We start from the raw sequence: 57,671 nt of genomic DNA on the forward strand, positions 1-57,671 counted from the left end.
TCTTTGTGCAGATACTACATGGTTTGGCTTCCGTATCTGCACATTAACCCTCTCTTTGTGCAGATACTACATGGTTTGGCTTCCGTATCTGCACATTAACCCTCTCTTTGTGCAGATACTACATGGTTTAGCTTCCGTATCTGCACATTAACCCTCTCTTTGTGCAGATACTACATGGTTTGACTTCCATATTTTCACAAACCTTGATTAATCGTTAGGCGATAACTGACCTTCATCTTTGTTGATGATGCGTTGCTGCGGCAAGTCATCATGGAAGTTTTATATAAACGTTAGTGCGAACATAAAGCTCTAATCGCCGCTATCGAAAATCATGCTCCACGACAATCACGTGACGCTGAACTCTAACTAGCTTCGCTAGTGGATTTCAGCACTGCCACTATGTCCCACGGGAGCTTTTCTCGTGAGAGTCTCCGCATGACTCGCCCACTAGGTTAGTACTTATTCTCAAGTAATAAAACAATCTAACTCCTTTCTTTTAAAACGAAAAAGAGCAAAATCAAATTGAATGAAAAGCCACCAGTAAAGGACGTAACCACACATTCATTTTTGTTGGTGTCGGAGCAGTTTTTAGCTCCGACATAGATGTTTTGTTTGAAAGTGTATGTAAGATATTAACTCCGTTCACTTACCACTGCCTCCCCTCGACTAACTACACGATTAGGCCCTTTTCATTCACTTACACTACTTCTGCTTTTTTCAGCTAGCAAAATCCGTGCTTTTACCACGTACTCCAACGGCACACAGCGCCCGCCCTCACTTTCACTCCATCACTACCGCCCTCAGCTCTTCCTTCAACCTCTGCAAAAACTGGTTAAACTCCTGCTCATTGATGTTGCGTTTATCAGTCTTTTGCTGTGTGGCTTTTTCAATGAGTGGTAAGCCTTTTTTATCCTGTCCGTCTAGTCGTGGAATGAGGTGAACATGAATATGGGAAACAGCCTCACTAATCGTGAGACTGTATAATCGTTGCAATGGTAAGAGATTATTCAAAGCCTTTTCTACTCTTTGAATTTGGATGCCCATTTCACTTACCTCTTGCTGTGTCATCTCCGACCAATTCTCAAGATGGCGACGAGGCTCTAAGTAAACATAGCCAAGTATTTGCGATTCAAATGGACCATGAGTGAGGAGCCAATGTTCTGTTTCAATTAATCCTACATTTAATTCATCATGCTTCTGGCAAATTAAACATGAATTCATACGATCAACCTCACCCTCTACTGAACGATTGCAGCTTCTTCTTCCAAATAACGAAGAACCGACAACTCATTAATTTTCCCCTCTAATAGATGCTCAATCACTTCCCTGACCGCACCCTCTCCACCTTTCCTCCCTGTAACAAATACAGCCTGCTGTTTAACAAGCTCCACTGCATTTGCCGGAGCACATGGATAACCGACTTTATTCATCACAGGCAGATCATTCCAGTCATCACCGATATAACATACTTGCTCTAAACCTAGCGATAATTCAGACAAGAGACGATTTAGCACCGCTACTTTATTTTTAATTCCTTGATAGACATATTCAATTTTTAATTCTTTAGCACGGTTTTCCACCGCCACGGAGACTCTCCCACTAATAATCGTAACATCTAGACCATTTGCTTGAGCAAAGCGAATACCGAGGCCGTCCTGTGTATGGAAGGTTTTGATCTCGCGTCCATCTTCACTTTTGTATAACTTCCCATCGGTTAACACTCCATCAACATCTAAAACCATTAATCGAACTTCCATCTTCCCTCGCACCTATAATCCTAGATTCATTAAGTCATAGAGATGAATCATCGCAACGGGTTGATTTTTATTATCAATGACCGGAAGTACGTTGATTTTTTTCGCCTCCATTAGCTCTAATGCCTCTGTTGCTAATGCTACACGCTCGATTACAAGTGGTGTTTTATTACATAATTCGTCTACTTGCTTTTCTAACACTTCTTCTGAAAAAGCAAATGCCCGTCTAATATCACCGTCCGTTAAAATGCCAACTAATCGTCCGGCTTGATCGACGACCGAAATGGCTCCCATACCATGTGCTGTCATTTGAAAAAGAGCTTCTTTGACACTATCATCACGATACACGATCGGGTTCTTTTTTGTTTTTCCAATGACATCATTCACAGTTAATAAAAGCTTCCTGCCTAAGGAACCAGCAGGGTGATAAAGGGCAAAATCCTCAGGTTGGAATTTTCTCGCAGTTAATAAAGCAACCGCTAACGCATCCCCAAGGGCTAAAGTTACCGTCGTACTTGTAGTCGGGGCAAGGCCTAATGGACAAGCTTCTACGACATTACCAATATTTAAAACGACATCTGAATGCCTCGCTAATGTTGAATTCGAATTTTTGACAATCGCAATCATTTTTGCCCCAATTCTTTTAATAGAAGGAATTAAACGGATGACCTCATCTGATTCACCTGAGTTTGATATAGCCATCACAATATCTCCTTTTCTGACCATGCCCAAATCACCATGTAACCCTTCAGATGGATGCAAAAATAGGGAAGGCGTTCCTGTACTTGCAAGGGTCGCATTTATTTTTCTCCCGATAATCCCTGACTTGCCAATACCTGTAATGACGACTCTTCCATGACAATGTAACATTAGCTCTAAAGCCTCTTCCATGTTAGAATCAAGGGATGAAATTAACTCCGAGATGGCGTGAGCCTCTCTCTCTAATACACCCTTCATCACTTCGATATGGTTCTCTCTTTTATAAACGCTAGCTAGGATATCCATTTTTTAGCCTCCCATTTTTCAAAATTAGATTTGTTTAACGAGACGATCAATGTCTAGAATTGGCTTCAAAACTTCTTCTAACTCATTTAACTTCACCATATTAGGTCCATCAGACTCGGCTAGATCAGGATTTGGATGTGTTTCAATAAAAAGAGAGCTAACCCCTACAGCTGCTGCTGCTCTTGATAAATAAGGAACAAACTCTCTTTTTCCTCCTGTAGTTGTCCCATTGCCACCAGGTATTTGCACACTATGAGTCGCATCAAACACAACCGGTACACCAAGTTCATTCATCGTGATCAAAGAACGCATATCTACAACTAAATTATTATATCCAAACGTTGTTCCACGTTCGGTTAATAAAATACGATCGCCACCTGATTCTCTTAACTTGTTCACTACATTGGTCATATCCCAAGGGGCTAAAAATTGGCCCTTCTTGACATTGACAATTTTCCCCGTTCGAGCCGCCGCAACGAGTAAATCGGTTTGTCGGCAAAGAAACGCAGGGATTTGGATAATGTCTAGAACATCTGCCGCCATTTCTACCTGATAAGGTTCATGGACATCGGAAGTGACGGGCACTTGGAATTGCTCTTTCACTTCACTTAAAATCTCAAGTCCTTGTTCGATTCCAGGTCCTCGACTAGAATGAATCGAAGAACGGTTAGCTTTGTCAAAGGATGCTTTGAAGATAAAAGGAATTTGTAATCTATCTGTTATTTCTTTTAACTTTTCCGCTGTTTCGAATACGAGTTCACGACTTTCAATCACACATGGTCCAGCCATTAAAACAAATGGGTTTTTTTCACCGAATATCATTTCATCATTTAAACGAACAAGATTAGGCATAAAGTGGTCCTCCTAGTAATCTCTCAACTTTTTGAATATCTGCTTCTGTATCCACACCAACTGCCTCATAATTCGTCTTGACGACTTTGATTGGATAACCATTCTCTAGTAAACGCAACTGCTCAAGTCCTTCTGCTTGCTCTAAATAAGAAGGAGCGAGCCCAACAAACGCTTGTAAAATAGCCTTGGGATAGCAGTAAATGCCAACATGCTTGTCATAGACGATATCTGCATCCATTCGATTAAAAGGAAGCGGCGAGCGCGAAAAGTATAATGCGTGACCATCATGAGCTGTCACAACCTTGACCACATTTTGATCGCTAATGCTGTTTTTATTCTTGATGGCAACTTTGGCCGTAATAACTGCGTCAGGTGCTTGACGAGCAGCCTTCACTAAATCGTCTATTAACTGCGGTTGAATTAACGGTTCATCTCCTTGCACATTGACAATAAAATCCGCTTCACATGATTGGGCGACCTCAGCAATTCGATCGGAACCCGTTTCATGTTTTTGTTCGGTTATAACGACTTGCCCACCAAAGTTCTTCACGACCTGTGCAATCTCTTGATCGTCTGTCGCAACAATAACATCGGTTAGCTCCTTACTTTTTACCACTTGCTCATATACCCTTTGAATCATCGGTTTTCCTTTAATAAGGACCAGTGGTTTTCCTGGAAATCTAGTGGACCCGTATCGGGCTGGGATAATGGCGATAGCTTTCATTTTGTATCCTCCTCTGTTCACTAACCATACGACTAACAATATGATGAGTCGTCTCACGGTTACGAAGATGAATCGAGCCTTCAATTTGATAGATAAAACGTAAATAATAGAGAAACTGGTCTATTAACTCCTGATTGATTTCTTGTTTTAAAACGGTGGCTAATGTTTCCGCCAAGTGTGAAGGATGCGGACAGTGGTGAGCAATACCCTCAATATTATAAAGGGCTTCTCCTAATGTTATGACGTGCTTATATTGGCTAAGAGCTTCGATTCCAACGGTTGAATTGATCGTAATGATAGCAAGTGCTTTTTCTATTAAAGGTTCCACTTCATGTTTGGTAACAAAAATCACTTGTTCGTCTTGCTTATACTTTTGCTTTAAATCTAAATAAGCATTTCTAGCATGCTCCTCAGGATGTTCTTTGACCATCACATGAATATGACGATTTTCTCGTTCGATAACTTCACGAACAGCCATGAGTGTTCTCTCGAGTAACTCCTCCATCGTTGAAATATGGGGTGAATGGAAGAGGATTTGCGTATCGTGCTCAACTTGAAACGGAAGTAAAATATACTCTTTGGGCCAATCAATATCATCCTCGCCCCTCTTCGCAAATCGTCTCTTATTCCAAAAATATCGAACCGATTCTAGGAAGCTACTATGTTCGTAAAGCTTCGGGTGAATTCCTAATAGACTACCTATATGATTAACTGTTTTGATCAACGCAAGCTTACTTAATGAATCCTTTTTTCCTTGTTGTACCAAACAACTTTCCGGCTTAAACACATACTCAGGATACCGCTCTCGGTCGACTTTCACATGTTGATAAAATGCACGCTCTCTCGGGATTGAGGCATAAGCATTAACACCTTGTCGATCGTATGTAATCGTATAAGGTCTGAAATGTCCCTCTTCAAAAACACGTATCTCAATTTGGCGCTTTTTCGCAATATACATAGCAATTTGGTCTAACCAATGATGACCATTAAAGAAACAAATGATATCAATTTGGTTTTTCTCAATAAATTGGTCCAACATCCACATGTATCGTTTATACAAACACAATGATTTTGTATTTTTAACATGTTTATTTTTTATTTGTTGATAACGTATTTGATAAATATCCAATCGGGAAAGCTCCTCATCTGAAATCGGATATTCTTTTTTACTCACATAAGTTGGGGCAAACCGAGTCTTCATTGATGTTTGCAAAAATCGTTCTCCTAACTCAAACCGGAATTGATAACATTGGTGTCCGTATTGCATAAGACCCGTTGCAATATCATGAAAGAAATATCGATTTCTATTACCACGTAAGAATAAGTAATTAGCCAACTACTTCATACCCCCTTACTTTTTAGAAAATCCATCCCTATACGTCTTATGTTCAGAATAACAAGTAACTATGAATTCGTTATGAATGACATGTAAAGTTAACTACGTATTGTTGAGCGGGAAGATTACAATCTTAATAATCATTTGGCGTCATTTCGATAATGAAAGAAGAAATTATAGATATTAGGGGAAGCATTGAGACATTGGGAGATTAAATGAAACGGAAAAAGATTACAGAGGCAAAGTGCAGCAGTGAGGATATTAATACTTCGGAAAAAGATTATAAAGGTAAGCTGCAACTGTTTGGTATTGTAGGATTTCAAAAATTAATAATTCGCCAGGAAATCCGTTCAACAACATCGTCACCGTTTTTTATGAAGTATGTAAATAAAAAATAATGGAAATAACAGCAACTAAATAATTCGTAATATTATGTTAATACAACGGCGAAAGAGTGGTTTTTTAAGCTCTTTATCCCATTTAAATAGTACTAGTAAGACTTTATCTAAAATGTAAACATATATGGATAAATGGCTAGTTAGGAAAATTTATGATAATAAACTCATACTTTTAATATTCTTTTCAACTTTAATAAAACAGTCCAAGTAATCAGTCATAAAGTCATGGTTTATCACTAAGTTTTCCGGTCACTTTTGCCAAAACTATAACTTTTTTGACGGGACTTTTTACATTGAAGCTACATCATCAATTATGGTGCAAACATGAATTTTTATTGGGGCTGACTTTTAAAAAGTGAGGTTTAATAAAGACTTCTATTTCGAGGACATGTTCTCTGCTATGCTTGTTGTCATGCAAAATAAGATTCGATTCCATCCTATTCGAACATTTTTCTATTATCAATCCGCGTACAGACCTCACAAATAAGGTCCATACACGCAGAAGTCTTACAAATATTGAGGTAAAAAAATTGGCAGGACACCTCTATTTCAACCTTTTTCTCATCCACAAAATACTTACAACTAAAGCTACACCTAACAGTGAACCTGCACTATCAATCACAACATCACGCACCTCACCCGATCGACCAGGTATAAAAAGTTGATGAAACTCATCAGTCATCGCATAAACCGTGGCGATGCTCCAAGCATAAACAGGAGCTAGACGTTTATTCCATCCACTCTGTAAAATGGCGTTATAAATGAGGATGGCCAGAACAAAGTAACTGAAAAAGTGGGCCCCTTTTCGAATAAAAAAATGCAGCGTCTCCATCTCTAAATTGATAAATGGTAAAAGTGTTTGAATGATATGTATGAGTTGCTTTGTCATACCTGAGCTCAGTTGCCCTGATTGGTCGCCTGGCTGGTGTGATAGGAAAAAGATAAGCCCCATCCATCCAACAACAGCTCCCCAAGATATCCATTGCTTCATTTCATTTCCCCTTTCTTTGTAGATTGTTTTGTATGTAGGTTAATTCAAAGCGATATGCGGAGATCTTCTCGTCGCTACCGAAAATCATGCTTCGCTGGGTACTTCATATTCTCAAGCACAAATAACATCCATTAAAAAATAACAACAAAAACCAAAGTGACTGAAGAGCCACCAGTAAAGATTAAAACCCACTTTCATGCTTGTTGGTGGCGATTGATTAGAACAAAATCTAATTGAATAAAAATCCAGAAGCAAAGAGCCAAATCTTTCTTGTTTATCAAAGAGCTAAATGATGATAAATAAGCGCAACCAATATTTGTATAAGCACCGTTAGAAATAGTTACTACCTCATTTCATTTGAGTAACTGTCACGTTCGTCCCTTTTCGTGCACTTACTCACCTGCTTCCTTCGAGTTACTGTCACGTTCAGCCTTTTTCGTGTAGTTCCTCACCTGCTTCCTTCGAGTTACTGTCACGTTCGTCCCTTTTCGTTCACTTACTCACCTGCTTCCTTTGAGTAACTGTCACGTTCGTCCCTTTTCGTGCACTTACTCCTGCCCTTTCCTTTTGACTCACTTTCCATCCCTCTTCCCTTGTGCAATCGCCACATTAAGGCACCATTCTCAAACAATTACCAGCAGAAAACCCCAAAACAATAGGTTGTTTTGGGGTTAAAGTGTCTTAATGCTTAGCCTTGAAAGTTCTTCTCGAACTTCCAAGAGTCTCGGCACATTTCAACAATTCCTTTTTTCGCTGTCCAACCTAATTCTTTCTTAGCCTTTGATGCTTCTGCATAACATGAAGCTATGTCCCCAGGACGACGGTCAACAATCTCATATGGAACCTCAATCTCATTTGCTTTCTCAAAAGCTTCTACTAGTTCTAAGACACTCGTCCCTTTACCCGTCCCAAGGTTAAAAATATGAGCACCTTCCGTTAAATGATTTAAAGCAGCAACATGGCCTTCTGCTAAATCAACCACATGAATATAATCGCGGACACCCGTGCCATCAACCGTATCATAATCATTACCGAAAACGCGAAGCTGCTTTAACTTTCCTTTTGCAACCTGTGTAACAAAAGGCATTAGGTTATTAGGAATACCATTTGGAGATTCACCAATTAATCCACTCTCATGAGCTCCTACCGGATTGAAGTAACGCAAAATAGATACCGCAAAATTAGGATTTGCTTTAGCAGCATCGCTCAAAATCCTTTCACTCATCGCCTTCGTTTCACCATAAGGGTTCGTCGTTGGTAATAAGTCCAAGCCTTCATGGAATGGGACTTGATTATCACCATAAACCGTAGCTGAAGAACTGAAAACAAAACGATTCACACCATATGCTTGAGCTAACTTCGCTAATACCATTGTACTTACAAGGTTATTGTAGTAATAAGCAAGCGGTTTTTCTACCGACTCACCTACTGCTTTTAAACCGGCAAAGTGAATCAGACCATCAAATGAATGAGCTTGAAAAACTTTTTCTAACTCGGACTCAACCGTTACATCAACATGATAAAAAGGAATATCCTTACCTGTAATTTTTTTCACACTATCAAGTGCAGATAATTGGCTATTACTTAAGTTATCGACAACGACAACTGAATGTCCTTCTTCTATTAAAGAGACAACCGTATGTGAACCTATGTACCCTGCTCCACCTGTAACTAAAATGTGCACAAAAACCTCTCCTTTTCCATGACCTTTTCCTTCTATTTTACTACTCTTCTTCAAAGATTAGCAATGAAACTTTCCCCAGCTTCCCCTACGCTTGTCATCTCCTTCATGATAGTGTTGACTAACAAACATCTGAAGGTGCTTCTCAAATTAAAATTGAATTTGGAGAAAAAGATTTACATGTTTATGTAACAATCAGAAATAACTCAGAAAATACCAGCAATTTCTGATCACACCGTGCAAATTTACTAGTAGGAAACAGCCAATATGAGACTGAATACAACTTTGATGCCGATAATCCCGAACTCCAATCAGAATTATTACCACAAGTAAAGTCAGAAGGCATCTTAAACTTTCCTTACATTTACCACGAAGAACATAACGAAATGACGCTTCATTTAAGTGGCTCATTTGATAATTGGGATGTGGATATTGAATGGAAAAAAGCCATGGCATACGATTCCTGAAAGTTAGTCTATAAAGTCTAACTTTCAGTTTTTTTCAATATACAGATGCCCTTAAAATCCACTGAAAGAGTCATCTTTCACAATATCTACATATTTTTCGACATAAAAGTGGGTGATCCGTCAAACATCTAATGCCTATAATAGAAAGGATGCTTTATTTAAGGTAGGTGCTTTATGTTAGAATACACAATTCATCAACGGAAACCTCATTTTTCAGATATTATTTTCATTCATGGTTTAGGTGGAAATTCTTCCATTTTCAAAAATCAGATGGATTCTTTTAAGCAGCATTTTAACGTCATCACGATAGAACTACCAGGACATGGACAATCACCCAATGTCTATTCATATAAAGAACCTTTTACATTTAAAACCGTTGCCGAAGAAGTTTTAAAAACGCTTGATCATATCAAAATTAAGGAAGCTCACTTTGTCGGTGTTTCACTCGGAACGATTGTTATCCACCAACTATTAGAGCTTGCCCCATCACGAATTAAAAGCGTAGTTATGGCAGGTGCCGTAACTAGATTTAACCTGTTCAGTAAAGTCTTATTAAAAATGGGTAATGTCGCTAAAACATTCACCCCCCATCTGTGGATTTATAAGCTTTTCGCACGCATTATGTTACCTAAAAAAAATCATAAACGCTCTCGAGATATTTTTATTAGAGAAGCTACTAAAATGGAACGTGCCGATTTTTTAGGTTGGTATAATATCGTAGCAAAAGTAGAATGCGTGTATCAAAATTCGAGAAAACTACCGAATAAAATTGCTAAGCTCTATGTTTCCGGCCGTGAGGATCACTTATTTATTAAGCCTTTGCTTGCCGATATTAAGAGCGACCACCATGCAAAATCTTTTGTTATTGAACAATGTGGACATGTTTGTAATATTGAAAAGCCACATGAATTTAACCATGCTTCGATTTCATTTTTATTAAATCAAATCAAAACTATGAAGAAAAGTTCATAGCTCAAAGGAGTGTCCCCATGAAAATTTTCTTAACTGGAGCTACTGGCTTTCTTGGCGGAAAATTGATTCAATCACTAATAGCAAAACCTGATCATACATTATACGTTCTTGTTCGAAACGTTCAAAAAGGTGAACTAATTCGTTCAAAGCTAACGGACGAACAACAAACGCGACTTCACCTGTTACAAGGCGATATCACCTCAGCCGATTTAGGTCTCTCCGAAGAGGCGATTGCTACCTTATCTAGTGTTGATATCTTTTACCATCTTGCCGCTCTCGTCAAATTCGACCTTGATTTACGTGATGAATTATTTGCAGTCAATTATGATGGTACGAAAAATTGTCTAGAGCTCGCAGCAAAAGTAGGTGCCGCGAAATTTTTATATGTAAGTACAGCTTATACGGTCGGTCAACGTGCGGTTGGTGAGGAAAGGCTTTACGAGGTTGATGCTACGTACAATAATCCTTATGAAGAAAGTAAAGTGAAGTCGGAGCATTTAGTTTTCTCTTATGCCGATCAAATGGATGTTTCTATTCTAAGACCATCAATTATTGTCGGTGATTCAAAAACAGGTGAAGCTGATTCGCAATTTACATTATATGGATTTATGCGTGCGGTTGATTTATTCAAGCGTCGTGTCACTCGGACAGAGGAAGGTCGTAACCAGCGCTATCGACTCGTTGCAAACTCAAATGGAAATTCTAATTTAGTACCGGTCGATTATGTCGCTAATGTGTTAAGTCTCGCCACAACCAAAGCAGAGCCTAACATCATTTATCATATTACGAACCCACAACCACCACATAATTATGATTTACTCGTCATGCTACGTGATGCATTACAGTTTAGCCAACTCGATGTCATCGAGGCAGGCAAAGACTATCAATTATCACCATCAGAAACACGCCTTAACGAATTAATTGCTGTATTTAACGTCTACCTGGCCGGTGCCCTAACATTTAAAGATGACAATACCCAAGCACTACTAGCTGATTCAGAATTCGATCATCTGAACATGTCAAACGAAACTGTACAAATGATCATGGAAGCCTATTTCAAACAATAAGTTATCAAGTGGAGTAGAAACTCGGCAAACCGCTTCTTTTTTAGGGAGGCGGTTTTTGTTTTGGGTGGCTGTTTTTTTCTGTTGGCTCTGATTGAGCTTAATTTTCGTGTTTCATTGCTGCGTATTTCCATTTGCTATGCGTTTGCTCGGGCTTTCTCCTGCTTTTTCCGCTCGTAACCCCGCGATTCCACCTTCGCTCGGGCTTTTTCCTGCTTTTTCCGCTCGCAACCCCGAGATTCCGCTTTTGCTCGGGGTTGCGAGCCCTTTTTCCGCTCGTAACCCCGCGATTCCTCGTTTGCTCGGGCTTTCTCCTGCTTTTTCCGCTCGCAACCCCGCGATTCCGCTTTTGCTCGGGCTTTCTCCTCCTTTTTCCGCTCGTAACCCCGCGATTCCGCTTTTGCTCGGGGTTTCTCTCTCTTTTTCAGCTCGTAACCCCGCGATTCCTCGTTTGCTCGGGGTTTCTCCTCCTTTTTCCGCTCGTAACCCCGCGATTCCGCTTTTGCTCGGGGTTGCGAGCCCTTTTTCCGCTCGTAACCCCGCGATTCCACGTTTGCTCGGGGTTATATGGGCGCTTTTTCACTTTTCCTACCACATAGTCGCCTTTATTACCATTCAAAAGTATACATTGTTATTTAATCGTTTTTGAACCTTCATAGATTAGCATTTATAGTCAATGTCTTACCACCATATTTTCCACCCCAAAATTGAAGTTCTCTATGCAAACCTACGTTTAACTTTTCAAGCAAGAAGGAAAAGATATGAAAAAGGAGCTGATATTAGTGGGACATTATATAGAAGTTGAAAAAGGTATTAAACTTTTTGTTGAAGATATTGGTGAAGGGAAACCGGTGATTTTCTTACATGGTTGGCCGGCTAATCAGCGAATGTTTGAGTATCAAGCGAACGCTCTTATAAAAGAGGGTTATCGTTTTATCGGTATCGATATGCGGGGTTACGGAAAGTCGGATAAACCGCATAGAGGGTACGACTACAATCGTATGGCGGACGACCTTAGAGAGGTGATTGACCAGCTTGAGATCACGGATGCTACGTTATTAGGCTTTTCGATGGGTGGAGCGATCAGTATTCGTTATATGGCAAGGCACTTAGAACATGGAGTATCTAAGCTCATTTTAGCAGGAGCAGCCGCCCCAGCTTTTACGAATAGAGAGAATTTTTCTGCAGGTATCCCAAAAGAGAACGTCGATGAGCTCATTCAAGCCTCTTCCACAAACAGACCAGCTATGTTACATGATTTTGGTGGGCAATTTTTTAGTCAAGGTGTGTGTGAACACTTCGCTGATTGGTTCAAAACTTTAACACTTGAAGCAGGCGGACATGCAACTATTCAGTCAGCAGAAGCGTTAAGGGAGGAAGATTTGCGACCGTGTATTGATAACATCAGCGTACCAACGGCGATTTTCCACGGTGAAAAAGATAAAATATGTCCGTTTGACCTCGCCAAAGAGATGGAAAAGTCGATTCAGAACTCAACCTTAATTCCATTCGCCAACAGCGGCCACAGTTTATTTTATGACGAACAAGAAAAATTTAACGAAGAACTTATTCGCTTTCACAAAGATTAATTCTTTATATAAAACCTCGCTGATGACTTACAAGCCAGCTCACTCGCAAGAAAATTGGAAGTTGTATTTTGCTCTTCGACTGGTGGTTTTTCGTTCACTTTGATTTGAATGAGAAGCCCAAAAAGCAGTGAGCTTGCACGATCAAAGAGAGAGTAGAGTAGATTCCTGTAAGAAAAAAGAGCAATGAGTTCCAGTGGCTTCGCCGGTTAGCTCAGGACCCACTTGCATAAGGCGTGCCCCCATTTCCCTCAGCATTTTTGAAAACGAGTAGAGCACTTTAAGCTAACTCCTATACAAAACCCCATGAAAGGTTGTTAAAAATGACAGACTATATTTACGGAAATACACCGTGCTTTTTAGATTCGCAAAACTTAACAAAGAATAAAAACTATCAAGATGTCGATGCAATTATTTATGGAGTTCCATGGGAAGGTGCGGTCACTTGGGGCGATTATACGGGCTGTGAGCTCGGCCCGAAAGTGATGAGGCTTAGCTCTGCCCGTTACAGCGGTTATCTACCAGAGCTTGACCACATTGATGTATTTGAGCATTTAAAGCTTGGTGATGTCGGTGATGTTGATGTTACCCCTGCCGATGTTGATGAAACAATGACCAAGATTCAAGATTTCACAAGACCATTATGGGAAAGCGGCAAATTCCTAATTGGCCTTGGTGGGGACCATGGAATTACTTATCCTATTGTCAAATCTTTAGCTGAGCAATCTGGTAAAAAGGTTGGCATTATCCACCTTGATGCCCATTATGATAACCTTCCTTCCCATAATGGTGACCAATATGCACGTTGCAGCCCTTTCAAACGGTTATACGAACTAGAAGGCGTGCGTAACGAAAGTATTATCCACACGGGTATTCATGGACCACGTAATAAGCCTGAAAGTGGGCGTAATGCCAAAGAAGCTGGAGCTGTCACACTAACAATTAATGATATCCGTGAATCACAGGATCTGAGGAAACTCGCTCACCACATGTATGATATGGCAAGTCAAGATGTCGATGTTGTCTACCTTAGTATTTGTAGCGATGTTCTCGATTACGCCTTTAATCCTGGTGGCCCCGTTGACGGAAATGGCCTAACCTCGTATGAGCTGCTCACACTAGTTCATGAGATCTCCAAACGCGGAATTGTCGGTATGGATTTTGTCGAAGTCTATCCACAGCAGGACCCTAGTCAATTCTCTGCCCACTTTGCGTCCACGATTATCTTATACGCGATGGCAGGGCTTATTCAACATCAATCCGAATAATGAAGAAAAAGCCTCCCAAACTTGGAGGCTTTTTGCATGTACCCTGAATGAAGTGAAGTTACACCATATTATTCACCGTATAAGAAATATTCACGACATGATGATTGACCATAATCAGTTCATTCATAATATCTACGTAAACAGAACTCAGGCGACTGCTTTGATTGGTACCGCTATGAAAATGTTGAAAGCGAAGCTCTTTTTCCTTTCTTAGTATAATAGGATTGCGGTTAATGACAGCTATCGCTTGTTGTTTGTCTACAAATTCAAAAGCCTGGATTGCTTTTTCATAACTCGTTAACACTTCTTCAAAAAGCTGTGAAATCCCCTGACGCTCCCAATCCTGTAATTGCACTTGAGCAACCTCAAGTTTCCCCGTCGTTAACGCGATATGGTAAATAGCATCCGAAATCCCTTCTAGGTGGTTATTGATATATAAATACTTCAAGCTTTCCTCAGACTCTTCGTCACTCAAGTCCTTCTGAGTGATTTTTTGTAAATAATGATAGATACTCTTGTACGTAGCATCAATCCGGTCTTCATGACGAATGACCGCTTGTCGATGGCTTAAGTTCTCTTGGTATAGTAATTTGTCGAAGTCTGAAAGCATATTTACTCGTATACTTTCCGCCATATGACCAAGTTCCTTTTTCGCCTGAACTAACGCAATGGTTGGCACTTCCAAACTTTCCTTATCCAAAAACTGCACATGATTTTCTGCCTTCTCTTTCGCAGGTAAAATCACTAGCATCCAATCAGCGAACTTCGAGCAAAACGGTAACAACACAACCAAATTAATAATGTTAAAAATCGTATGGGCATTCGCCACTTGCCTTTCAATTCCACCACTAAAAAGCTCCAGCCAAACAACAAAATAATGGGTAAATGGCAAAAATAAGAGAACACCAATTACTTTAAAAAGAGCATGTGCCACCGCGGTTCGTTGCGCATCCTTGGAAGCACTAATACTCGAAATAAGCGCGGTTACTACGGTTCCGATATTAGCCCCATAAACAATAGCCACAGCGGCTTCCATACTAAGTGAACCACTTGCTGAAAGCGTCATCGCAATCGCAATCGTCGCGGCACTGTTTTGAATAATCGCCGTAAAAATAAGCGCTATGAATACGGTTACATATAAATTATCCGTTAAATAAACAAAGGTACTTGTTAACTCTGGATTATTTTGAACGGGCTCCATCGCCGCTGTAATCATACCCATTCCATAAAAAACAAACCCAAACCCTAATAAAACACTACCAAGAGCTCGAACCTTTTCCTTTCCTAATAAAAAAACACCGACTCCAAGGGCAACAAAAAGCAAGGCATAATCTGTTAACCTGAAGGCAATTAATTGCACCGTTAAGGTTGTACCAACAGCCGATCCCAACATAATGCCCATCGCTTGCCGGAGTGTTAATAAACGGGCATTCACAAACCCAACAACCATCACCGTTGCGGCACTGGACGACTGCAAAACTGCCGCCAATAATATACCAACAACAGCCCCATAAAACTGGTTCTTCGTCACCTTTGTTAAAAACTTTTTCAAATGATTTGAAGCCGATTTCTTCAATCCTTCACTGGCAATATACATCCCATATAAAAAAATCGCAATCCCACCAACGATTCCTATCACCATCGGCCAAACCATATCAACATCCCTCCTTTTTTGTGAAAATCAGGCTTCACACTTGAGTATGGTGATTTTCCTCTTTGTTCACCTAATTATTCTGCATTTTTTAGATTATGCGTTCCTCTCTTCGGTCCTTTATTCGTACCGATATTACACCTTGGTCGACACCTTCTTTACCTTTTTTCCCTCTGATCATGTCGACCGGGCTCCTTGGTCGACACCTTCTTTCTCTTTTTCCCCCTCTGATCATGTCGACCAGGCTTCTTGGTCGACACCTTCTTTACCTTTTTTTCCTCTGATCATGTCGACCGAGCTCCTCGGTCGACACCTTCTTTACCTTTTTTCCCTCTGATCATGTCGACCAGGCTCCTTGGTCGGCACCTTCTTTCCCTTTTTTTCCTCTGATCATGTCGACCGGGCTCCTTGGTCGACACCTTCTTTACCTTTTTCCCCCTCTGATCATGTCGACTGAGCTTCTTAGTCGACACCTTCTTTACCTTTTTCCCCTCTGATCATGTCGACCAGGCTCCTTGGTCGACACCTTCTTTACCTTTTTTCCCTCTGATCATGTCGACCGGGCTCCTTGGTCGACACCTTCTTTACCTTTTTCCCCCTCTGATCATGTCGACCCTTTAATCAACGCCTCTAATTCTCATCTGCGAAGTACCCATTAAACCTATCAATTTTATTACTTGACGCCCTTTTTACCGAGATACATATGGCTTTTACTTCATCTATAGGTTCCTCATGGCACTCACTCGAACTAGAAATTAAATAGAATAAAAGCCAACAGTTAAAGAGTTCTTTTCGGAGGGTTCTTACTTCTCTCCCTTCCCTACAACACTCGGACTCTTTTTCCCACGAGTGTTGTTACTTCCCGCTATTTCCTACAACAGCTCGACTCTTTTTCCCCTTAAGTATTGTTACTTCCTACCTTGCCCTTCGACACCTCGGCTATCTTTCCACGGGGTTTTGCTACTTCTCTGCTCCCTCCAATTGCCTACTCTCAAACTAATACCTCACCATCGATTTTTTACAAAACCTTCAAAATCTCACTAATACTGCTCAGGGTGTAGGTTGGTTGATGCTCCGATTCCGCGAGCATGTCTGCAGTTGTTACGCCAGTCATCACTAAGACGCTGTGCATCCCCACGTCATTCGCCATTTTAATATCGGTTTCAAGCCGGTCGCCGACCATATAGCAGTGTTCCTTCGGTAGTCCAATCGCGTGAATCGCCGCTTCTGCCATAAGTGCCGACGGTTTTCCGACGACAAGGTCGATTGGCTTACCTGTTGCTCCCTCCAACGCCCCAATCATCGCCCCACAATCGGGAATATCGCCACCTTCAATTGGGCAAGTTCGATCCGGGTTTGTCGCAATAATTTTAGCTCCATGCTTCCAGGCTTGATAAGCATCATTCAACTTCTCATAGGAAAATTGACGGTCCCATGAAAGAACGACATATTGTGCTTCGTCTACCTGTTTGGTCGTTGAAACACCACAGAGGGCAAGCTCTTCTATTAATGGTGGCTCCCCGATAACGAGGGCTTTTTCATCCTGATTCAAAACATCTCGTAGATATTGAGCCATAATCAAATTGGAGTTCAAGACCTCATCTAAATTAGTGGTGATCCCCATTTTATTTAATTTTTCTACATATGACTGTCTTGTTGCAATTGGTTTATTTGATAAAAAAAGAACTCGGTCTCCACGTGCACGTAACTGATTAATCGCATCAGCGGCACCATCAATTTCTTTTTCACCCAAATAAACGGTACCGTCCAAGTCAAAAATAAATCCTTTTTCCACTCGATTCCCTCCACACCACAATTGTTTTTTTTATAAAAAAGCTTTATGCCAACATATGGACCATTTGTGTAACTTGCCTTGTCACGTTCACGACGTGGTCAGCACTTCGTTCCAGATATCTACTAACGAGTAATAGATTCGCAAGTGAGCCAATTTGTTCAGGCTCATGCCTCATCTCATCAACGATGTACTGATGAAGGCGATGGAAATACTGGTCAACCTCGTCTTCTTGCTTTTCCATTTTTTCTGCAATTGATGGGTCTTTCTCTTGAATTCCATAAATACTTGAAGCCAACATAGACGTAGTTAAATCACACATTTCCTTCAATTCTTGATAAAGTCGCGAGCCGCCCGATAGCTTCGTGACTGCTGCCAGGTCAGCAATATTGACTGCTTGATCACCAATCCGCTCATACTCACGCGATATTCGATTCATTATTGTTAATGTTTTGAGCTCGACGGGTAAAGGTGGTTGAATTAAAATCAATTCGATAATCGATGAATAAATTTGATAATCATAATCATCAACTTGACGGTCCAGTTGCAAAACCTGCTGGCAATGGTTGTTCTTTTCACGGTCGGTAAGTGAATGAACAGCCAATTGTAGCTCTTGACCTGTGATATCCGCCATTTCAATAATTTTACGTTCAATATCATCAATCGCTTTTGTAAACGTCCGTAAATTGTTCTGCACAACTAAACCTCCCCTTTTCAAACTACCTTATGGAGTTACCTCTCCCTCTACACCTTCTATTTGATGTATATTCCACACACCCTTTAGTTAAGCGAGTACCCCTATATTTCTATAACAATTACTTATTTCATCCTTACTTCGAGTACTCCGTTTTACTCCTTTTAGGCGTATCAATCATAAAAAAGCCCACAACAATCCCGTTAAAATGATTTGTTGTCGGCTTCTCCTATTCTCTGCCTCAATGATTTAATTGTTTCTTCCTCTTTGACACGTTATGCCAGATTTATATTTTCATATTCCACAAATCGATATTTCCTCCTGAAACGGCCAATGAACCAGCTTCTAAGGCTTGCATGACCTCTTCTTTTTGGGAAATTAAACCACCCGCAATGATCGGCAAATCGGTTCGTCCACATAAATCCTCAATCACTTTAGGAATGACACCCGGCAATACCTCAATCGCATCTGGTTTACTCGAAGCGATCATCGACATCGACTTATTAATGGCACTACTATCAATTAAAAACGTACGTTGTATGGATAAAAGCCCTTCTGCTCTGGCCATTTTTATGAGTTGATTTTTTGTCGTGATAATACCATGAGGTTTAATTTTTCGAGCTAAGTATTGAATGCCGTCCTTATTACTCGCAAGTCCACCAATAAAATCTAAATGAACAAACACATACATCCCCGCATCTTTTAAACGATTCACATCATCCTCAAGCGTTAATAGACTCCCTGTTACAAGAAAGGCTATGTTCACTTCGCTTTGAATCGCCGCCTCAATATGTTCCTGCTCTAAAATTGAAGCAATCACTTGCGTCTCGACCATATCAACGATTGATAGATTCTTTTCTTTTACTTTCATTTTTGAAGCCCCCGTTTCCTCAACTTAACATCTCCTGTAAAATCAATCTCCGTCAAGCTTTCTCTTCGGCAAAATGAATTCGAGCTTTCTCCTCTTCTGACATAAATTCATTCATCGCAGAAACGTAATCCTCTTGATCAGATAAATGAACAAACACGATTTTTCCAAAAACATGAAGATTATAAAACTGACTAAATTGCTGTAGGCTTGTATGGTGTACAAGAGCCCCTCGAGCCAGCGTACACTCATGGTATAACTCATCAATATAATCATACTGACGAATCCATTCATTTGGTTCTGTATCACTTGAATAGACGAGTGTCCGATTGCCTTCTCTTACTTCTATGCCAACCGTTGGAACCGCATGCTTAGCTGGAAAAGTCGACACTTTGGCTTCCCCTAATGTCAGCAGTTCAGCTTTTTCCTCCGCCTTGTATACATGAATTTTTATTTGAAATTTAGCGGGCCAACTGTCCATTTCCAAAAGCTCTAGCCAATGACGAAGCTTCTTCTCATCACCTGAGCCACAACAAATCGTCAGTTCTTCCTCACGCCCAGCTAACCACATCCCCCATAACAGCGAAGGCATACCATATATATGATCAATGTGGAAATGAGTGAAAATAACCGCACGAATTGCCTTTAAATCGACCTGCTCTTTTTTCAATTTAGTAAGAGGGCTGCCCCCTACATCAATAAGAACCGTACCAGCATCACGATTCACCTGCTCCCGCAGAAGTAAATACGTATTATCCCGGTTCGCCGCAGCCGCCGCATACCCAGTTCCTAAACAGATCATCTCTATCACAACGCAAAACTCCTTTAGCAGGTTTTGGATGGGGCTTTTGACACCTTCGAGGGCTTAATCCTCGGGGTGGGGTCTTTTTATCTCGTTTCATGTCACTTCGATGGCTTTTTTCCTGGCGAAGATGCCTTTATTTTCGTTTTATGACACTTCAGAGGGCTTTTTCCTCTGACGAAGGTGTCTTTTCTTCCGCTTTATGACACCTTCATCAACTTTTTATCCCTCGATGTGGCCGCTTCTCCACCTTTACGACCACTTCACGACACTTTTCCCCTTCGATGTGGCCACATCACCACTCTTTTCCTCCGCAAAATGGGTCTTTTCCAACTAACCTCTCTTTCCCTTCACCAGAATGACCTTCTCCCCAAAAAAGTCCGTCTCCCCTTTACAAGCAATCAGTTACTTAATCCCAGAGTTCATAAAGCTCGAAACGAATTGCTTTTGGAAGATAAAGAAAGCTATCAACAGTGGGAAAATGACCATGACCGTACCGGCGGTAATCATGCCCCACTGTGCACCCGTTTCAAAGGATTGAGCAAATAATGCCATCCCGACTGTTAGTGGACGGCTATCCACCGTATTAGTAATGATTAACGGCCACATGAAATTGCTCCAATGATGACTGACTGAAATTAACGCAAACGCAATATAGGTCGGTTTCGCTAAAGGTAAATAAACATGCCAAATCGTTTGATACCAACGAGATCCATCCATAACTGAAGCCTCATCTAAATCCTGTGGCACTTGTTTAAACGTTTGTCTTAATAAAAACACACCGAAGGCCGAAGCCCAATATGGCAGCATCACCGCGAGCTTACTATCGACAAGTCCAAGCTGCTGCATCACGGTATAGTTCGGGAAAATTAAAATTTCCGGTTGAATCATTAGCTGCACAAGGAATGCAATAAACAAGATATTTTTACCCCAGAAGTTCAAACGAGCAAAAGCATACGCTGCCAACGTAATCGTAAAAAATTGAACCGTCAAAATCCCAAATACAATGATAAACGTATTAAAGTAATATCGTAGAAATGGAGCTGCTTCCCAAGCGTCCTTATAATGCTCAAACGTCGGACTCGACACCCAAAAAGGGTTCGAACCCCCAATAATTTCTGATGTCGGGGAGATCGACGTAACAACAGTCCAGACGAGAGGAATCGCAAAAAATAATCCTAATATAATGATGACTGCTTTATTAATGAAATTGGTCATACGTCAACCCTCCCCTAATAATGAATTTTCTTATCAAGATATAAGTAATTAAACGCCGATACTGACAGTAAAATAACGACAAGCACGACAGTTATAACCGCGGCCTTCCCTAAATCCCAATAAGAAAAGGCAGTTTGATAAATATAGTAGAGTAATAGATTACTGGCATTATCAGGTCCACCCTTTGTCATAATGTAGAGATGATCGACATTTTTAAAGGAATTTGTAATCGCAATAATCATGACAAACAATGTCGTCGGCATCAGCAACGGAAACGTAATTCTTCGGAATGTATAAAAAGGCTTTGCCCCTTCCATTTTCGCTGCCTCATATACATCGCTCGGTAGGTTTTGCAAGCCAGCTAAGTAAAATATCATAAAAAAGCCTGCTTCCTTCCAAATCATCATGACGATCATTGCCGTCATGACCGTTGACGGGTCCCCTAAATAATTGATTCCACCTAGCCCGAACAAGCTCAAAAATTTATCTAAAAGACCGTAAGTAGGTGTATAAATAAAGAGCCAGATGTTGGCAATTGCGATTAAGGGCATTACCGTTGGGTAAAAGAAGGACGTACGAAGCAATGAGCTCCCCCGCATTTTTTTATTCAACCAAATCGCTAAATACATCGCCAAGAAAATACTCGTTGGCACGGTTCCAATCATAAAAATAAGGTTGTTCATTAACACTTGTCTAAAGATTTCATCACCAAAAACTGCCTGATACTGCCCGAGACCATCAAAATCCATCCGATTCACTGAAGCACTATGAAAGCTTAAGAAAAAGGACCGTAACGATGGATAATATGTAAAGATCGCTAAGAAAATTAATGAGGGCAAAAGCAAAGCATAGGCAAATAAATTGGTCTTTAATGACCTTCTGAATTTCCCTTTTCTTTTAGGGAGTCTTGGACTGATTGGCTGTTTTTCAACAGATGTTTTCACCTTTTTCCCTCCAAAATGGGTGAAGAGCCCAAGCAACTAGGCTCTTCCCTTTCATTTTTGTACACGCCTAATCTTGAAAACGTTCTAGTACACTACTAGCACTATTTTGAGCACGGTCTAAGCCTTCCTCAACACTTCTTTCCCCTGTTAAAATAGACTGAAGAGCATCATTAAAAATTTGCTGAACCTCACCGTTTTGATAGGTTGCTAGCTCACTTGCGGAATGCTCCAATTGATCGCGAGCAACTTGAGCGGCTGGGAAATCCTCTACATATTGAATTAACGCATCTGTCTCATAAGCCGATTCACGAGTTGCAACATAACCTGTATCCATTGACCACTCCGCCACTTTTTCTGGAGAAGTTAGGAACTCAATAAATTTAATCGCTGCTTCTTTATTTTCTTCTGGAATATCTTCAAATAAGTAAAGATTTCCGCCACCTGTAGGTGAACCGAATGAATGATTAGCTGGAAGCATAGCGACACCAAATTCAAAATCAGCACTATCACGAACATTGGTTAGGTTACCCGTCGTGTGGTACATCATCGCCGTTTGCCCACTTAAGAAGTTCGAAGGCACGGTGCCCCACTCAATGATTCCTTTTGGCATAACTTCATGAACATTCGCTAAGTCATACCAGAACTGAACAGCCTCTACGACCTCAGGGTTATTAAAATACACTTCTTTTCCATCTTCAGACATGATGTTTTCACCTGTTTGTAGGGCTAAAGCTTGTGTAATCCAGTATTGGAAACCTGTACTCGGTAGTTGTAACCCCCACTGTGAGACATTGCCACCGTCACGAACCGTCAACTGATCCGCATACTCCGCTAGCTCTTCCCATGTCGTAGGTGGTTGTTCTGGATCAAGGCCAGCCTCTTCAAACATGTCTTTGTTGTAATAAAGAACGATCGTACTTCTTTGGAAAGGAACACTCCAAACCTCATCACCAATCGCCGAATTCGCTAAGAACCCTTCATAAAAATCATCTAAGTACTCTTGTTCAAAATAAGGTGTTACCTCTTCAATTGCACCCATTTCAAGTAAAGTAAAAAGCTCAACCGATAGAAGCACAGCCAAATCAGGTGAGTTACCAGCTTGTACAGCCGCTAATACCTGCGTCATCGTATCTTGATAACTTCCTCCAAAAATCGCCGTGACATTAATGTTTTCATTCTCCTCTTCAAATTCAGCGACATATTCATCAATAATATTCGCAATAGGTCCACCAACAGCAACTGGGAAATAAAACTCAATATCTACTTCTTCACTTGTTCCTGCTGTTGAATTACACCCTGCCACAATAAACAAAAAAGCAACTAAAGCAAAGGTTAATTTCTTCACTACCTCTTCCCCCTTTAATAAACTCCATATTTGTCCTCTCGAAACAAACACCCATAATCACTCACAGATTCATGTAAATTTCGAAAGGCTTGAATACCACGCCTATAGATTACCTACTATCAGTATTCAAAATCAACTAATTTTCAAAATATTTACACTAGATTTAATACTCATTCATAAAACCCTAACAATTCTGTCTAATAAAGGGAAACATTTACATAACATTAACATTTAAAATAAAACGCTTACAATAATTACAAAATCAAATCATGGGAGATGTTCAACCACTTGTCATTATTCTGTTGGTTTTCACTAGAAACGGTCTTATAACAAGGTTTTTAACCTCATCGACCACCTTTCTCACCCCTTTTCTGCATAAAAAAATAGGAGATCGCCCGTCTCAAAATAAATTCTGCACAGGCACCACAAAATAAGCCCCTCAGAATTTACTTTGTATGGATGATCTCCCATTCTCTACCCAAAAAAGTAAATGTTATTTTATCTCATTCTATTACATATAAAATGTGATTTCAATATCTAATTTAAAATTTTCAAAAAATTTATATTCTTAAAACGTATTTAACTTATCATTACTCAACTACTTTTCAATTCTTATTTTAGCATTAAAAAGAATTCCCTCAATTTTGTCCACATCATCATACCTTACTTCTTTTTTGTTCTTGCCTGGTCAAGTTTGTCCTCTAACTCTCTAATCTACTGCCACTCTATGTTGGTTAAGACATCTTTTATTTTCATAAAAATGCCCTCCCTTTTACTTCGTTTATCCTTTTCTTACCAGCTCAAGAATATGGCGACTAGTAAATGGCCGCCATATAATCCATCTATCTGCCCCATTTAAACCCCTAAATAAATAGTTTCATCCTCAAGTTGTTGTACTCCGGCCTTTCAAATATCTCTGACCGAATAAAAGAGCTTATTTCTCCATGAAAAGCGACTAAGATGATCTCCTATTAAGCACCAGTAATATACTTATATCCATAGGTAAAAGCCGGCACCACAGCCGGCTTCATCACCTTCCGTCTTACTCCACTTCATCTCGACTTAGGTGTTCTAAAGGATCACCCGTTTCCCTTGCTGGCTCCACCATCTCACCAAGTGGTCCTTCGCGCTCTGCTGGTGCTGCTTCATCCTCTTCGAGTAGCATTTCAACATGTGGCGGTAGACCTGCCCAAGCCGCTAAATCAATTTTTAACATACGGTCAATCACATAAGTGGTCGTAAAGCGATATTTATTAGCTCCCGATTCAAAGGTCACATAGAGTTGGTTATCAACATGAATCAATCCCTCTGACATCGGAATAATGCGTAAATGACTATTTTCTTCAGGCTCTTGCTTACTATCTAAAAACCACACCGGTATTTCACGTTCATTCATTTCAACCGTTGTATGTGGTTCGTCCTCAAGAGGGGTATGATAGCGATACAAGTAACTAGCATTTGCCCGACCATAAGACGTACTTACTATTAATTCGCCATCGACAAAAGTAACACCTTGCACCTTTTCACGTGTAGAAACAATATAAGCAGGGTCAGCTTCGTGGCCCGGTCCTTCCCAATACGCTTCATCTATGCCATCGGTTTCTGGGTCTAAAGGAAAACCGACCATCCAAGCGTAATACATCTCTCCATCACGATTTTCCAAATGATGCTCCGGATTGGTCGGATAATCGTTAGCCTCATAAAATTCACCGACCCACATCACGCCATCATGAACAACATTATACGCTGCCTGTACAGGTAAAGGTATTTGATTGATAAAATAGACATGATCATTATCATTGGCCTGAACTAAATCTTCTAATTTCAATTGGTAAAGGCTCATCTCTGAAGCAATCCAAACATGTTCTCCACTAACAGCAATCCCACCAGCATGTCCGTTGTAAGGAAGTCCATCCTCATGATACAAAAGAACAGACTTTACCAGCTTTTCCGTGCTAGCATCAACAACGGTTAATGTACTTGGTCTTTTATCATCTAAGTAGTAGACCGATAAAAGCCAGTCCTGATCCTTTGCATAACTTAGCCCCTGCGGAATTAATTCCTCACCAAGTCCAGGAATAACCGGACCGTCCTCACTAATGTCCCAAAGATAATCAAATTCAGGATTACGTGAATGTTTTTCTCTTTCTTTTTGGACGATCGTTTGATGATTGACCTGAACGATTAGCGGTGTCGACTTTTCCGAGATATTGCCCGATTCATCCTCAGCCACTAATTCCACGACATACTCAACATGTCCTGTTAAAGCCGCTAATGTATAGTCAAGCTGTGCGGCAGGAACAGAATACTGCCACTCGCCATCTTGATAAATATGATAACGGAACATATCCTCCTCGCTATTTGCTTGCCAACTTATTTGTGCTTTCCCTCCAAGCTCCTGTACTTGAATGCCTGTTGGAGCAGCCGGTTGATTCGTATGATACTGCGGTCGCTCGGGAACCTGTCCCGGATCCAGCCAGCCTGGTGTCGGTCTAGCATGTGCCTCTACCTTTTCCATTTCGTTCGTACCATCATCTGGATACTGATATTTAATCGATCTTAATCGCGAAACATCCTGCCCGGAATAATGGGCAACGGTCTGTTCTATTCCATAAGGATCAATAATCGATACAGTTTGTTCATTCGTATTCACTAATCCACCGACATTATCAATAATTAACATGCGGTTATCATCCAAATACTTACTTTCATCTGATAAAAGATAATAATGATTAAACGCCTCTATAGTAATCGGTTGAACCTCGCCCCGTCGTGGCCAAAACAGCATCGTGTCCCAAGGTTGAATGATAAAAGATTCCGTAATCTCATAATCCCAATTGAAGGAACGGACACGATAGCCTTTTAAATCAATGGGCTCAGCACTATTATTATAGATTTCAATGTATTCAAATGCGTTGTAGCCTAAATAATTATGCGTTTGCGGTACTAGTTCCGTAATTAAAAGCTCTGGCACGGGAAGCTCTTCATACGGACCTGCCGTGATCTCAGTGAGTGCCGATTCATTGCCTACGCGATCAACGGCGGAAATGGAAAAGGTATACTGTCGACCGAGAACTAAAGGTGTAACGGTAGATTGGAGCGTCTCCTTTGACACCTCTTCATACAATGTACCATCTACATAAATGCGATAAGCGGCCAAATCTTCTTCTTTATTCTCCTCCCATTGCAATCGAACGATCCCAACCCCTGGCTTGGCCCTTACATTGGTTGGAGCAGCCGGACTTTCAAGGTCTAGTGGTGTATGAGGAACAACCGTCACCACCTCAGAGCTTGGTGATTCATTCCCAACAGCATCTATTGCCGTCACTCGATATTCATAGGAAGAACCATTTGTCAGACTTTCAATCACCGCTTCCGTCCCTTCTATAAAAATAGGTTCACTGCCTTCTCCATCATACAAATGATAACCAACAGCCGCTGATCCAGACTCATCCCAGCTTAAGTTTATCTGAGCATCCCCAGCCACACCGCGCACATTTCCTGGAGACGTCGGACCTGGTATTTGCTCCGAAACAAGGGTTCCAGGTGTCGGTACTTGATCATTGGTAAGCCATTCCATTTCAATATCGGCACTGGTTGAAGTGTAAATGACACTACGATTCAAAATCCCATCCAGTACACCATCGTTATAAACCGCCGAACTTACTAGCTCACCATTTTCATTAGCGATCGCAACCTTCCTTGTCGCCGTATCTGCTAGACCCTGTGCCGCAGTCGTTAATGGCAATTGAAAGACTTGCTCAGCTTTCAAGAGCGTCTCATAATTACTGTTAAAATCCCAAAGCGGTACAGTCGGATCATTGAATTTCTTAAGCCAAATTACATGAACACTTTTCGCTTTAACCGTTGTTCCTTGAATAGGCCAACGATTGGCAGGATTATTAAAATTGTTCGTAAAATAGTGAAGCTCATACCCGTCTAAATTCATATCGCTCGATGTATTATTATAAATTTCGATAAATTCATACGGCTGACCCGCACCAGCAGAACGAGCGACAATTTCCGTAATCATCAAATCAGGCGTTTCCACGAAAGCTTGTTCACTTCCAGTGCCTACCTCAACCGTTTCCTCACCGTCGCCTTCATTTGCCCCCCTTTCACCATCAACACGTTCATCTGAATCAACATCACCGACCGTCTCTTTTTCGATCACCTCACTCCCATCATTCAACTCTTTCTCTTCTTCACCTGTACCCTTTTCTTCTTCAATCACCGTTTCAAAAGCTTCACCCTCCTCTACTTCCGTCTCATTCCTCGAATCAGTAATGTCCTTATTTTTGTCTTTGCTCTCTTCTTTTCGATCTATTGAACCCTCGGTATGTTCCTTCTCCTCATGTTCTTGGTCATCGTTCACCTGTTCAGAAATAGGAATACCGACCTCATCTGCCTTACCTTTCTCAACACTAAAGCCTTGTTCTTCCTGATTATCATTAGCTATCTTAATTTGATTTTCGGCATGAGCACTACTCTCTACCCACGTTACATAATGACCGACCGTCATAACAAAAATAAGCAAATAGATAATCCCATGTCGCATCTTCTTTAATACGGTTGTTCTACTCATCTTTTCCTCCCCATCAAACGGCCTTTGCTATTCAAACAAGCTGTGCCGTCCGTCTCGATACTGATTTTTTTATCACTCAACATTCCTCGATACTTGACATACCCACTTATTCTAGTAACAACTTATTACCTGTTCGTCGCTTTCCGTTACTTATCTTCACTTAAGCACTACTTCTTTACAATCTTCTAACCCTCTCTTAACAAAAGCTTCATAAACTTTACAGAAAATTCAGAAATTATTATTGATAACTCCCCCCTCACTCTCAATCGATGTCTAGCCAAACAAAAAAGCCCTACTGTTCGTGCCATTTAGAAATAACTAAATGTCCACAATCAAGTAGGGCTCTCCTAGGTCTCCAGCCATCGTTTGAATTTGCTTCTAGTATAGCGTTGATAGATGTGAAAGACAAGTTTATTGAAGGAGATGGTTAATAAGACCTATTTTCTTCCTACCTCCTTATTTGGACTCACTCATTTTCTATACACTTAGACGAAGCAGATCCTTCCACTTTTTGACTGTCGTACATAAAGCCATCTTTACTTTCAATGATTTTTAGTTCTGGGTTATTCGACTCTTCTGAGGTCAAGTTCCCCCTCAAATCTTCATTCACTCAAGTTACTATGCTTCTCTTTTTGGTTACTTGCCAATGCTGTGAGCGGACTCAATAAAGCGGTAAACACTAGTAAAGATGCTGCTGCCATTCTTGCTGTCTTTTTCATGAAGTCTCCTTTTGAAATTATGTCAGAGGAGATTATAGTATAATACATAGGTTTATAGACCTATAAACTTTCATTATATTATTTTGTGCGTAACTTAACTTGCTAGGAATCTACCAACATTATATTTTTTCTTTCATTCATACCGAAAAACATGTAATAAATTAACCTGATATGAAAATCTATATAATAATACTCTAAAATCACGTCCTATTAACCTCAGATAAATAGTTGGAAAAATCAACATAATAAACTATACTATATTGATAGTATTTTTTCCTATATTTTTTTATATTCGGTAGGTATTGGCCACATGTTTTTACTTAAGATCGACTTTGTGATGTTAGTCACCATGATCGCTCTATTTATTTTAGCAAGTTGTGGAAGTAATGAAGTGAAACAAACAGCGGATGAGCTAGTTAGTGATAACCCTAGAAATCATACAGCAGAAGATTTTATCCCGTTAAGCGAAGGTTTTGAAAACTACCCAATTTGGATTGAAACGGATAGTGACCCTATTCGGGATTCGAAAATTCATTATATATACGTCTTTAATAACAGTAAGGTAACGATGTATAGTATTAATGACCATGCTTTAGGTGAAAGTGGCGTTGTCATAGAAGATATTCTACATATGTCTGATAATGAACTTATACAATTTGCTAGTGAGACTCATCACAAACTCTATGAAGAGTATGCAGCCTTAGATAGAAAGGTATTTGAAATCGCTGACTATCAAGAGATGAGCGATTTCATGTATGATGTATTCAGCGATTACTATTCTGAGGACTATACAGAGGTATACGAAGCATACATTCAAGAAGTACAACCAATGGTTGCAGATATTGACATTCAGATTGAAGGGACAAGAACGACGAATGAAAGCCCATATACCCTTGATCTAATCATAGATGACCTTGGACAATATACGGAAAGCCTCACTTTTATGATACCAAATGCACGTTCTAAATTAGAAGGAAGCAATGGTAGCCATGTTTTTCAGGAGTATCTCAACTACTTATATTATGAACCTGATACCGTTTTTTCTGAGATGGATGCGGAACAGAAATCAAAAATGGTATATGAAAATTACATTCGAGTCCTCGAAAACTATGGGGAGTTTAAAGAAGAAGATGGATTCGATTTATACCATCCACAAAATTTTAATCCTCATCCATTTGTTTGGAAAGAAGAAGACAAAGAGACTTCAATAAATGGAACTAGTTTTAATCAGAAAATATTTGAGACAACCTTTTCCGGGATAAAAAACGAGCATAGAAGTTTCATAACTCGTGTAGACGATTCGTTTATTGGGTTTAGATTAGACAGTCCAGATACCGATAAAGCCAATGTTACCATTGAAGGGAAATAGGTAAGTCAGGTATACAGATAATGTGCGACAACCCATATTCATAGAAAAATAAGCATAACAGTTGCGTTTTAAAGGTGTAAATCCATTACACTAGTCAATAACTTCCTTTGAAGACTACTAATATAAGTTTAAACTAAGATGAAAAAGCAGCCATTGGAAAAAATTGTGGCTGCTTTTTTCTCGATTCTCCTAAGGATATTCGATTGGTTTTCACCCACATTTATAGGTGTAGATCTCTAAGTAGGAAACGCCTTATTTTCACCCCTTCTCATAAAGAACTCCACCAAATTGATTCAATAAATTTACCAAGTCATACCAAACCTACATGAATAACGTACCTCTGAATTCCCTACCCTTTTTCTTTCTGCTAATATCTTTCACCGGTCACTTATTAATAAAAACTTTATCCCTAAGTAATGAAAAGATTATTTGAAACCCCTCATGACCATTATAATCAGACAATGCGTTCATCATTCTGAATGAAATCTGATATTTTTTTCTTTTTTTAGGATTATCGAATTAATAAAAAATGTGTACGCTAAAAGAGTAATTATTATTTATTAAAAGGGGGATTTAATATGAAAACGCTTTATAAATTTTGTTTTATTAGTTTATTTGCTCTAATTAGTGTCGCATGCTCTAGTGGCAACTCATCTAGCTCAGACGATGAATTAATTATTTATACGGCTCGAAGTGAAAGTTTAAATGAAGCTGTTATCCCAAATTTTGAACGAGATACAGGCATTAAGGTACAGACGATTACGGCTGGAACTGGGGAACTTGTTACTCGTGTTGAAACGGAACGCAATAACCCACAAGGAGATATTTTATGGGCGGCAGATGTAACGATGCTTCACGATAAAACAGAATTATTTGAAGAATATGTCTCCACAGAAGATGAACATATGATGGTTGAATTTCAAAATACAACAGGTTACTTCTCGCCTGCTTTTGCTGACCCTACCGTTTTTATTGTTAATACTGAATTAGCAGGTGAAGGTGTTATCACTAGCTTTTATGACTTACTAGACCCAGATTTAAAGGGCCGTATTGCCTTTGGTGACCCAGTCAATTCAAGCTCTGCCTTTCAATCATTAATTGCGATGCTTTACGCAACAGGCCATGGCGATCCCCTCTCTGAGGAAGCTTGGACCTTTGTTGAGTCTTTTATTGCCAGCCTAGATGGGAAAATTCAAGGGAGCTCAGGTCAAGTACATCGTGGCGTAGCTGATGGAGAGTATGCAGTAGGATTGACGTGGGAAGATCCTGTTATCCACTACATCCAAAGTGGAGCACCTGTTGAGGTTGTCTTCCCTGAAGAAGGGGCTATATTCCCCGGGCAGGCCGTTCAAATTATAAAAGGTGGAGCTAACTTAGAAAATGCCAAAAAATTTGTTGATTATGTTCTCTCCGAGCAGGTACAAAGTAAAGCCGGTCAGGAGTTAACAGTTCGTCCATTACGAGATGGCGTAGAGCTTGCTGATTATATGACACCACAATCAGACATTAAGCTCTTTGAAGAGTATGACGAAATGTGGGTCATCGAACATACAGAAGAAATTACATCAAGGTATGTCGATATCATTGAACGCTCATTAGACTAAGATGTTTATGCACAGAGTAACACTCCCGTTACTCTGTGCTCATATAAAGGAGGTATACAGCATGGCCGTTTCCATTCATATTGATAAAGTCGTCAAACGTTATGGGACAGATACTGTAGTAAAAGGCTTATCTTTAGACATTAAGCCTGGTGAACTATTTACATTACTTGGTCCATCCGGTTGTGGAAAAACAACACTTTTAAGAATGATCATTGGCTTTAACTCCATTGAAGAAGGTCAAATAGAAATTGATGGACAAGTCATCAATCATACGCCAGTTAATAAAAGAAAGATGGGCATGGTTTTTCAAAACTATGCAATTTTCCCGCATTTGACCGTTGAGGATAATATTGCTTTCGGTCTAAGAAACAACAATATGTCAAAAGAATCAATCAATCAGAAGCTAGATGCGATTATGAAAACCGTTCAAATTGAGCAGCACCGCCATAAGAAACCAGAAAATCTCTCAGGAGGTCAGCAACAACGAGTTGCATTAGCCCGTGCCCTCGTTATTCACCCACGCGTCCTCTTGATGGATGAACCCTTATCTAATTTAGATGCGAAATTGCGCGTTGAAATGAGGAATGCAATTAGGCAAATTCAACAAGAAATAGGTATCACCACAGTCTATGTCACCCATGATCAAGAAGAAGCACTAGCCATTTCCGATCGCATTGCCGTTATGAATAATGGTGTCATCCAACAAATTGGTAAGCCGGAGGACATCTATAGACGCCCTGCTAATCTATTTGTCTCTCAATTTATTGGTACTTCAAACAACTTAAAAGGCTCCGTCACTATGGATGGTTCTAGCCAAAAGATTCATATCAATAACAATACGTATTCTTTTCCTATTCATACATTGGCTGATGATGTGATCGACAATCAAGAAGTGCTTATGTCAATCAGACCACAAGATTTTACATTAACTGACTCTACAGATGGATTAAAAGGACTCATTGAAAGTACGATGTTTCTTGGAATTCATACACATTATTTCATTCGCTTAGAGGATGGAGTACGGATCGAAGTTGTGGAAGATGCGGCATTTAATCAGTTGTTAAAAGAAGGTTCAATTGTTCACTTACAGGTGAAGTCAGCTCAAATAAATGTTTTTCATTCGTTAACAGAAGAATCGATCATTAAAGCGGGTGTGTAATATGAAAAACAACCGCAAATTATCGTCATGGAATGTTATTTCAATCGTCATTTTGTTACTTGCTCTCTTATTTGTCTTATATCCTTTATTTCTCGTCCTCAGTAAAAGTGTTTTTAACCAGGATGGTTTTACGTTGGAAAATTTCACCCGATTTTTTGAGCGTAAATACTTTTGGGTCACGTTACTTAATAGTTTTAAAGTAACGATAGTCGCAACCATGTTATCTGTCATCATTGGTTTACCACTCGCTTACTTGCTGAGACGAGTCAAAATATTCGGAAGTAAATTTATTCAAATTTTAATTATTGTATCTTATATATCTCCACCTTTTATCGGAGCCTATGCTTGGATTCAGTTGTTAGGTAGAAGTGGCGTTGTTACAAAGTTTATTAATAATACCTTTCAAATTAACTTTGATGGGATTTATGGCTTTTCGGGGATTGTCCTTGTGTTAACTCTACAGTCCTTTCCACTTATCTTTATTTATATTTCAGGTGCCTTAAAGAACTTAGATAATTCATTAATCGAAGCGGCAGAGAGCCTAGGCTATTCCAACATTCAACGTGTATTAAAAGTTGTTGTACCGCTTATTATACCAACGATTCTTGCTAGTTCTTTACTCGTGTTTATGAGAGTAATTGCCGATTTTGGAACACCGATGTTGATTGGAGAAGGTTATCGTACGATGCCTGTACTCATCTATCAGCAATTTATGAGTGAAGTTGGTGGCGATGCTGGATTTGCCGCTGCACTTGCTTCGATCTTTATTTTAGTAACGATTGCTTTATTTCTTTTTCAACGTATAATCTCACGTCAGTTCTCCTATTCCATGTCAGCATTAAAACCAATGTCTGTTCAACCTAGTAAAGGTATCAAAAATATTCTAAGTCATACACTCGTATATGCTGTTACATTTTTAGCAATTCTTCCTCAATTAGTGGTTCTATACACGTCATTTCTAGAAACAGTCGGAGGGCAAGTATATACGGGTAATTTTTCGTTAGATAATTATTATACTATTTTATTCAATCGTGATGTATCGATGATTATTAACACTTATAAAATGGGTTTTATTTCTATCATTATCATTATTATCATCGGAATTTTTATCTCTTACCTAACTATTCGTAAAAGGAATATGATAAATTCAATATTAGATACGGTTTCCATGTTACCGTTTGTCATACCAGGCTCTGTATTGGGGATTGCCCTCGTTTTTGCTTTTAGTGACCAGCCATTATTTTTAACTGGTACGGTAACGATTATGATTATTTCATTTATAGTCAGAAGAATTCCTTATACGATTCGTTCAAGTACGGCGATTATTAGCCAGATTAGTCCGAGTATTGAAGAAGCTGCGATCAGCTTAGGTGCATCAGAAACGAAAGCTTTTTATAAGGTCGTGGTTCCGATGATGATGCCAGGTGTTCTTGCCGGGGCCATTATGAGTTGGATAACCATCCTTGGCGAGCTAAGTTCCTCGATTATCCTTTACTCAGCTGGCACGCAAACTCTATCTGTATCTATCTATACGGAAGTTATCCGTGGTAATTTCGGAAATGCATCTGCCTATTCTGCCATCCTTACTTTAACTTCCATTGTTTCACTATTGCTCTTTTTTAAATTAACTGGTAAAAAAGAGCTAAGTTTATAAACACCGTAGAAGGTTGTCCCTTTAAAAGGGGCATCTTTCTATATGGAGCTGAGAAGATGAGAACAATGAAGATTAAAGATTATATCGAGAAGACTTTGATGCGATACACTATGATTATTTTAATTATTATCCTTAGTATTTATCTTCTATCTCTTTTTGTTCTGTTTCAATATACAATCGTTCGTCCAAACCTTAACACCCATCAGCAATTAACGACCAAACTTGAGCAAGATTTTCATACAATACGTGAAGAGTTACACACACTTTCTCTCAAAAAAGAGATTAAACAATTTATCAAATTAGAGGTAGGTCATAGGAAAGTAAGCCAACAACTTTATGACTTACAAAATCAATTAAATATCTCCACGCACTTTCTAGTCTTGAATTCTAATAGAGAAATATTAGCTAGTAGTCTCTTAGACGAGCAAAAAAACCGATTACTTGAAGATTACTATTTCTCTACTCTGATTGAACGATTAAATAACGAACATATTTTAGAACAATCAATTGGAAACGCTTTAATTAGTTCTACTCCTAGTTCGTCTTATTTTTTATCAACAACCATTGAAGAGGCTGGACAGACGATTGGTTACCTCTTTTTCTTTGTTAGACCTATTAATCAGATTCAAAGTCAACATGAAATGACGTATGTGGTTGATTCATACAACAATATAATCGGTCAGTCACACCACTTTCATAGCGTTCCATTAGGCAAGCTTCATTTAGATGCCGATAAATCTTTTCAAATGATCGAGAATTCTTATTATTATGTAAGTCGAAGTGTGTTACATGATAGCCTAATGATGATCTATACCTTAACACCTGTGAATATCTTTATTTTACTGATTATCTATGGACTTACTTCGATGTTTGTCATGCTTTTTATAATTTTCCTTATCGCCTATTTGATTGCACCTAAGATATTAAATAAATCATTGTTAGCATTTGACTCGCTATTGGCTACGATTACCAATCATAAGCCAGACGTTCAGCATCAAACTCAGGAATTTAGTGAGTTCCAGCTCATTTATGAAGAGTATACAAATAAAATCGAGCAAATCCGAAGCTTAATTGAAACCAATCAAGAAATAGTCGAGCATAAGAAAAAGATAGAAATCAAAAATCTTGAGGCGAAATTTAATCCACATTTTCTATACAATGTCTTAGAAATGTTAAAATATGAAATAACATTAAACCCTGATAATGCCTCAGAAATCATTGTCAAAATTGCTCGATTAATGCGTTATAATACGAATCTAGGTGAGATGACTGTGCCCTTAAATGAGGACCTCGTGTATGTACTTGATTATATTGAATTACAGAAAATGCGCTTTGGTCAGAGGTTAGATGCTCATATTAATATTCCTGAAGAACACAATCAACTGCATGTGCCTAAATTAATCGTTCAGCCACTAATTGAAAATGCCATTAAGCATAATATCGAACGAGTTCATTCACTTACAATCCATGTCTATTCCGAAGTCCATGGACAAGACTTCATCATTACAATCAAAGATGACGGGTTAGGCATATCATCAACGCGCATGTCAGAAATTCATTCGCTATTAGAAGGAACAAATGAAATTGGTTCACATATTGGTCTGAAGAATACGCACCAATTAATTCAAATTCTTTATGGAGAAAATTATGGATTGTCGTTACAGTCAAAGGAAGGAAATGGGACAAGTGTATTAATTAAAATTCCAAAAGAGATTAGGTGATGTCCATGTATCGCGTTCTAATCGTTGAAGATGAACAAATCATTCAAAGAGGGCTACAATTTAAAGTAAATTGGTTAAAAAATCACTGTATGGTCATCGGTTGTGCCGATAATGGCGAAGAAGGAGAAGAGAAAATCTTAGCACTCAAACCAGATATTATTATTACTGATGTGAGAATGCCCTTTAAAGACGGCCTCGAGATGTTACGGGAGACGTATAAGAAGGTTGACTATCAGGCGATGATTATTTCGGGGTTTAGTGAGTTTGAATATGCCCAGCAAGCGATAACGATGGGTGTTCATAGTTATATGCTCAAACCGATTGACATGCAAGAGTTTGAGCAAAGCTTGGCTTCCTTAGTCCAACGTTTAAATGAGCAGAAAATTCATCACCACTTAGAGGCAAACCAACTACTATTTCAACAAATCTTAAATGTCGACTTGCTTTATCAAATTCAATCTAGTCTCATTAATGAAGCGATTCAATATATCAAGTTACAATACCAACAGAAGCTCACCTTAAAACAAGTAAGCGAAACACTAAACGTTTCAAGTGTTACCTTGAACCTTAAATTTAAAGAGTACACACAGTTTCACTTTAATGAGTTCCTCAATCGTTATCGAATTATCAAGGCCCTTGAACTGCTCCAGGATGATTCCAAGTTAGTCTATGAAATCGCAGAAGAAGTCGGATACAGTGAGTATAAATACTTTAGTAGTGTCTTCAAAAAATTTGTCGGTATGTCTCCTAAACAATTTATTGGACAGTAGGAAGTAGAGATTCTTCAGACACTCACATAACTTTGTGATATTGGCCATTTCTTATCTCTATAACCCTTTGAGTAACGTTCAATTAGAACTTCACATTTATTAATGACGAAATTCGCTTCTGGTGTTAGGATATATCTATCGGACCAAAAGTACTAATAGATTAACTAGTCAGAAGGTGTTTTATTTGAGTGCCATTTTTTCAAACTTTATAACGATCATCTTAATTCCGGTTATCATTACCATTATTTGTTCCTTATTCTTCCTATACAAAGGCGATGCTATAAAGAAAAAAAGAGCGATTCACCTTAAAAGAAAAGAGACGAAAAAGGAGCATCCCCATAATGAGGGTGACATACCCTTTGCGTATATTGGCAATCAAAAAACAAGTATCATTAGCTGTGTGGGAACAGGGACAGAGCGAATTCGCAGTAAACATATAACGTCTTTACTCAGACATGAAGCGATTACCTTACCTGAACAGCTCACACAGCGTCGCGAACAGATTGAACAAAGTCGGGCCATGTATAATACCAAACAAGTCGCTCTTCACTCATTCAAAGATTCGAAAACGGATTACGATGAGCAGCAACACCTGACATTACAATTTGTCATGTCCGATTATTATACCTATCAAGCCACCAATGCCCAATTAGATAAGCCATTCCCAAACAATACTTATCCTTCCATTAGAAGCGGTTTTTTACAGGGTGTAGACGATTGGAGAAAGCCAATTCCTTTTCTAGCGAACGGTGTTGGCGTTATAGGCACAGTGATTACCTCCGACCATCAAGTCATCTTAACGAAACGGAATAGCCATACAGGTGTACGTCCTGGTGAATGGGATGTGAGTGTTGTCGAAGCGATCGATCCCGTAGCCGATCGTTCCTCCACACAATCGGGTCCAGACATCGTGCAAAGTGTGATTCGTGGTGTGGAGCAAGAGGTTGGTTTACAAATCGACCCTGATCAAGTGCATATTCTTGGTCTTGCACTCGATATGAAGTACTACCAATGGAACTTATTCGCGACAATAAAAGTAGAAGAAACCTTTCAAGAAGTGATCCAAGTCAATTCCGCAGGGGTACATGGTTCCAATGAGATTGACCGTTACCACCGAGCGGATGTGAGCATCGAAAGCTTTGCTGAGCTTTTCCCAAGAGATGATATATGGGACACAGGCAAATGGGCACTTTACTGGACATTACTTTATGAAGAAAAACAACGCTCACGAGTGCACAAAGAGCTAGTGAGGATCTTTAAGAAAAAGGGCTAGCTTCGATTCGAAGTAGCCCTTTTCCTCGATCTTGATGAGTATTTAATTAAGCTTACGATATTCACCAGGCGATATGCCTTCTACTTTTTTGAACGATCTCGTAAAGCTGTTAGCATTCAAATAACCAACTTGCTCAGCAATGAATTTTATAGGATACTTACTTTCACTCAATAGAATTTTGGCCTCATTAATCCGACGCTTTTCTAAATAAGGGGCAAAATTTTCCCCTATCTTTTTCTTAAAGTAATGACTGAAATTTGTATAAGATAGCCCAAACTGATCGGCTACTTGTTGCATCGACATATTCGCATCCATATAGTGTTGGTCTAAATAGTTCAATACCTCTTGGATATTAACAGAACCTTTCACCGATTCATGACTCTCCCACTCAGTAACTAACTTTTCACTCATACTTCGTAATATCTTTTCAAGTTGAAGTACATCAATTTTCTTCTCTGAAATGGCATAATAATAATCTTCATTATGTCCTAATTGATTTAATTCCTTTGCTAACACATTATAAGTATTAATAAATATCATCTTTAAAACAAAAATACTACTAACTTTTGTTTTCATTAAGTTAATCAGTTTGTTTAGCTGTTTTTGACTTAGCATCGAATCACGACGTGTAAGACTCATTTCGATCACTTTTATTGTGTCAAATAATTGACTGAGAACATTAGCACTTTCTACATCAATTTGATCATAATCTACAACTTGACTTTGTTCATTCAAAATTGAGACCTCTAAAGCGGCTAAGCTATGAATATAGCTATTATTTAACCTTTCTACTTTTTCAACGGTACCTACTCCAATCCTTACATTTGAACTAAAGGTCCGAAGCTTTTCCTCTACCAATTTAGCTAGTTCTTGTTGGTCCATCGTTAAGATTAGAATAAAATCTTCATGCCTCAAACCTTTAACCAAATAACTCCCAAGTTGGTCAAACTCTGTGCCTATTAAGTCAATATAACCTTTAAGTCCAGGGAGCAATGTGATAATATTACGATCCTTTGCAAAAAAAGTAAGAGAACAAACATATTCCTTCAATTGTATTTGGTGTTCAATTGCTTGTTTCGAAACATCATCCTTAGGTAGTGTTCCATTCAAATATTGTATAAAAAAGTATTCCTTTGATATATTCTTGTTCAGCATTACTTTACTAAATAGTTCACGGTTTTCATTATGAAGACTATCAAAGGCATAGGAAACGACCTCATACTCATTCAAATTTTGGGTTGGTAGCGACTTTACTGACACTAGGGCTTTTTTCCTTAACTTTCTAATGGGCTCGTAATTTGTTCGCATAAACAAATAGATCAGTAAGACTTCAACACTGATAATGATCATAATCAACAAAAAAGTAACCGCTTTCAAGCGGGTGATTTTATGTAACACATCTTCTAGTGGTGTCACACTCATAAAAGTTAAACCATAAATTTTTGATGCTTGTAAACTGATTAAGTATCTCTTGCCTGAGAGTGTTATGAGTTCATCTAAATTCTCCCCCCTGTCTTCTAGCAGAGCTACAAGCTCATGATACTCATATTCACTTTCATGATCAGACGCTGCTAACAGCTCACCCTCTTTGTCAAAAACGAAAAAGTTATGTTGAATTTCATCATCATCATATGGCTGATTTAAAAAGAACTTATGTTCTGGAATTACTAACATTAGTACGCCATACGAATATAGATTCCGATATGGGACTGGCATTAATACGGTTACAGCGTCATATGAGCTATTAAATCTTCCATATAATTCAAGTGGCTCTGCGGATCTAATTGAGATATCTGTTAGCTGATTCAGATCCTGTAACATCATCCGTTTATCCCAGTTTGGATAATAAAAAGTACTATCAATTTCATTAAATTCATCTAGTGGATAACTTCCAGGGAAAGAATAAAAATAACTAGATTCCTTATTATAAAAGATCACTTTCTCAACAAAGGAATTGTAGCCAAACATCTTCTCCATTTCTTGCATAATATGATAGGTATTATAGCCGTGGTCCGCTCTAAAAACCGGACGATTTAATTGATTATTTCGGTGAATAGCATCCGGATAATTCCAAAAATTCTCCATTTGCATATCAATATTGTTCACAGTCTGTATTAATAATGCATTAGAACTGTCAATTGCCGCTTCCTTCATAATCGCTGTTGTCTGTGGATAGAAGTAAAAAAGTAAAAAGAGGACGGGTAATAAGAATACGGTAATATAGGATAATAGAAATTTTAATAATGCCTTTTGATGACGATATTTCTTCCATATCTTCATTTTTCTCCTCCTTTCGATTATTTGAATGTTTGTCTACAACGTTTTTTCTACTTTTATATGAAAGTTAGTGCTTCTGCTCATGTAAGTTGACCTTTCGGTCTTTGTTTTTGGTCCGTTTTTGAAAATCGAAATCGCCTTATCAGATGAATGAAATCATCTGAATGGCGGTTTCGATTTTCAAAACTTCACGCAAAGGCGTGAAGTAGCCAAGCAAGCTTGGCTAACGGTCCAAAAACACTTGGATATTGAATACTAATCCTGATGAGTTACTCCTCTCTTTTTTGTTATTTGTGGCTGTTTGTGCGGTGCGCTGAATCTTTTTGGGATTGCTCTTACGAGCTATCCCAAAAAGTGGCGGGACTACAGCCAAACGTGAGAATCCTCAAAACCAAATTGAATGAAGTTCCACCAGTTAAAGTGCCAAACACCAATTTCATCTTTGTTGGTGGCGAAGTGATTTTAGCTCCTCCATGTGGGTTTTGTATACGGTTCAAACATGCCCCCTTCCGTCACTAATTAGGTTGTACGGATATTATCTTGAGTGACTCTATGAGCATTCATTCATAATTTGATTGTCCATTCAACTACTAGCAGCTATTTAGTTTGCTTCTTCATAGACCTAGCTAATCTTTATTATTCATGTGCAAAAAACCCAGCTCTCACTGAGTTTTTTTAGCATATGACTTGCGATCTTGTTTTAATACTGGTTATCTAACGCTCCTTGATATATCTCTTGATAACGCGGCAATCCCATATTTTCTAAATTTTCAATATAATTATCCCAATCTGTCTCAATTCCTCCATTACTAATCCATTCCGCCCACTTACTCGTAATTAAATTAGTTAAATCTGTACGAATAATACTTAATTCATTATCCTCTTCTTTTGTAAATTTGACAGGTGGTAATATCCGATTGGAGTCTGGATAATAATCAGCTAATAACGTATCTTGCTCCATTCTTTCAAGTACAGTTGGTGGGGCAGCAATTCGAGAATCTAATTCATCTGGAACATACATAAGACCGTGATCTACCAAAGCATTTGTCCACTTCCACTCATCCTCACTTATATTATCGGGTGGAGTCATAACCTTATATTGATTCCCATCTTGTTCAATACCAATATCAAAAGAACCATAATAACCCTGTGCTGAAGCCTCTTCCGAATAGAATCCGTCTAACCATTGAATCGCAGCGATTGGATCCTCTACACTTGCAGAAATAACCGCTTTATTCGTTTGTGTTTTCATACCAAGTGGATCAGCTGGCCACAAAGCCTGAACGCCCTCCGTTGCACGAAATGGCTCAATAACTTCATATTGGGTACTCCATGCTCCAACTCGTTGTTCAAATGACCACCCAATTGTAAATCCAACCGTTGCCGCATCAGTAGCTTGTGAACGCGAGAAAAATTGCGACCAATCCTGTGTAAATACTTCCTGGTTAACTAATCCTTCAGCATATAATTTGTGTAAAAATGATACGAGTTCCTTATAATCTTCTGTGGCTGGCAGAAAAATATGCTCCCCATCTTTCACAGTATTATACCAGTCCGTATGTGCAACATAATTACCATAAGCACCTATTAATGCTAATGCACTGTAAGGGCCATGATCAGGTGCCCAGTCAAATGGAATCTCATCTGCTTTTCCATTTCCGTTAGGATCACCCTCTTTAAACGCTTTCAATACTTCATATAATTCATCAAAAGTTGTTGGTGTCTCTAAACCGAGGTCATCTAACCATTGTTGGTTAATCATCGGAATTACACTACTAGAAGGACGATGAGGTAATACGGCTGGCAGCCCATAAATCTCACCATCAATTGTTGTAGCCAAATCTCTTACCTCGGGCATCTCTTCAAACATTTTACTAATATTAGGTGCATGTTCTTCAATTAATTCATCCAAAGGTAGAAACAAAGAATTAAATGTCGCAATATCATCATAACCGATTGCACTAATAAACACATCCGGTAAATTGCCGCTAGCTAAGATCGGATTTTTTTGTTCATCCCACCCACTTCTGACCTCTGTCCATTCAATCTCTACCCCTGCTGCATCAGCAACATCTTGTACATAAGGGATTTCATCCATATCTTTTGTTAAGGCATTTAAAACAGCTAATACTTCTAGCTTTACTTTTCCATCTGGCGTAGTTCCTCCTTCCTCATTGGAAGATGGATTACAACCATTTAACACCATCACCAACATTACTAATACAACCAAATACGGAAAAATCAACTTCACATTCTTCATCTACCATTCCCCTCTCTCTGCTTTCATTTTTCAATATGAATAACAACTAATCCTTCAAAGAACCGATCATGACACCTTTTTCAAAATATTTTTGTACAAATGGAAATACTAGTAATATCGGAACCGATGAAACGACAATGACACCGTATTTTATTAAATCACCCTTTTGCTGTGCCGTTACGTCCCCTGTACTAAGCATTTGACTACCAGCTCCACTACTAAACGCTTGATTCATAACAAGAATTTCCCTGAGTACTAGCTGCAATGGGTATAATTTTGAATCATTTAAATAAATCAATGCCTTCATATACTCATTCCAATAACCAACCGCATAATAAAGCATCATTACAGCAATCAAAGCTTTTGATAATGGTAATGCAATCCGTAGGAAAAATTGAAAGTCCGTGCTGCCATCGAGTTTAGCTGATTCTAGTAATTCTTTTGGTAATGTCGTTTGAAAGAATACACGGGTAATGATCAAATTAAATACATTTACCGAAAAAGGAATAAGCATTACCCAAATGGTGTTAGTCAAACCAAATTGTTGGACCGTTAAATAGGTTGGAATTAATCCCCCACTAAAAAACATCGTAAATACAAAGAAAAACATTAGGAATTTTCTAGCTGTAAAATCCACCCTAGACAATGCATAACCAGCAGGTATCGTAAACAGCAAGCTGACAACCGTTCCACCAATCGTATAAATGAACGTATTCTTTAAGCCCCTCCATATCCGATCATCGTTAAAAATTTCAATATAGCCAGCGAAGGTAATGTTATTTGGAAATAACCAAATATCTCCATTCGCAACAGACGCCGGGTTACTAATAGAAGCAATCACGACAAAATACACAGGATATAACGTGACAATGACCAAAGTCGTACAAAAAAGAGCGATCATGAATTTAAAGAAAAGCTCTGAGGGAGAATCCTTCATAGTCTGATTCACTTTCATTTATCCTCCCTTCTACCACAGACTTGTTTCACTTGTTTTTTTGGCAATTCGATTGACTACAATTAAAATAATGAAATTAATCATGGTATTAAATAAGCCAATTGCTGTCGAATAACTAATCTGATTAGATAATATTCCAATTTTATATACATACGTTTCTAACACTTCAGATACTGGAAGGTTCATAGAGTTTTGCATTAGAAATATCTTTTCAAAACCAACACCAAGTAAAGATCCAGCATTCAAAATAAGCAAAATGATGATCGTCGGAACTAAATGAGGTATATCGATATGAATAATCTGCTGTAACCGACTTGCTCCATCCACCTTTGCTGCTTCATAAAGTTGTGGGTTCACGCCTGCTAATGCAGCCACAAAGATAATACTATTCCAACCAGCGTGCTGCCAAACATCGGATAGTACATAAATAGAACGAAAGTATTCAGGTTTCCCTAAGAAATTAACGGGTTCCAAACCAACCCAGGAAAATAGATGACCGATAATACCAGTAGAAGGCGATAAGAAAATGAGTATCATACCAACCACCACAATAACAGAAATGAAGTGTGGCATATAGGCAACAGTCTGAATCATTCTTTTTCTACGTGCGTGTCTAATCTGGTTAAACATTAATGCAATAAAAATGGGAATGGGGAAACCGACAATAAGCGAGTAAAAACTAATTAGAAAAGTGTTACGCATTAAAGTCCAGAATTGGTGAGATTCCATAAAACGTCTAAAATAATCCAATCCAACAAATTCACCACCTGTAATACCACGTGTCGGATCAAATTCCCTAAAAGCAAGTTGCAAGCCATACATCGGTACATAATTAAAAAGTAAAATGATAATAAAAGCAGGTAATACCATTAAGTAAAGCTGATAATACAAACGAATATGCCCGAGCAACTGTTCTTTTCTGCTTTTCCTTTGAATACTTAATTTCTCTTTTGGCTCTAAGGGTCGAGATAACATCTATTACTTCCCTCCAATTCAAAAAACACTATAACCAATCGTAGCCACACCCTCCCTTATTCAGCTTTTTTCCATGTGACAATCATACTTGTATTGCCCCCATTATGCTCTTGAGTACTCATCATGTAAACGCTCACATTTTAATTTTCTATTCAATTATTGAAATCTCAAGATTTGAATAGTCTTCAAAAAATGTATAGTCTGAACTACTGCGTCGGGTTAGAGAATGATGGAATGGAGATATGTTTAAGAATAGGATGAGTTCCCAGCACTTTAAATGTTTAAAGGTTAACACCTAGAGAAGTGGACCGTTTAAAGCGTGACTAAAAATGAATTATACCGACACACTACCATCGCAAAAAAGTCAGCCTCTCGATAATATTTGACATATTGACAAAAAGTGAAATGGCTACTAAAACTACCTGAATTCCGCTACTACGGAAAACAAACTACCCCTCTTCAACACATGACAATTAAGTATCTTTTCAATTAAATATTCACCAAACTCCATTCATTCAAATGAATTAATATCCCATAAAAAAATAAGCCCACAATTGGGGCTTATTTTTATCCGCTCTGTATTTTATAAGGCTTATTAGCCCTATAAACCGGAGTCGTTGTCGATAATTACGACCATTTCAAATACTTTACTGGATACGACGCTATCCATCAATGTTTCAAAAACAGAATCCCCCATGGTGAAGAGTATATCCCTGAAAATAAATGCAGCAACTCCAATCAAAATTACTGCACAAATTAAGGAAAAGTCATATAATGTTTTTTTTGATTATTTGGATCTAACATTTTGATCTCACCACCCTTTAATTTACTTTTATTTCCATTTAATCATATCATTCATAATATCAGCAAGTAAACTAAGTGAGGGAACTTACGCTAACAATTTGTTTAACTAGATTACCTTTAAATAACTTGACATATAGTGCTTTTTTTGCTGAAAGTGTCGTAAACGAGGGCCACTTTACATACGCCTTGCAAGTTCAGAAAAACTTTTTAAAGTTTTTAAATTTTTATATTTCTTCCTGTCCATTTCCATAAATTCCAATATAGTAGAATAAAAAACTAGACACTCTTACCATATACTGCAACGAATATGTATAAAGATCTATTAGTAGGTAGGTTATTGTCACCTGATGGTGCAGTGCGGCAGTATTAATTGTGAAACGAAGAAAACTAGTTGCTTAAGGACGTAAATAAGCAAGCTAGATTAGAGTATGGCAAAATAATCTAATCTAGCTCGCTTTTATATAAATAATGAATGTGTCTTATACACGGAAGTTTTTACAAATGATGAATCGTCGTATCATCAATGGATTCTTGAACATATTCAGCTAACAATCGACGATGGCAATGCTCAGATTCATGCTCACTACATAACAAACAAATATGTTCACCATCCATCAAACGCTTAACTAATGGCAGAATCTCACGCTTTTTTATTAATTTTAAATAATCTTGCTCGTACTGTTCCCAACTGATTTCCTTCTTTTTGTAATGCTTTAGAATGTCATCAGTGGGAGCCAATGTTGGACAATGAACATAATCAATATGAACAAGCTCCAAAATGTATTCTAAGTCTTGTTTTTTTGCAAAACCCGATAATTGGGAAGTATTATGGAGCCTTGTATCAACAAGTCTAGTTACGCCCGATTCTTTCAAGAGACTTATAAAATGCCTTAATGATTTTTTCGAAAAACCAATCGTACTAATCATTCGTCCCATAAGCACTCCCCTACTTTATTTAAATAATGGTAACTGTTCACTTTTTATTGGATTAAGTTCAATCGGTTCAATATGAAATTGCCTAAAAAAGTCTGCCACTAACCTTCTGTGACAATAACGATGATCATCACAGAAACAAATGAGGACGATATTTTTGCCGATTAAAAGACGCTTGTAAATTTCACGAAGACATTGTATGGATTCTTCATTTTCTAGTTCTTGTAGAAATAATTCCTCATACTTGGGCCACCACTCTTTAGAACTGCTACCTTTCCAATGCTTCACAAATCGTAAAAACAGTTCTTTTGAGGGTGATAACTGCTTGACTAACAAAGTATTCGGAATTTCTACCCCGGCTCTCGTAATTTGCCATAACTCTGCTTGTTCTTCTAAATATTTTAGACCCGCTGGGTTTGAAGTGAATAACTGTCCACGAGGTTTGTCGAACTTCTTCATCAAACGACACCCCTTTTAACTATTTTGTCATTATCTTAGCACTAATGAGGATAAGAGTCTAATATCGGGACATCAGGGTCCGTGATCAGACTAATGATCATCGGATACTCTTTATAAATATCTTTTTTTGGCTCTTTTCTTGCCAAGCCGATAATGGCATAGATGGAACGATAACTGTTTGGAATTTGAATTCCCTTTAAATACGCTCTCCATTTCAAATCAGTAACTGGAAAGCCTTTTGTGAATGTCGTATTTCTATATTTCTTACCTTTATATATAAAAGTGATACGAACCTTTTCCTCTACCTGCCTAAATTCATCAATCTTAATCATACATAACGAACGACCACGTGCATCCAAAGTATCTAATAACTCATGGTAAGATTCTTGGTGACTAGATACAAAATTGATTAGTGCCTTATTTGTAAGCTGATTGACTAGTTGAAACGAATTAAATCTTTTTATCCTGATATCTTCAGTATGTGCAACAGATAGTTTATCTGTTTCTGTTTGATAGTTAGTAATAGACCAGACATCACCAACTTTAACCAACTCGCCATTCTCATAAGCAAGTGAAGAAAAAAATTTAGACTCTCTATCAGGGGGTAACGGTCTAACCCATTCCCCATTTTGGTCCATCCCTGCAATACAGTATCCAGAATACGTTTTGGTCACAGCTAAGACTGTAAATGTGATTTTATTAATATAATTACCTCCTCCATTTAATCAAACAACAAATAACAGGCTATATTAACTAAGCCCTTTTTACTATATTCTATTAAACTTCTATATATCCTTCTTTCATAAAGAGAAATGGAAATCAACAGTCTTTAATCACGCCACTGTGCCATTAAAAAAGGTAAATGAACCGCTCTCTCACTATGAAATTATTCAATTCAGAAACATGATTCATATGCCATGCTTTTAGATCAATAATCCCATGTAATATAACTGTTTGCTTCTGAGTATCCCTCAAATAATCCGACCTTCTTAAAGGATCGGATTATTTGGATCTAAACAATAAAGTGGCCCATTATACCACTTAAAACTTATGAAACGAGTCTTATGTGAGTCTTTATTTTCACCTATTAACAATTACGCACTATAGTTCGTTCAAATCTTCTTATCAATATTTGATGATAATTAAAATCGAGTCAGGTCACACCACGATGACCTTCCATATTTACTTCCTCTTACGTAACTACATAGGACAAGAGAAATTCAATAAACACTAGGAAAAACTCGATGAGCTAACCATGAAATTCCTACATCGTCACGAAAATAACTACATTTCCCTCGTCAGACCGAATCCACGAAAAAAAGGAGAATAATCAAATGCCACCAACTTCCCTCTCTATTTACGAACCAACCATGGACACTTTGTATATCCGGCATGGCTATAAAATCGGCTACGAAACCTATGTAGAAGAAGTGGTCGCTCGCTACTACGTCGAACAAACGACACAGCCAATCATCAACCAATCCTGCCTCGACGGTGGCTCCACATAGGACGTCCGTAAAACCGCCGTCATCCACAACACCGGCATACTAACCAATGTCCCAATGCCACTAAATCCGAAACAAAAGCTCTACGCCTTTCTAACCCACTCACCTCAAGCACCCGAAAATACCTGGCTATTCTTCCACAATGTCCACAGTGATTGTAAACACCCAACAGACCGGCTCAAATCAATTGTGCAATTTGTTAACCGAAAAGATCTGATCCTAGACATCTCCTATCCATCACTTGAAAGGCAATTGCATGGGACTTCTTTTTGTTTGTGGCGGTTTTGGAAGTGATTTGATTGGAGAGGTTTGTGAAGAGTACGCGTTGGCTCAATCGTCAATGATTGCTTTCGATGGATCAAAAGTAGGCACAGATGAATCAATCTGTCTACAATATTCAACTAAATCCAGTTCAAGAGAAATAGGATAAAATACCTAAATTATTTGGAATCACAGCCGAAATATATATAGATAGTAATAAAAACATCATTTGTATTGAATGGGGGAATATTGTAGTGAATAAAGAAATATTGAAATTGTTAGGTGTTTTAATGATAAGTGTGTTGTTAATGGGGTGTAATTCGAAAGCAGATTTATCGGAGTTTGTTGAAGTGAATTTTAGTGGCTATGATTCTATGGGAAGTGCTTCATTTTTTGTTGATGAAGAGAGACTAATACAGCATGTGTTTGAGGTTTCTGGCGAGGAGTTTTTTAATCTTGATTACGATACCATAATAGAAATAGAGGACATGCTAAGTTCTTATCAGGTTACTCTAGATCGAGAATTGGATTTGTCTAATGGTGATGAGGTCATTGCCTCTATCACTGTTGATGAAAACAAGTCCAGTAAAATAAAAGGTAAAGATGAAGTGAAATTTACAGTTGCTGGACTAGAGGAACCTAGTGAACTGAGTGATGAGGAACTTGAAAAAAATATTGTAGTCAATTTTACAGGTGTAAGTGGCAAGGGGAATGTCATCATTGATACTACCTTTGCAGAGCCTTTAAGTCATTTAAGATTTGAAGCGGTACAAGATGGAGATATTCATAATGATGACACGGTTACGGTTATGTTAACAGATGAATCAAGAAGTTCTTTATCCTCATATGGTTACGTCCTATCAGGGGAAGGGAAGGCAGAATTTACTGCAGCAAACTTAGACGTTGTGGCAACAGATGTATCCCAAATTGTGAACGTAGAAGATATTGAACGTTTAATAAGTGAGGGAATTAATCGAGAGTATCAAGATTCACCATGGGATTTCTATAAATATGAAATTAAAAAGGAGCATACTTTATATCGTCAGTATAAACGTGATGATGAAGAAGTCAATTTCTGGACTAGTGGGCCAAGTAATGGCACTTTAGTAAATGTCTATACGATAAAAAAGATAGATTCGGATGGAGCATTAACTGAACAATTTACCACTATTTATGGGTTTACAGATATTATTTTGGATGAAGAAAATAAAGCAAATATAGCTCAAATTAATGAGTACTACAATATGTATGATCAAACATATTCATTGGAATCTGTCGTGAAGCTAATGGAAGGTCATGGTTATCAACTTGTGGAATGATAGTATAGTGTGTTTGTTAACGGATTTGGCTGTTGAGTTAAAGGTAGTAGAAAAATTAACTTATCTTCTTTATGAAATGTAACAGTAGACAGCTGTATGAATCAGATACTAATTCTTACATGTTTAAAAGTAATCTAAACACACTAAATTAATTGTTTGGATTTTAAAACTAATCATCGCTCAACCCCTGCCTTTTATGGGGCAGGGGTTGAGCTAACTGTTAGATTTTTCACGGATGCTTACATTCACCATCCAAATGTCGATATCATTTAACTACTTTACCACCTGGTAGTTAATTTTCTTACATTAAACAAAAATAACTATTAAAAATTTCATTAAACTGTAATTTTTTTACTAAATTAGTTCTTTTTTCATGTTACTATATTAGTAATTGAGTTATAGGAGGTGAAGTGGTTTAGCCTTTTTTTATTGTAGGGTATTGGTTGTGAAGTTATGGTATGGGAAGGATTCAAAAGAAAGGATAATTGATTTAAAACAGCGTTACACAACTAGTCCATCATTGCCTTATACGTTTAGAAGTTTATAATATGAACTACATATCTATTTGAACCATACTAATGCAAAAAGAGACCTTATCCAGATGGACCTATACATACAATATCTCTTTAAGCTGCTGGATACCATCTGTCTAATAGACTAGTATTCAATTTTTTTCTGTAGTCATTATTCACTGCTAGACAATCTTCATGCTTACATAAGATTAAATCTAGACATCCTTTCCATTATTCCTTTTCATCTAGCTTCAACTATTATTTGAGAGGGGCGCGACTAATGGGAAATGGGAAAATATTAAGTATTTATGAGCCTACTAACGATACACTGTATTTTCGCACTGCTTTTGAGTTTGATTATGAAACCGAGGTAAAAGAGTATCATCACGTATACAAAGTCAAGCAGACGGATAAACAGATTCTTGACTATGCATGCCTGAAGGGTGGTGCCACTTATGAAGGAAGAAAACGGGCGGTTATTCATAACACTGGGATACAAAGCAAAGTCCCAATACCAGTCGACCCGTTAAGGAATCTTTATATCTTCCCTACTCACTCACCTGAGTCTGATGCTAATATTTGGATTGTCTATCATAACGTGGATCGTTATATCAAGCATCCTACAGACAAGACAAAATCTATTATTATATTTAAGAATCGTGAACAATTAGTCCTCGATGTGTCTTACTCATCAATTAAAAATCAGGTTCATAATACCGCTTATTGTGTTTCTCGCTTCGGAAGAGATGGTCACTAACCTATAATGAAGTAGGTATTAGGCTAGCTATGAACATAATGACTGATCACCATTTGTTCATGGTGGCCTATCCTGATAGGAAGTAACTCACCATCCTCCCATAGAGTTTCTCAATTTAATAAGACTTAATCAAACAATCTCTATAATTAAATGCTTTACCATAAAAAATAATACGTACTAAAAGATACGGTCATTTTGTCCCACTAGATAGGCAGTATCGATCTTTGGGTTATAAATAGGCATTATGAAATAAAGTTACTATCATCTATTACTTTCTTTCCATCATAAAAAAACAATACAGATTCAAATGCTAAATATCTATTATAGAGTGAACGTCCCCTATGATAAGGTCAACTTCCTCTAATTTGACCCCTTCACTCCCTCAGAAATGATGAACTTATGCTCCTCTCCACCAGTTCAATCATATTAATAGGCGAGCCCTTCGCTAGGGCTTGCCTTTCTTATTTTTATCAACTATTACATATGAAAAAAGAAAGTTCCCATCCAAATAGGATTTTAGAAAAATTTGAACAAGCTAATTAAATACTTAACGTTAAACTCTATATTCAAGTGAGACGTTTACGTTCCACTTCCTCAATCAGAATTTAAAAAGGGAATTATAACCCAGTGCTCCCCATACATTTCTAGTTGATTGGGAGAAAGTTCATAAGTAGTTAAATAAAAAAACCTTCGCGTTAATGTTATTACACTAATAGTTCACCACATACACACTTAAACTGTATAGTAAGATGTTACAAAATCATTATAATATGTTAAAACCCCCACCTTTACCTTATTTTATATAAATTTTACATTGGAAAAATAGCAGTTTAATAAAAGTTATATACATTTAAGGTGAGGAGGGATATCATGAGGCAACTATATCTAAATCTAAAATGTCAGTTTCATAATCACCTCAGTAATTACTACATAGAAAAAATGTTGACCGAGTCATCCTATCATTTAAAGTTGAAATATTTGCGAAAGGCTAGTATGCATAACCGCGTATATCTGAAGATTTTACTTCTTAATTAAAGTAATAACAAGCTTGGTTTAATTCTAGAGTTCTTCGTTAGAGTAAGAAAAATTTGGGGGTAAGGGTATACTACCTCTAAAACTTCAATTAATTTTCTTCACTAGCCAAACCTTTACGCACATAAGGTAAACTGTCCAACCTGATTTGTTGAATTCTCCTGAGTCTTAATTGTTGAAAACTGTTGATTCTAGTTTAACGTTTACTTGATGACAAGTGGTGCATTTTCAAATACCGTCTCATACATTTCCACTTGCCAAATACAGTTTCTCAGGGAGGGGTGTGGGCTCAAGCCCTATATTATTCATAACTTATCTAGTTGGTCCATGCCTAATTTCTTGACACACTTGATTACATCAGAAGTGGTCTTCCTTGAATGATCAGTGCTCAAACTAACGCTCCTAATATTTATTCCGTAAAGTTAATTTCAAAAATATTATGATAATTCTCCATAAAAACCTCCTGTATGTGTCATGCTTAACCACATGCCATACACAGGAGGCTTTATTTATCTTTAAATTCCTTCCTTGCATTTGGTGCACAGTTGGACCAATCAGGATGCAATATGCACATGAATTACCACTGAATTAGAGTATTGAAATACTCCTCATCATTTAAAGCTGAATTTATGGAAAAAATACACCATAACAGACTGTTAACTATATATCATATCAATTCAAATAATTGTGTTTTCCCCTTGATTTCCCATCTATTACTTAATAAACGGAGAATATATTATAAATTACATTAATTCTCTAAGTTTGCTTTGGTTAATATTTTCTCTAGAGATAAAATTATTCCTATAGCCGCAAATAAACTTAGGTGATCGAAGCCTGTCTCATTTATTAGTGCCACAGATAAATAAGCCATTAACCAAGTAAATATTGCTGCACCTGCTGATTTTGAAATTATAAATTTAGCTTTCAATGCTGTAATTATAATTCCGACAATTATTGTAATGAAACCAATTAACGCTAAAATACCAAAATGTAACGTCCAATTAATTAATACATTGTGAGGGCCATGACCTGTGGACATATATTTTCTATAATCCCCATGTAGCTCCCCAAATAAAATGTAATCATACCAGTTACTAAGGTATGCTTTCCATATTATAACTCTCATCTCATTATCTAAATTAACTCCACCATCTAACCTTTGCATTAAACTCTCAATTGTTTCAGGGAAAACAACGGTTATAGAGGCACCCATCAAAGCTACTAATATAAATATCTTAATATATTTTTTTATATTATTTGATAAAATAGTATATGTAACTACGGAAACAAATAATGAAATAAGAGCAGCCCTTGATAATCCAGCAATACTACCGAAAATTAACAGTAAAAAAATAGTTAAATATAAATTTCTCTTAAGTTTAGAATGTTCAAAGGTTGAGATTGTAACAAGTAACCACCCAACAGAAATATATGCAATTACTGCTGAATTCCAAAATGCACCTACAAATGTAAATCCATTCAATTCTGTAACTCTCGTTCCTATCATTTCAGGATGTAATATTAATGGTATTATTACAGAGAAAGTCAATCCAATGGCAATAGCTAAAGTTACACTTTTTAACATTTTGATACTTTTAATAGTTTTTATAAATATAACCATTAAAAGTAAACCTCTACCAAAATTCATAAAATCCGAATAATATACTTGCCCAGGTAAAAATTGATCAGGGAATTGCATAAACAAGATAATGAATTTTAATATTACTGCACATATTAATATTGACCAATAAGGAAAAGAAATAAATATTAATCCCTTATTTTTAAATAGAAACTTAAATATTAGTATTACACTCATCAACACTAATAATGAATAAAAAACAAACACAAACCCTCTATACACTGTTCCTAATCCCATATATAACAAATAATCTCTTGAATTAAGAAACCCTGCAACAAATGCTAATAATATCACTGCGTATTTATAATCAATACCTTGCTCTTCATACTCTAAATAACGGTCTTTTGGCATTTTATAGCTCCCATTAAAACCAATAATAATTATAGTAAATAAACGGTGCTAACTCTTGCAGCCGTATACACATATTCACTTTTTAAATACTCTTTTTATTTCTTTATTAATTAAATCCTTTTCACTCTTATTCATTCCGTATATATACATAATAACACCATATATTATACAAAATATTAATGCATTAATAGAAAATCCTAACCAAGTAATCTGTGAATTATCTAATAAGAAATATCCAATTAATATAGATGTGATTAATGATATTAACAACTTATGAGTTAACCCTTTAAAAAAAGCAATCATATCTAGTCCAACTTTATAATTATAATATATATTCATAACTATAAGGTTACCAACTATTAATGATAAGGTAGTTCCAAGCGTTGCACCTATGACACCATATATTTGAACTAAATATATACTAATACATAAGTTAATTAATGAGATTATAAGGTAAGTAATTGCTCTAAATCCATGCATATTCTTTGCTTGTAAGATTGTTATACCAATAGTTTGTGTCAGCACCACCGAAAGAGGAATCATTACTAATAATGCTATATACCATGATAACTCATACCCGTTCCCTAACCACAATTGAATAAAGCTCTGCCCAAATAATAGAAAACCACCTAAAGCAAGTCCTAAAACGATAAACTGCAGCCTACCTGTCCTTATTAATAATCTAGTCAACTCATGACTAGAAGCATTTTTAACTATCATTTTTGTTACTTTAGGTAGAAAAACACCTGATATAGCTGTGGAAAAATTAATAAACAATTGCCCAAAAATCATTCCTATTGCAAAAATAGCTACATCAGTTGTACTTGCATATATTCCCAATACTAAATGGCCGATTCTCCAATAAATTTGATCAACTATTACACTTACAAATATTAAAGAAGAATAAGATGTAATTTCTTTTATTAACTTCATATTAAATTGATGTAATTTAAAGCGAACCTTTAATTTAACAAATACATATACTATGCTTATAAACATCATTATTAAGTTTAAAATTGCATCAACTAGCACAATTGCAATTGCATTAAACCCTAAAGATAATAATAATAATATAATTATAGCTCGTATTATTAACCTAATAATTACTAATGATTTTGGAAATGCAAACCTCTCATAAGCATTTATTATTCCCGTAAACAACTTCATTGGCAAGGTAAAAGCTAACGTTATAACAAGAATTAAGAACATAATTTTTGCTAATTCTAATTCATTCGCTGATAATGAACTAGAAAAAATATAGTCTATGTTAAAATATATAACAGTACCTATTAAGCCTACTAAAACCGATATAGCGATATATATAATTAAAGTCGAAGCTAAAAAGTTTTCTTCCCCTTTTTTATTCTCTTCCGCTCGATACTTAGATACAAAACGAACTGTTGCATTTCCTAGCCCAAAATCAAGTACAGCAATATAACCTACTAATGCACCTATTAACATGTATAGCCCATATTCTGATTGACCTAAATTACGTGCTATAAAAGGTGTTAAAATCAGATTAGTAAGGTTACTAACAAGGATTGTTACATATGATAAGTAAACTCCATATTTTAATTGGCTTGCCATCGAAAATCTACCTCTTTTATGATGACTATTTAATTATATAAATAGTCTAGTCTAATTTATATAATTATCTAGCTTGGCAAAATGTCGCTCCGAATCTATCTTCTGTTCAGTAATGTCAATTACTTCATTACCCATACACTCTAGAATTAGGTCTGGATTAACCGAAGACATGTCTTCTAATTTTATATATGGTCCTTTAAAACCTATATCATCAATAATATTCTCCATTTTATTACTGTATGAAATAGGGAAGACTGGGATTCCATATAACCAACCAAGTATCATTGCATGAAACCTTGTTGCTACTACCAAATCTGCCTCAGAAATAACTTCTAATGATTTATCTATATCTAGATCATAAAAATGAGTTTTTATACTAATTTTGTACTTTTCGGGTATCAAGTTCAGGATTTCATTTATAGCAATTTCGTCACCTTCAGGTTTACAAAATGATACCATGGTTACATTATGTCCATTTTTAATTAGATGCAATATTATACTTTTAATACCATTATAATAGGTCTTATCGTATCCTTTTATATGTTTCTTGGATGGTTTAATAACTGAAATAACTATATTCTTAGTATTATTATTCCTTTCAGTTTTTTTGTCCACCTTCATATTAAAAATAATATCTGAGGCGTATCTCACTTGATTCAATTTTTCGAATAGGTCGTAAGAATATTTTTCCCTAAAACAGATATCTGTAAAGTTACTAAAGAGGTTATAATACTTCTCATAATACTCTTTTGTTTTATATGGTCCAAAATTTGCTCCAATTAAGAAAAAAGGCTTATTCTTTATGTACATTTCTTTTTTGAATATGTACTTTTCTTTCCAATTGTCGTACTGCATGAATAGAGAACCACCAATATAAATACTGGCATCACACTTTTTAGCTATTCTTCTTCTATTGTAAACATAACTAATTCCCAATTTTCTGAAGGAGTAATTAATTACCTTATTTAATATAGAGTTACTTCGATATACCCTTAAATTTTTATATCTCTTTTTTAATTTGTTATAATTTTCTGGTGCATATAAAATAAATTTGGTATTCGGATATCTTTCGCACACCGACTTTATAAATAAATCATCTCCTAAATTAGTCTTAGTATAAGCGTTAAGCATAATTGTCTTCATTTATAACACGCCTTTAATTAGAAATTAAATTATTTTTTATTATAGTTTACAAATTACTTTCTTACAATTCCCTTTATCTTAGAGTATAGAAATAAAGAAACTACTAATTTATTGCTTATTAAAAAGCCATATAGTTTAGTTGATAATTTCTTCTTTTTAAAACGCCCCACCACATCATTGACTGTCTTATCTGTTACTATGCCTCTTAGCTCATTCAATTTTTCTGATGTTGTTAAGTCACTTGAATTTTTATTAAGATTCGAAATACAAGAGATAATCTTCTTTATATATAATTCTTCTACTGCTCCTTTATTTATTTTACTTAATGAATTACCTTTTTTTAAAAAATCAATCAGCCTTTCATGTATATACTTTCTTTTTACAAACAAATCAGGCTGGAATTTTTTTGTAATAGAATTAACATTATATTTAATATGATTATAGATTTTTTCATTCACAAATGTTATTTTATTTACATTATCCATATAGTCAATATTAAATATTAAATCCTCTCCTATGTTCAATTCGTTATTAAACCTTACATTTTTTAATAATTCTCTTTTATATAATTTATGCCATGTATAGTGAAATAACTGCTCTTTAAGAAAATATGAAAATGATGTCATAAACTCACTT

The 57,671-nt window shown here is 37.4% G+C and carries 44 protein-coding genes and 1 pseudogene (1 of these 45 cut by a window edge); 17 read left to right on the forward strand and 28 right to left on the reverse strand.

Annotation, left to right across the window (positions count from 1 at the left end):
• Nucleotides 1-780 precede the first annotated feature (780 nt).
• From PQ479_RS16350 to PQ479_RS16375, 6 genes are read right to left on the reverse strand one after another with little or no spacing between them, the layout of a single operon-like run.
• Nucleotides 781-1,221 carry an HIT family protein gene (locus PQ479_RS16350; protein ID WP_047987109.1) on the reverse strand — a complete coding sequence of 147 codons (441 nt, stop codon included), beginning with the start codon at nucleotides 1,219-1,221 and terminating at the stop codon, nucleotides 781-783.
• Between the two features lie 17 nt (nucleotides 1,222-1,238).
• Entirely contained in the window at nucleotides 1,239-1,757 is a 519-nt protein-coding gene (locus tag PQ479_RS16355) for a KdsC family phosphatase (protein WP_047987108.1), read from the reverse strand.
• Between the two features lie 12 nt (nucleotides 1,758-1,769).
• Nucleotides 1,770-2,759 carry a KpsF/GutQ family sugar-phosphate isomerase gene (locus PQ479_RS16360; protein ID WP_047987107.1) on the reverse strand — a complete coding sequence of 330 codons (990 nt, stop codon included), beginning with the start codon at nucleotides 2,757-2,759 and terminating at the stop codon, nucleotides 1,770-1,772.
• A gap of 24 nt (nucleotides 2,760-2,783) precedes the next feature.
• Nucleotides 2,784-3,611: a 3-deoxy-8-phosphooctulonate synthase gene (gene kdsA / locus PQ479_RS16365; RefSeq protein ID WP_047987106.1), complete on the reverse strand. Its 828-nt coding sequence runs from the start codon at nucleotides 3,609-3,611 to the stop codon at nucleotides 2,784-2,786.
• Nucleotides 3,604-4,335, reverse strand: coding sequence for a 3-deoxy-manno-octulosonate cytidylyltransferase (gene kdsB / locus PQ479_RS16370; protein WP_047987105.1), 732 nt, complete (start codon nucleotides 4,333-4,335; stop codon nucleotides 3,604-3,606). Before kdsB ends, kdsA begins: the two co-directional genes overlap by 8 nt.
• Entirely contained in the window at nucleotides 4,292-5,671 is a 1,380-nt protein-coding gene (locus PQ479_RS16375; RefSeq protein ID WP_047987104.1) for a capsular polysaccharide export protein, LipB/KpsS family, read from the reverse strand. Before PQ479_RS16375 ends, kdsB begins: the two co-directional genes overlap by 44 nt.
• 215 nt (nucleotides 5,672-5,886) lie before the next feature.
• Between PQ479_RS16375 and PQ479_RS16380 the strand changes: the two genes are divergently transcribed.
• Nucleotides 5,887-6,069 carry a hypothetical protein gene (locus PQ479_RS16380; protein ID WP_047987103.1) on the forward strand — a complete coding sequence of 61 codons (183 nt, stop codon included), beginning with the start codon at nucleotides 5,887-5,889 and terminating at the stop codon, nucleotides 6,067-6,069.
• A gap of 544 nt (nucleotides 6,070-6,613) precedes the next feature.
• Here PQ479_RS16380 and PQ479_RS16385 read toward each other — a convergent pair.
• Both PQ479_RS16385 and galE read right to left on the reverse strand, forming a co-directional pair.
• Entirely contained in the window at nucleotides 6,614-7,060 is a 447-nt protein-coding gene (locus PQ479_RS16385; RefSeq protein WP_047987102.1) for a VanZ family protein, read from the reverse strand.
• 688 nt (nucleotides 7,061-7,748) lie between these two features.
• On the reverse strand, nucleotides 7,749-8,744 hold the full coding sequence (gene galE, locus PQ479_RS16390) for a UDP-glucose 4-epimerase GalE (RefSeq protein WP_047987562.1): 996 nt from the start codon (nucleotides 8,742-8,744) through the stop codon (nucleotides 7,749-7,751).
• A gap of 638 nt (nucleotides 8,745-9,382) precedes the next feature.
• Between galE and PQ479_RS16395 the strand changes: the two genes are divergently transcribed.
• From PQ479_RS16395 to PQ479_RS16415, 5 genes are all read left to right on the forward strand, one after another.
• A complete protein-coding gene (locus PQ479_RS16395) occupies nucleotides 9,383-10,180 on the forward strand; it encodes an alpha/beta fold hydrolase (protein ID WP_047987101.1) in 798 nt (265 codons plus the stop codon).
• Nucleotides 10,181-10,197: 17 nt separating this feature from the next.
• Nucleotides 10,198-11,247 carry an SDR family oxidoreductase gene (locus PQ479_RS16400; protein ID WP_047987100.1) on the forward strand — a complete coding sequence of 350 codons (1,050 nt, stop codon included), beginning with the start codon at nucleotides 10,198-10,200 and terminating at the stop codon, nucleotides 11,245-11,247.
• Between the two features lie 91 nt (nucleotides 11,248-11,338).
• Nucleotides 11,339-11,893, forward strand: a complete 555-nt coding sequence (locus PQ479_RS16405; RefSeq protein ID WP_273717093.1) for a hypothetical protein — start codon at nucleotides 11,339-11,341, stop codon at nucleotides 11,891-11,893.
• A gap of 133 nt (nucleotides 11,894-12,026) precedes the next feature.
• The gene (locus PQ479_RS16410) at nucleotides 12,027-12,833 is read left to right on the forward strand and encodes an alpha/beta fold hydrolase (protein WP_047987561.1); all 807 of its coding nucleotides are present in this window, start codon (nucleotides 12,027-12,029) and stop codon (nucleotides 12,831-12,833) included.
• Nucleotides 12,834-13,153: 320 nt separating this feature from the next.
• Nucleotides 13,154-14,098 carry an agmatinase family protein gene (locus PQ479_RS16415; protein ID WP_047987098.1) on the forward strand — a complete coding sequence of 315 codons (945 nt, stop codon included), beginning with the start codon at nucleotides 13,154-13,156 and terminating at the stop codon, nucleotides 14,096-14,098.
• 58 nt (nucleotides 14,099-14,156) lie between these two features.
• Here PQ479_RS16415 and PQ479_RS16420 read toward each other — a convergent pair whose 3' ends face one another.
• The 9 genes from PQ479_RS16420 to PQ479_RS16460 all read right to left on the reverse strand — a co-directional run bounded on the left by PQ479_RS16420 (nucleotide 14,157) and on the right by PQ479_RS16460 (nucleotide 27,997).
• Nucleotides 14,157-15,752: a Na/Pi cotransporter family protein gene (locus tag PQ479_RS16420; RefSeq protein WP_047987097.1), complete on the reverse strand. Its 1,596-nt coding sequence runs from the start codon at nucleotides 15,750-15,752 to the stop codon at nucleotides 14,157-14,159.
• 1,015 nt (nucleotides 15,753-16,767) lie between these two features.
• The gene (locus PQ479_RS16425) at nucleotides 16,768-17,544 is read right to left on the reverse strand and encodes an HAD-IIA family hydrolase (protein ID WP_047987095.1); all 777 of its coding nucleotides are present in this window, start codon (nucleotides 17,542-17,544) and stop codon (nucleotides 16,768-16,770) included.
• Nucleotides 17,545-17,587: 43 nt separating this feature from the next.
• Nucleotides 17,588-18,238, reverse strand: a complete 651-nt coding sequence (gene phoU, locus PQ479_RS16430; protein WP_047987094.1) for a phosphate signaling complex protein PhoU — start codon at nucleotides 18,236-18,238, stop codon at nucleotides 17,588-17,590.
• Between the two features lie 283 nt (nucleotides 18,239-18,521).
• The gene (locus tag PQ479_RS16435) at nucleotides 18,522-19,106 is read right to left on the reverse strand and encodes a glycerol-3-phosphate responsive antiterminator (protein ID WP_047987093.1); all 585 of its coding nucleotides are present in this window, start codon (nucleotides 19,104-19,106) and stop codon (nucleotides 18,522-18,524) included.
• A gap of 52 nt (nucleotides 19,107-19,158) precedes the next feature.
• The gene (locus PQ479_RS16440; protein WP_273717106.1) at nucleotides 19,159-19,905 is read right to left on the reverse strand and encodes an MBL fold metallo-hydrolase; all 747 of its coding nucleotides are present in this window, start codon (nucleotides 19,903-19,905) and stop codon (nucleotides 19,159-19,161) included.
• Between the two features lie 405 nt (nucleotides 19,906-20,310).
• Nucleotides 20,311-21,123 (reverse strand): carbohydrate ABC transporter permease, encoded by an 813-nt coding sequence (locus tag PQ479_RS16445; RefSeq protein ID WP_047987092.1) that lies wholly within the window; start codon nucleotides 21,121-21,123, stop codon nucleotides 20,311-20,313.
• A 14-nt stretch (nucleotides 21,124-21,137) separates the two neighbouring features.
• Nucleotides 21,138-22,040, reverse strand: a complete 903-nt coding sequence (locus PQ479_RS16450; protein ID WP_047987559.1) for a carbohydrate ABC transporter permease — start codon at nucleotides 22,038-22,040, stop codon at nucleotides 21,138-21,140.
• 94 nt (nucleotides 22,041-22,134) lie between these two features.
• Entirely contained in the window at nucleotides 22,135-23,412 is a 1,278-nt protein-coding gene (locus tag PQ479_RS16455) for an ABC transporter substrate-binding protein (protein WP_083991148.1), read from the reverse strand.
• 1,042 nt (nucleotides 23,413-24,454) lie between these two features.
• Nucleotides 24,455-27,997 (reverse strand): fibronectin type III domain-containing protein, encoded by a 3,543-nt coding sequence (locus tag PQ479_RS16460; RefSeq protein ID WP_053070282.1) that lies wholly within the window; start codon nucleotides 27,995-27,997, stop codon nucleotides 24,455-24,457.
• Between the two features lie 1,029 nt (nucleotides 27,998-29,026).
• On the opposite strand from PQ479_RS16460, the gene PQ479_RS16465 reads away from it, so the two are divergent.
• The 7 genes from PQ479_RS16465 to PQ479_RS16495 all read left to right on the forward strand — a co-directional run bounded on the left by PQ479_RS16465 (nucleotide 29,027) and on the right by PQ479_RS16495 (nucleotide 38,266).
• Nucleotides 29,027-30,085, forward strand: a complete 1,059-nt coding sequence (locus PQ479_RS16465) for a hypothetical protein (protein ID WP_047987091.1) — start codon at nucleotides 29,027-29,029, stop codon at nucleotides 30,083-30,085.
• Nucleotides 30,086-30,663: 578 nt separating this feature from the next.
• Nucleotides 30,664-31,689 (forward strand): extracellular solute-binding protein, encoded by a 1,026-nt coding sequence (locus tag PQ479_RS16470; protein ID WP_047987090.1) that lies wholly within the window; start codon nucleotides 30,664-30,666, stop codon nucleotides 31,687-31,689.
• A gap of 61 nt (nucleotides 31,690-31,750) precedes the next feature.
• Nucleotides 31,751-32,848 (forward strand): ABC transporter ATP-binding protein, encoded by a 1,098-nt coding sequence (locus PQ479_RS16475; RefSeq protein WP_047987089.1) that lies wholly within the window; start codon nucleotides 31,751-31,753, stop codon nucleotides 32,846-32,848.
• A gap of 1 nt (nucleotide 32,849) precedes the next feature.
• Entirely contained in the window at nucleotides 32,850-34,502 is a 1,653-nt protein-coding gene (locus PQ479_RS16480; protein WP_047987088.1) for an ABC transporter permease, read from the forward strand.
• Nucleotides 34,503-34,558: 56 nt separating this feature from the next.
• On the forward strand, nucleotides 34,559-36,223 hold the full coding sequence (locus PQ479_RS16485) for a sensor histidine kinase (protein ID WP_047987087.1): 1,665 nt from the start codon (nucleotides 34,559-34,561) through the stop codon (nucleotides 36,221-36,223).
• Complete coding sequence (locus PQ479_RS16490; RefSeq protein WP_273717094.1) at nucleotides 36,223-36,993, forward strand: response regulator transcription factor; 771 nt, start codon at nucleotides 36,223-36,225, stop codon at nucleotides 36,991-36,993. The genes PQ479_RS16485 and PQ479_RS16490 overlap by 1 nt, the downstream gene beginning before the upstream one ends.
• A 184-nt stretch (nucleotides 36,994-37,177) precedes the next feature.
• Nucleotides 37,178-38,266 (forward strand): NUDIX hydrolase, encoded by a 1,089-nt coding sequence (locus PQ479_RS16495; RefSeq protein ID WP_047987086.1) that lies wholly within the window; start codon nucleotides 37,178-37,180, stop codon nucleotides 38,264-38,266.
• 42 nt (nucleotides 38,267-38,308) lie between these two features.
• Here the strand turns inward: PQ479_RS16495 and PQ479_RS16500 are convergent, their stop codons facing one another.
• The 7 genes from PQ479_RS16500 to PQ479_RS16530 form a co-directional block, all read right to left on the reverse strand.
• A complete protein-coding gene (locus PQ479_RS16500; RefSeq protein ID WP_047987085.1) occupies nucleotides 38,309-40,546 on the reverse strand; it encodes an AraC family transcriptional regulator in 2,238 nt (745 codons plus the stop codon).
• A gap of 697 nt (nucleotides 40,547-41,243) precedes the next feature.
• Nucleotides 41,244-42,803 carry an extracellular solute-binding protein gene (locus PQ479_RS16505; RefSeq protein WP_053070281.1) on the reverse strand — a complete coding sequence of 520 codons (1,560 nt, stop codon included), beginning with the start codon at nucleotides 42,801-42,803 and terminating at the stop codon, nucleotides 41,244-41,246.
• 46 nt (nucleotides 42,804-42,849) lie between these two features.
• Nucleotides 42,850-43,752, reverse strand: a complete 903-nt coding sequence (locus PQ479_RS16510) for a carbohydrate ABC transporter permease (RefSeq protein ID WP_083991172.1) — start codon at nucleotides 43,750-43,752, stop codon at nucleotides 42,850-42,852.
• Nucleotides 43,753-43,770: 18 nt separating this feature from the next.
• The gene (locus PQ479_RS16515) at nucleotides 43,771-44,733 is read right to left on the reverse strand and encodes an ABC transporter permease (RefSeq protein WP_083991147.1); all 963 of its coding nucleotides are present in this window, start codon (nucleotides 44,731-44,733) and stop codon (nucleotides 43,771-43,773) included.
• 1,299 nt (nucleotides 44,734-46,032) lie between these two features.
• Nucleotides 46,033-46,473 (reverse strand): DUF488 domain-containing protein, encoded by a 441-nt coding sequence (locus PQ479_RS16520; RefSeq protein WP_047987083.1) that lies wholly within the window; start codon nucleotides 46,471-46,473, stop codon nucleotides 46,033-46,035.
• Nucleotides 46,474-46,488: 15 nt separating this feature from the next.
• Nucleotides 46,489-46,929: a DUF488 family protein, N3 subclade gene (locus PQ479_RS16525; RefSeq protein WP_047987082.1), complete on the reverse strand. Its 441-nt coding sequence runs from the start codon at nucleotides 46,927-46,929 to the stop codon at nucleotides 46,489-46,491.
• Between the two features lie 41 nt (nucleotides 46,930-46,970).
• Nucleotides 46,971-47,633, reverse strand: coding sequence for a dual OB domain-containing protein (locus tag PQ479_RS16530; protein WP_420535557.1), 663 nt, complete (start codon nucleotides 47,631-47,633; stop codon nucleotides 46,971-46,973).
• A gap of 630 nt (nucleotides 47,634-48,263) precedes the next feature.
• Here PQ479_RS16530 and PQ479_RS16535 point away from each other — a divergent pair.
• From PQ479_RS16535 to PQ479_RS16545, 4 genes and pseudogenes are all read left to right on the forward strand, one after another.
• Nucleotides 48,264-48,437, forward strand: a complete 174-nt coding sequence (locus PQ479_RS16535) for a hypothetical protein (protein ID WP_273717096.1) — start codon at nucleotides 48,264-48,266, stop codon at nucleotides 48,435-48,437.
• 18 nt (nucleotides 48,438-48,455) lie between these two features.
• Nucleotides 48,456-48,728, forward strand: a pseudogene (locus PQ479_RS21915) (competence protein ComK); the annotation flags it as partial.
• Between the two features lie 221 nt (nucleotides 48,729-48,949).
• Nucleotides 48,950-50,014, forward strand: coding sequence for a hypothetical protein (locus PQ479_RS16540; RefSeq protein ID WP_047987080.1), 1,065 nt, complete (start codon nucleotides 48,950-48,952; stop codon nucleotides 50,012-50,014).
• A 792-nt stretch (nucleotides 50,015-50,806) separates the two neighbouring features.
• Nucleotides 50,807-51,283, forward strand: a complete 477-nt coding sequence (locus tag PQ479_RS16545) for a competence protein ComK (RefSeq protein ID WP_053070280.1) — start codon at nucleotides 50,807-50,809, stop codon at nucleotides 51,281-51,283.
• Nucleotides 51,284-53,063: 1,780 nt separating this feature from the next.
• Here the strand turns inward: PQ479_RS16545 and PQ479_RS16550 are convergent.
• The 4 genes from PQ479_RS16550 to PQ479_RS16565 all read right to left on the reverse strand — a co-directional run.
• Nucleotides 53,064-54,305, reverse strand: a complete 1,242-nt coding sequence (locus PQ479_RS16550; protein WP_273717097.1) for an O-antigen ligase family protein — start codon at nucleotides 54,303-54,305, stop codon at nucleotides 53,064-53,066.
• 75 nt (nucleotides 54,306-54,380) lie between these two features.
• Complete coding sequence (locus PQ479_RS16555) at nucleotides 54,381-55,892, reverse strand: oligosaccharide flippase family protein (protein WP_273717098.1); 1,512 nt, start codon at nucleotides 55,890-55,892, stop codon at nucleotides 54,381-54,383.
• A gap of 51 nt (nucleotides 55,893-55,943) precedes the next feature.
• On the reverse strand, nucleotides 55,944-57,035 hold the full coding sequence (locus PQ479_RS16560; RefSeq protein WP_047990720.1) for a polysaccharide pyruvyl transferase family protein: 1,092 nt from the start codon (nucleotides 57,033-57,035) through the stop codon (nucleotides 55,944-55,946).
• 53 nt (nucleotides 57,036-57,088) lie between these two features.
• Nucleotides 57,089-57,671, reverse strand: partial view of a glycosyltransferase family 2 protein gene (locus PQ479_RS16565; RefSeq protein WP_273717099.1) — the 3' portion only. 425 nt of this gene lie beyond the right edge of the window; only the last 583 of its 1,008 coding nucleotides appear in the window; its start codon lies beyond the right edge, outside the window; its stop codon occupies nucleotides 57,089-57,091.

It is taken from the genome of Alkalihalobacillus pseudalcaliphilus, from assembly GCF_028610675.1.
Classification (GTDB): domain Bacteria; phylum Bacillota; class Bacilli; order Bacillales; family Bacillaceae_D; genus Alkalihalobacillus; species Alkalihalobacillus pseudalcaliphilus.

Coding starts and splice junctions, on each gene's coding strand:
- PQ479_RS16385 (WP_047987102.1), bottom strand. CDS start 7,060: ATGAAGCAATGGATATCTTGGGGAGCTGTTGTTGGATGGATGGGGCTT.
- PQ479_RS16545 (WP_053070280.1), top strand. CDS start 50,807: ATGGGAAATGGGAAAATATTAAGTATTTATGAGCCTACTAACGATACA.
- PQ479_RS16560 (WP_047990720.1), bottom strand. CDS start 57,035: ATGAAGACAATTATGCTTAACGCTTATACTAAGACTAATTTAGGAGAT.
- PQ479_RS16515 (WP_083991147.1), bottom strand. CDS start 44,733: ATGTTATCTCGACCCTTAGAGCCAAAAGAGAAATTAAGTATTCAAAGG.
- PQ479_RS16485 (WP_047987087.1), top strand. CDS start 34,559: ATGAGAACAATGAAGATTAAAGATTATATCGAGAAGACTTTGATGCGA.
- PQ479_RS16555 (WP_273717098.1), bottom strand. CDS start 55,892: ATGGCAAGCCAATTAAAATATGGAGTTTACTTATCATATGTAACAATC.
- PQ479_RS16435 (WP_047987093.1), bottom strand. CDS start 19,106: ATGAAAGTAAAAGAAAAGAATCTATCAATCGTTGATATGGTCGAGACG.
- PQ479_RS16355 (WP_047987108.1), bottom strand. CDS start 1,757: ATGGAAGTTCGATTAATGGTTTTAGATGTTGATGGAGTGTTAACCGAT.
- PQ479_RS16360 (WP_047987107.1), bottom strand. CDS start 2,759: ATGGATATCCTAGCTAGCGTTTATAAAAGAGAGAACCATATCGAAGTG.
- PQ479_RS16350 (WP_047987109.1), bottom strand. CDS start 1,221: ATGAATTCATGTTTAATTTGCCAGAAGCATGATGAATTAAATGTAGGA.
- PQ479_RS16380 (WP_047987103.1), top strand. CDS start 5,887: ATGAAACGGAAAAAGATTACAGAGGCAAAGTGCAGCAGTGAGGATATT.
- PQ479_RS16550 (WP_273717097.1), bottom strand. CDS start 54,305: ATGCCAAAAGACCGTTATTTAGAGTATGAAGAGCAAGGTATTGATTAT.
- PQ479_RS16500 (WP_047987085.1), bottom strand. CDS start 40,546: ATGAAGATATGGAAGAAATATCGTCATCAAAAGGCATTATTAAAATTT.
- PQ479_RS16445 (WP_047987092.1), bottom strand. CDS start 21,123: ATGACCAATTTCATTAATAAAGCAGTCATCATTATATTAGGATTATTT.
- PQ479_RS16480 (WP_047987088.1), top strand. CDS start 32,850: ATGAAAAACAACCGCAAATTATCGTCATGGAATGTTATTTCAATCGTC.
- PQ479_RS16395 (WP_047987101.1), top strand. CDS start 9,383: ATGTTAGAATACACAATTCATCAACGGAAACCTCATTTTTCAGATATT.
- PQ479_RS16535 (WP_273717096.1), top strand. CDS start 48,264: ATGCCACCAACTTCCCTCTCTATTTACGAACCAACCATGGACACTTTG.
- PQ479_RS16520 (WP_047987083.1), bottom strand. CDS start 46,473: ATGGGACGAATGATTAGTACGATTGGTTTTTCGAAAAAATCATTAAGG.
- PQ479_RS16460 (WP_053070282.1), bottom strand. CDS start 27,997: ATGAGTAGAACAACCGTATTAAAGAAGATGCGACATGGGATTATCTAT.
- PQ479_RS16505 (WP_053070281.1), bottom strand. CDS start 42,803: ATGAAGAATGTGAAGTTGATTTTTCCGTATTTGGTTGTATTAGTAATG.
- kdsA (WP_047987106.1), bottom strand. CDS start 3,611: ATGCCTAATCTTGTTCGTTTAAATGATGAAATGATATTCGGTGAAAAA.
- PQ479_RS16420 (WP_047987097.1), bottom strand. CDS start 15,752: ATGGTTTGGCCGATGGTGATAGGAATCGTTGGTGGGATTGCGATTTTT.
- PQ479_RS16490 (WP_273717094.1), top strand. CDS start 36,223: ATGTCCATGTATCGCGTTCTAATCGTTGAAGATGAACAAATCATTCAA.
- PQ479_RS16475 (WP_047987089.1), top strand. CDS start 31,751: ATGGCCGTTTCCATTCATATTGATAAAGTCGTCAAACGTTATGGGACA.
- PQ479_RS16440 (WP_273717106.1), bottom strand. CDS start 19,905: ATGATCTGTTTAGGAACTGGGTATGCGGCGGCTGCGGCGAACCGGGAT.
- kdsB (WP_047987105.1), bottom strand. CDS start 4,335: ATGAAAGCTATCGCCATTATCCCAGCCCGATACGGGTCCACTAGATTT.
- PQ479_RS16465 (WP_047987091.1), top strand. CDS start 29,027: ATGTTTTTACTTAAGATCGACTTTGTGATGTTAGTCACCATGATCGCT.
- PQ479_RS16415 (WP_047987098.1), top strand. CDS start 13,154: ATGACAGACTATATTTACGGAAATACACCGTGCTTTTTAGATTCGCAA.
- PQ479_RS16525 (WP_047987082.1), bottom strand. CDS start 46,929: ATGAAGAAGTTCGACAAACCTCGTGGACAGTTATTCACTTCAAACCCA.
- PQ479_RS16400 (WP_047987100.1), top strand. CDS start 10,198: ATGAAAATTTTCTTAACTGGAGCTACTGGCTTTCTTGGCGGAAAATTG.
- PQ479_RS16470 (WP_047987090.1), top strand. CDS start 30,664: ATGAAAACGCTTTATAAATTTTGTTTTATTAGTTTATTTGCTCTAATT.